A 56,279-nucleotide genomic window follows, 5' to 3' on the forward strand; every position below is an offset into this window, starting at 1 on the left:
ATCCTGCGCGGCGTCGCGCTGCTGGGCGTGGACAGCGTGTACGTGCCGCGCGAGCGGCGCATCGCGGCGTGGCGTGCGATCGCCGACGAAGTGCCGGTCGCGACCATCGAAAGCGTCGCGACGACCATCCCGCTCGCCGATGCGCCCGAGACCGCCGCGCGCTTGCTGCGCGGCGAGGTAAAGGGGCGCGTGATCGTCGACGTGAACGCCTGAAGCGGCGTCAGAAGGCGCTCCAGCCTTCGGCGCCGGCGGGCTTCGCCACTGCGGCGTGAACGACGCGAGGCGCGGGCTTCGCGAGCGGCGCGCGCGCGTCGCGCTCCACTCGTGGTGCCGCCTGCGCGAACGCAGCCGACGCGCCTTCCACCGTGAAGAACGACACCGCTTCGTTGAGCTTGCGTCCCTGCTCTTCGAGCGATGTCGCTGCGGCCGCCGCTTCTTCCACGAGCGCGGCGTTCTGTTGTGTGACTTCGTCCATCTGCGTGATCGCGAGATTCACCTGCTCGATGCCGCGTCCCTGCTCCACCGAGGCCGCCGCGATGTCCTGCATGATGTCCGTCACGCGCGCGACGGCTTGCGTCACTTCGGCCATCGTCGTGCCCGCTTCCCCCGCCAGCAGCGAGCCGTCGCGCACCTTCGCCGTGGACGCCGCGATCAGTTCCTTGATCTCCTTGGCCGCCGTCGACGAACGCTGCGCGAGGCTGCGCACTTCGCTCGCGACGACCGCGAAGCCGCGGCCCTGCTCGCCCGCGCGCGCCGCTTCCACGGCCGCGTTGAGCGCGAGAATATTGGTCTGGAACGCGATGCCCTCGATGATCCCCGTGATCTCCGCGATCTTGCCCGAGCTATCGCTGATGCCGTTCATCGTGTCCACCACGCGGCCGACGACATCGCTGCCCTTCTTCGCGATATCCGAGGCATTCGATGCGAGCGAACTCGCCTGCTGCGCGTTCTCGGCGTTCTGACGCACGGTGGAGGTCAGCTCTTCCATGCTCGACGCGGTCTGCTGCAGCGAAGCGGCCTGTTCTTCGGTGCGCTGGCTCAAATCGGTGTTGCCGGTCGCGAGTTCCTTCGCCGCGCCGCCCACCGCGCCGCTGCTTTCGCGCACGCGGCAAACGATTTCCGTGAGGCGCGCGTTCATCGTCGCGAGCGCGCGCAACAGGTCGCCGGTTTCATCCTTCGTGCGCGCGACGATGTGGCTCGTCAGATCGCCGCGCGCCACCGTCTGCGCGATACCGACCGCCTCGCCGATCGGCGTGGTGATCGAACGCGTGACCATCACGCCGCCGATCGCTGCGAAGAGCGCCGCCGCCACGCACAGCGCGATCAACACGTCGCGCTGCGTCTGATAGCTCGCTTGATCGGCGTGCACGATTTCCTCGCGGCGCGCGGCGGTGTAGGTCGCGTAGTCGTCCGTAGCCTTGACGAGTTGCGCGAGCAGCGGACGGCACTGGTCGTCGAGCGCCAGCACCGCCTCCTCGTGCTTGCCCGCGAGCGCCAGTCCGACGATGTTCGTCGCGACGGGGCCGTATAGCGCTTCCACGCGCATCATCGCGGCGGCGAGGTTCTTCGCCTTCTCGCTCGTGTCGGTCGCGGAGGCGAGCATGTCGTTGAGTTGCCTGAGGCGCGCCTGCACGTCCTCGTGCGCGCGCGTGACTTCGGCTTTTTCGAGTTCGAGATCGGCCGGCTTCGTGACGAGCACGAGATTGCGCGCGGCGATCGCGCGGCGGTCGACAGCCGTGCGGATCTGACTGGCCACGTCGGCCCGCGCGTTAATTCCGTTCACGTAGTGCGCGAAGCCGTCCGACGCGACGGACAACGCGCGCAGGGACATGCCCGCCACCAGCACGACCAGCACAGCCAGAATGCCGAAGCCAGCGATCAATCTGTTCTTGATCGTGATGTTCTTGAGGTTCATTTTTTTGGGATCTCTCAGGGTCCGTTTGGGGGACATACGGCGCCATGCGATCGCTTCGCGCGGCATACTGCACCACACGAGCGAACGATCGATCGCACCAGGTGCGCGACGCTCTCCCTGCTAATTACGGCCTGCCGTCTTTGGTCTGAAGGGAAAAAGGCTCAAATGCCCTGCTTTTGTCCGCATCCACAAGTAATGCCGTTAGCATGCGGAAGATGAACGTCAGGTAAATGTTTCCATCTTTCAACAAACTGCGACATCCGATGCCCGAACTTCTCGATTACCGCACGCCCGAATTCGAAGCCGCGCTCGCGGCGATCCCGCCCACGCCGACGACCGCGCTCGCCACAGACGAAAACTACTGGGACGCGGTGCGCGGTCTGTGGCGCCACTCCGACGCGCTGATCAATCTGGAGAACGGCTTCTGGGGCGCGATGACCGAGCCGGTCAAGGCGATGTTCCACTACTGGACCGAGCGCGTGAATCGAGAGACGACGCTTCTGATCCGCCCGCATCTGATGGCGCTGTATCAGGGCTTGCGCGAGCGCGTCGCGAAGGAAATGGGCTGCGCGGTCGAGGAGATCGAGCTGACGCGCAACGCGACCGAAGCGCTGCTCGCGCTCATCGGCGGATACAACCGCCTCGCGCCGGGCGACACCGTGCTCTACAGCGATCTCGACTACCCGTGCGGCAAGGACGCGATGGAATGGCTGCGCGAGCGGCGCGGCGTCACGCCCGTGCGTATCGCGATGCCCGAGCCGGCGACGCGCGAAACGGTGCTCGAAACCTATGCCGAAGCGCTGCGCGCGCATCCGCGCACGCGTCTCGTGCTGCTCTCGCACGTGTGCTTTGCGACGGGCCTCGTGATCCCGGTCGCGGAAATTTCGGCGATGGCGAAGGAGATCGGCGCGGACGTGATCGTCGATGCCGCGCATTCGTGGGGTCAACTCGATTTCGACGTGCCCGAGCTGAACGCGCCGTTCGCCGCGCTGAATCTGCACAAGTGGATCGGCGCGCCGCTCGGCTGCGGCGCGATCTACATCCGCCGCGGGCACGTCGCATCGATCGATCCATATCTCGGCGACCGCACCTGGCCCGCCGACGATATCCGCGCGCGCGTGCACACCGGATCGCCGAATTTCGCCGCGTGGTTCACGCTGCCTGCGGCGCTGGACGCGCATCGGCACATCGGCGCAAAGGCGAAGGAGGTGCGCTTGCGTGCATTGCGCGACGCGTGGGCGAAACCCGCGAGCGAGCTTCGCGGCGTGCAGATCCTGACACCGCACGATCCTTCGATGACCGCCGGCATCACCGCTTTTCGCCTGAACGGGCGCGCGACGAAAGACGGCTGCGATGCGATCGTCGCCGCGCTGCGCGATCGCTTCGGCGTATTCACGGTGACGCGGCCCGGCCCCGACGCGGGCGAAGTGGTGCGCGTGACGCCCGCGCTCTTCTCGCGCATGTCGGACGCCGCGCGTCTGCTCGAAGGCATCGCGGCGCTTTCACGCGAAGCGAAGTAAGCGCTAGCCCGCCACCGGCCGCGCGTCGAGCCGCTCGATCAGGCGTTCGAGCGCGTCCGAGCACGGCGCTTCGACTTTCAGCGCGAGGAGCGCATCGGCGCGCGTCTTGCCGATGTTGATCGCCGCGATCAGCTTGCCGCTCTTCGCGGCCCATTCGCAGAAGCGATAGCCCGAATACACCATAAGCGACGAACCGACGACGAGCATCGCGTCGGCGGCTTGCAGCGAGCGCGCCGCGTCATCGACCAACGCGCGCGGCACGCTTTCGCCGAAGAACACCACATCGGGCTTGAGCACGCCGCCGCAGCGCGTGCAGCCGGGCACGTCGAACGACGCGAAATCGAGATCCTCGATATGCGCATCGCCGTCCGGCACCGCGGGCGCCGTATGGCCGACGAAATCCGGATTCGCCGCTTCCAGCATGCGCTGCACCGCCGCGCGCGTATGCGGTTCGCCGCATTCGATGCAGCGCACCCGCCCGATATTGCCGTGCAGCTCGATCACATCGGGATTGCCGGCGCGCGTGTGCAGCCCGTCGACATTCTGCGTGACCAGCCGATGCACCCGCGAACGCGCGGCGAGCGCCCGCAACGCGTGATGCGCGGCGTTCGGCTGGGCGTTCTGCACGACCGGCCAGCCAATCAGACTGCGCGCCCAATAGCGCCTGCGCGCGTACTCCGAGCCGAGAAAATCCTTGAGCAGAATCGGCGCGCGGCCCGTGCGCAGACCTTCGCGATCGCGATAACACGGAATGCCCGATTCGGTGCTGATGCCCGCGCCCGACAGCACGAAAAGCCGCGGATACCGATCGACGAATTCATGAAGCTCTTGCACTTGCCATCCTTTTGCGCGTATTCGAGCGGTTCGCTCCCGTGGAAATATACGGCGAAACAGCGCGCGCCGCTGACCGCGCATCCGGCCTTACCACTTCATCAATATTGAAATTGGCTTGACCAAATGGACGCACATCGTTAGATTGTCGGACGCCCCACTCCAACTAGACATCGAGACATCCAGCATGCTGACCGTCATTTGCGAAACGCCCGGAACCCTGAAAGCCGAACAGCGCGAGAAGCCGCGGCGTGGCGAAAACGAAGTGCTGCTGCGCGTGAAGCGCGTTGGCGTGTGCGGCACCGACCTGCATATTTTCACCGGCAATCAGCCTTATCTCTCGTATCCGCGCGTGATGGGCCACGAGTTGTCCGGCGTGATCGAGGAAGCAGACGCGGCGAGCGGCCTGAAGGCGGGCGACACCGTCTATGTGATGCCTTATCTGTCGTGCGGCAAGTGCATCGCGTGCCGTCAGGGCAAGACCAACTGCTGCGTGAATATCCAGGTGCTCGGCGTGCATCGCGATGGCGCGTTCACCGAATATCTGAATCTGCCCGCGCAATTCGTCCATAAGGCCGAGGGCGTCACGCTCGATCAGGCCGCGATGATCGAATTCCTCGCGATCGGCGCGCACGCCGTGCGTCGCGCGGACGTGAAGCCCGGGCAGCGCGTGCTGGTCGTGGGCACGGGTCCGATCGGCATGGCGGCCATCACGTTTTCGCGGCTGCGCGGCGCGAACGTCACCGCGCTCGATACGCGCGAAGACCGTCTCGCATTCTGCAAGCGCGAATTGAAAGTCGACGCGACCGTGCAGATCGGTGAGCACGACAAAGAGGAACTTTCGACGCTCACGAACGGCGAATTTTTCGATGTGGTGTTCGACGCAACCGGAAATTCCCGCGCGATGGAGCGCGGCTTCGAGTTCATCGCGCACGGCGGCAAGTACGTGCTGGTGTCGATCGTGCCGGATCGCATCTCGTTCGCCGATCCCGAGTTTCACAAGCGCGAAGCGACGCTGCTCGCGAGCCGCAACGCGACGCCCGAAGACTTCGAAACCGTGCTCGCGGCGATGCGCCGCGGCGAAGTGCCGACGGATGCGCTCAACACGCATCGACTTACATTGAGCGATGTACCCGAGAAGTTTTCGTCCTTGCTCGATCCGAAAGCGGGCGTCGTGAAAGCGATCGTCGAATGCTGATGGCCGGCTCAGGGCGCGCCGCGTAGAAAGCGCGGCCGTCCTTGCGCGTCGTGCCACGGCTCGGCGCTCTTGCACCAGATTTCATACTGCGGCGGATAAAGACCGGTTTCGTCGAAGACGCCGGTCGGCACTTCGATTTCGTCGACGCCGTCGAACGCCAGATAGACCGGCGAGCCGCACACCGGGCAATGGTGCCGCCTGCCCGTCGCCGAACTCTCCCACGCGAGCGTTTTGCCCGTCACCGTGAATGCGTGGCGCGGAAAGATCGCGTAGACGCCGAACGGCGCGCCGTGAATGCGCCGGCACGTCATGCAGTGGCACAGATTCACTTCCTTCGGCGCGCCCACGACACGCACGCGCACCGCGCCGCATGCGCATCCGCCTTCGTGATTCCGCTGAACGTTCATGGGGCCGGGCGCGCGTTAAGGCGTCATCGCGTGAAGTAGCCGCGGTTCTGCATGCACTCGCTGTAGGCGCGCCAGTAACGCGTCATCGGCGGCTCGGGCGGCGGCAGCGGCGGCATCTTCATGTCGCCGCCATAGATCGCGTCGGATGCACCGGATGCGCCCGCCGCCATCGATGCGGGCATCGCCGGCATGCCGGGGATCGCGCCGGATGCGGGATGCGGCAAAGCGCCAGCGGCCATCGCCCCGGAAGCGCCCGACGCGGCAATCGTCGCCGAAGCACCCGATGCCGCGGAAGCCGCGAGCGCGCCCGATGCGCCCGCCGGCAGTGGCGGCTCAAGCGGACGCGGCGGCGTGAGCACGCGCGTGTCACGCGTCTCGCGTTGAGCGTCGCGCGGCTGCGTCTGCGGCTCGCGTGCGATGTTCACTTTGGTTGTCTGATTGGCGTAGCCGTAGCAGGCGGCGTTATCGACCGATTGCTGCCACGCGCTCTGGCTGCGTCCGGGCACGGCGAGCGGCTGTTGCGCGAAGGCGGCGCCACACGCCGCGAGCAAGGCGATTCCCGCGTAAGTGGAAGGTCTCATTGGCTTGCAGTTCCCCGATGCGGTTTTATTTGTCGTTGCAGGCCTTGCGTCGCTCGCACACACACTTCGAGCGGCGCGAGTCTGCGCCGGGCCTGCTGTCAAGGATACCGCTACCGCCGAACCGTCCACGCCAGAAGCACTGGCATCTTCCGCCAATTTTCAGACGATGCGCGGCACGGCGCACACTCGTCTGGAAAGAACGCGCTTTAGAACTTCATGCCGACGCCGATGCCGAGAATCCACGGATTGATCTGGAGAGGGCCGAGATCCGCGCCGTCCGCCGAAGCGCTCGTGCGCATCCAGATCTTTTTCAAGTCCGCGTTGACGAAGAGATTCTTCGCAACCTGAACGTCGACGCCCACCTGCAACGCCGGGCCGAAGCTGCTGCGTTTGATCGACACCGGCGTGTCGCCCGCCTTGAGCTTGTCGTTATAGAAGTACGTGTAGTTCAGACCCGCGCCGACATACGGACGCACGCGCGCGGCGTGATTGAAGTGGTATTGCAGGAGCAGCGTGGGAGGCAGCACGCCCACTCCGCCGAGCCCGCCGACGTTCGACGTCAACTGATGCCGCGAGGTCGCGAGAATCAGTTCCACGCCGATCTGATCGAGAATCATGTACGTGAAGTCGAGCTCCGGCACGATCGCGTTGTTCACGTCGACGCCGAGCGTTCCGAGCGCGCCGCCCGCTTTCACGTCGGGCTCGATGCTGATCGCGCGCAGGCGAACCAGGATGTCGCCAGCGTGAATGCCGCCCATTACATCGCCAGTCGATGCATCGCCCGCCGCTTGGGCCGTTCCCGCGAATAACGCCGCGCATGCCATGACGACTGACCCGAGACCTTTTCTCATTTTTAGCGTTCCCACGTGAAAAAGAGAATTGTCCCGACGACGGTCCGCCGCACCTTTGACGACCATCAACGCGTGCCGGGCGCGCGCCGCCAATCACGGCAAGCTTTGCGCACGGTCAAACATGCTGTGCGCATCGGCGGAACTGCGACCGCGCGCCGCTTGCGGCCGGGTCCACGCCTTGCTGATCAAAAGGAAAGTGCAGAACAAAGGGAGGCAGCAGATGAGACCCACACTCGGCACGCTCGGACGCATGACGGGGTTTCTGCTCGGCGGCACGCTGGCCGTTGTGGCGAGCGCTCAGCAGGCGCCGCAAAAACCGAACAAGCTCGAATACGACAGCACGCCCGCGTATCAGGAGAAAAACGTCACGCCGCCCGCGGCGGCCACGGCGAATGCCAGCGATGCGTTGAAGACGCGGCCAGGCAAGACTTCATCGGGCAAGGGCGCCGCGCCCGATCGCCCGAACGGACTCGGCTTCGACGCGGGCGCAGGCAGCATGAGCAAGAAGCAATGAAGGCGGCTCGGGCGCGTTAGATCACGCGTCGCCCGCCTTGTCCGGCCACGGCCACGTCGAATAGCGCGAAGGCTTTTCGGCGCTCGCCTTGCGCTTCTGTTTCTGCGCGACCGGCGCCGGCGCGGCTTCGTGCGCAGGCGCGGCGCTCTGCGCGCGTTCCGGAAGATCATCGCCGAACCACGGCACGTTCTTGCGCCGCTCTTCGACGTATGCATCCCAACCTTTCGCGTTGTCCGCGAAGAGATCGTGCTTGACGGTGTTGGCAAGCATCGGGCGATTCAGCGTTTCGTCGAGAAGCGCTTTCGGCCACACGAAGAACGCGCCCGATGCGCGACGGATGAAATCGCGCGGCGCCATTTTCGTATCGACGAAGCCGAGCAGCGTGAACTCCGCGAGCGCTTCGTTGCCCTTCACCGCTTCGCCGATGCTCGCGTATTCGTCGGCGCATTGGCTCAGGCAAAACACCGACTCCAGCACGTCGCCGAGATGCAGCAGCAACGCGCGTCGTTCGTAGGGATCTGGCATGGCGGTCTCTTGTTTCGTCATTCGCTGTTCCGATATGTCGAGGGTGAATTTTGCGGCGCGCGCATTGCCGCACGCGCCGCGTTCATCTTGAATTTTAGCGAACCCGGCGTGAGACGTTAGCGCGAGCACAAGAATCACTTTGCAAAGCGCGTGCGAAAGCTCAGTCGATAGTCATTCGGCGATACGCCGAGCCTTCGCGTGAACACGAGCCGCATGCGGTCCGCCGTGCCGAAGCCGCAATCGTAGGCGACGGTTTTAAGCGGCGTGTCGCTGCTTTCCAGCATATTGCGCGCCGCGTCCACGCGTGCGCGTTCGACGAACTCATGCGGCGTCATCTGCGCGAGCTGCACGAAGGCGCGCGCGAAGTTGCGCTCGCTCATGCCCGCGACGCTCGCCATCTGCGCGACCGGCAACCGCTCGCCGATATGCTCCATCACATACGCCTGAACTTTCGCGACGGGCGAGGTTTCATCCGCGGGCGCGCTCAGATACGGGCTGAACTGCGACTGGCCGCCGCGCCGCTGCGCGAACACGACGAGGCGCTTCGCGACCGCGAGCGCAACCTGCGCGCCGTGATCCTCGGCGACGAGCGCGAGCGCGACATCGATGCCCGCCGTCACGCCCGCCGATGTGACAAGCGCGCCGTCGCGCATGTAGATGCGATCCAGCTCGACGCGCGCGCGCGGAAAACGCTCGGCGAGTCGCGGCGCGTTCTGCCAGTGCGTGGTGACGTTGCGGCCGTCGAGCAGGCCCGCGTGACCGAGCGCGAATGCACCCGTGCAGATCGAGCCGTAGCGCTCGCAGCGCGATGCCGTATCGGTGAGCCAGGCGGTGAGGCGAGGATCGGGTTCATCGACGGGAAGGCCCGGGCCGCCCGCGACGAGCGCGGTGCCGTAACGACGATCCGCTTCGTCGAACGGCAAATCCGCGACGAGCCGCGTGCCGTTCGATGTGCGCACGATGCGCTCCTCCGGACCGACGAGCGTGATCTCATACCCGCTCGATGACGGAACGAAGCCGTTCGCTTCGGCGAACACGTCGACGGGACCGGCCACATCGAGCGCCTGCACGCCCTGGAAGATTGCGATCGCAACTGTACGCATCGGCAAGAAGGTCTGTGATGAGCACGCGTGGCGGAAGACGGCGTGCGCTTGGCAGGGTTCGACGCGTCGTTCCGATTGAGACGCGAAGGCGTTTTACGGACACTGAAAGGCATCCGACGCGCTGCGCGATTTTAGCAACGCGCAGCGATTCGCGTCTTTCATCGACTCACGTTACGGAGCCACGACCATGAGCGAAATCATCGCAGGCATCAGGATTCCCGACAGCCAGATGGCGCGCCAAGCCACGCAACTCGTACGCGATACCGAGCCCGACCTGCTCTATCACCACTCGCGCCGCGTGTTCGTGTTCGGCGCGCTCGCGGGCGAACGCAAGCAGCTGAAGTACGATCCCGAACTGCTCTATATCGGCGCGATGTTCCACGACATGGGCCTCACCGATGCCTATAGCAGCCCGCATGACCGCTTCGAAGTAGACGGTGCGAACACGGCGCGCGATTTCCTGCGCGGGCATGGCATCGGCGAAAACGAGATCGAACAGGTGTGGGACGCGATCGCGCTGCACACGACGCCCGGCATTGCGCAGCACAAGAAGCCGGTGGTCGCGCTGGTCACGGCGGGCGTCGAAATGGATGTGCTCGGCCTCGCCTACGACGAATTCAGCGCGGATCAACGTCGGCTCGTGGTGACGGCGCATCCGCGTGAAGCGAATTTCAAGGAAGGCATCATCGACGCCTTCGCCAAAGGCACCATTGCGAAACCCGAATCGACCTTCGGCAACGTCAAGGCCGATGTGCTCGCGTTGAAAGACCCGAACTACCGGCGTCTCAACTTTTGCAGCATCATTCTCGGCTCGGCGTGGAACGATCAACCGCACGATCACGCGACGTGCCCCGATCCGGCGCATCGGCACGCGTAATTCAGCGGCACACGCGATACGGGCCCATGTCGAGATGAAAGTGCGTCTTGTGCAACGCGTTGTAATCCGGCCCCAGCGTGGTATCGAAGGCGTGACACGCGCCATCGTGAACGCGGCGCAGGAACTGCCCGTCGAGCGACGCTGCGTCGTCCCAATGCGTAAGCGTGATGCGGCGTCCGTCGTCGAGCACGAAGCCCGTGAGGTCGATGGCGTTCGCGCTCGCGTGCTGGCTCAGTGCCGCGTCCTGCTGATGATTCACGTTGCGGCACGCATAACTGCCGACATGCTCGATGCGCGCGACGCGCTCGCCGAACGTATCGAGCGCGGCCCGCTGAAGGTACTGATGCTCGAAATACGCGATGCCGAGCGCGAGCGGACACGTCGCGAGAAACGGCGCACTGAAGCGCAGGTCTTCCGTTTGCGTGACGCGCACGACGTCCTTAAGCACGCAGCCGCCCGGTCCCGTCGCATCGGCCATCTCGCGATAGACGAGACCGGAGCGCGCGAGCGCGGCGTCGCAGAGTTGCGCGTCGTGCATCGTGCGCCATAGCTTGAAGCGCGTGAGCGGCCCCTGCGGCGCGCGCACGTCGAGCGGTGCGAACGGATCGTATTGTTCGGGCAGCGCGATGCGCTTCGAATAGACCGCGTAGCCGAACATCGCCGCGCCGGCGAGCGTCGCCAGCAGCAGCCACGCGAGAATGCGCACGATCACGCGCTATCAGCCGTGTGCGCGGCGTTCACGCGTTCGGCGAGCTTCGCGTCGTAGCTCGAATGCACATGCACGCGCTTTTTCTCGGGATACGCGTACGAATACGCCTTGCGCAGCGCGAGCGACGCTTCGTGAAAGCCCGACAAAATGAGCTTCTGCTTGTTCGGATAGTTGGCGATGTCGCCGACCGCGAAAATGCCCGGCCGCGATGATTCGTAGTACGACGTATCCACTTCGATACGACCGCCGCGCACATCGAGATTCCATGTCGCGATCGGCCCGAGTTCCGACACGAGACCGTAGAGCGCGACGATCTTGTCCGCGGCGAGATCGGTCGAGCCCTCAATCTGCTTGATGCGCACGCCGCGCAGCGCGCCATCGGGTGCGTCGAGTGCTTCGATCATGCCGACGACGAACGCCATCTCGCCCGCTTCGACCGCGCGCTTCATCGTGGCGATGGAGTTCGCGGCTGCTGAAAAGCCGTTGCGCCGATGCACGAGCGTGAGCTTCTTCGCGATGTCTTTCAGCGCCAGCGCCCAGTCGAGCGCCGAGTCGCCGCCGCCCGCGACGATGATCTCCTTGTCCGCGAAATCCGCCGCGCGCGAAACGCTGTAGTGGATGTCCTTGCCTTCGAGCGCGGCGGCTTCGGGCAACAGCAGGCGCTGCGGAACGAACGCGCCATTGCCGGCGGCGATGAGGATCGCGGCGCAATCGAAGGTCATGCCATTTTCTGTGTCCACGGTCCAGCGATGATCGTCGTCGCGTTGCGTGACAGATCGCACGCGCTGATCGAGGTGGATCGGGACATCGAAGGGGCGGATCTGCTCAAGGAGCCGATCGACGAGTTCGCGCGCGGTGCATGAAGGAATCGCGGGAATGTCGTAGATCGGTTTATCGGGGTATAGCTCGATGCATTGGCCGCCGATGCGCCCGAGTGTGTCGACGATGTGGCACGTGAGGCCGATGACGCCCGCCTCGAAGGCTGCGAATAGCCCTACCGGGCCCGCGCCTACGATCAATACATCGGTTTTTATCGCTTCGCTTTGAGGTTCCATTTCGGTTCGCTTTCCCTGGCTTGCTGAATTTTTTTCAGCATTCTTCGGGCCACGATACAGAAATGGTTCTTTTGCGGCAATGAAACCCCTTTTGGCTAAGCGGCGATTGGTTTGAACCCCTACTCACCGCCCCGCATTCAACTCCCGCGCGTAATACATCGCAGCCGCATCGATCTCCTCGGGCGTCATATTGCGCGCAACGTTGCGCATAACCCCATCGATATCATTCGTGCGCATGCCATTGGCGAACGCGATCAACTGCGATTTCGTATAAGCCGCCGGCAAGCCATCGAGCCACGGACTGCCCGCCTTGGTATCAATGCCGCCATGACACACGGCACAAGGCGCGATATTACGCATCGGCGCACCGTGCGCGACGATCGGCGGCGCGAGCGCATCGCTTACCTTGCGTTGCGCGGGCGGGCGCGGAAGGTTCGAGTAGTACGCCGCGAGATCGCGCATGTCCTGATCGCTCAGGTTCGTGACCATCGGCGACATCACCGCGCTGGAGCGCGCGCCCTTCTGAAAATCGATCAACTGCTTGTAGATCACCGACGCATATTGCCCGGCGAGATTCGGCGAGTTGGCCTCGCTCATGCCACGCTCGCCATGACACATCGTGCAACGCAAGGCCAGCGTCGCGCCGCGTCCGATCGAATTCGCGCTCACCTTGTCGAGCAGTTGAGGCGTCATCTCCACGCTCGTCAGCTTCTCTTTCGGCTCGACGGCCGTGCCGCCCGCATACCACTCGCGCGGCACGCCCGCGGCGCTGCAGATCGCATTCCAGATGCCGGCGAACTGCGCATCGCGTTGCACCGAGGGCAACCACACGAAACCGATCAGCGCAGATACCACCGCAATGGCGATCGTCCCCAATACGCTGACCGTGAACCAGCGATTGCGAAATGTGAAGAGGCGTTCCTCGCTCATCGCTGCGCTCCGATCGGCACCGCCGGCACCGCCGTGTCCGGACGCGCGAGCAGTTGCGCGATCGGATAGCCGTAGTTGACGAGCGTGAGCCCGATCATCAGCACGAGCCACAGCGCGAAGCTGTTCAGCGCCACCGGAATGGTGCGCGGCTCATGCACCGCGCGGCTGAAGCGGAACGCTTCCGGCTGCACCTTCGGCGCTCGATGTCCCTTGATCAGCACGATGAAAAACAGCACCGCCGACACGACCAGAATGAACCCGCCCAGCACCGAGATCACCACGGACAACGCCTGCGCGGCAATCGCCGGATCTTTATAGTCGTAGAACGCCATGCGCCGTGGCATCCCGAGAATGCCAACGAAGTGCCACGGGAACGTCAGCACGATCATGCCGATGAACCACAGCCACAACTGCCAGCGCATCAGCTTCACGCTCTGCAGCGCGCGGCCGGTCAGATGCGGCCACAGATCGTAGGCGATCACGAAATACATGATGACGATCGCGCCGCCGAAGATCAGATGAAAATGCCCCGTCACCCATTGCGTGTTGTGCACCGTCGAGTCGAGTTGATAGCTCATGTTGATGAGCCCGCCCGCCCCGCCGAAGCCGAGCATCACGAAGGAGAACGCGATGGCCAGCATCATCGGGTTGTCCCACGGCAACGCCTTTATCCAGCCGAGCGGACCGCGTCCGCCACGCAGCCGCGCCGCGATCTCCACCGATGCGCAGATCGTGAACACGGTCAGCAGCGTGGGCACGGCGACGAGCGCGGTGAACACCGAATGCATGAACTTGAAGCCCGAGCCCACTTGCGGATCGGCGAACAAGTGGTGAATGCCGATGGGCATCGACACGACGAGAAACAGGATGAACGAGATGCGCGCCATCGCATCGCTGTAGAGACGGCCGCCGATCGCGCGCGGAATGATCGTGTAGTACGCGATATACGCGGGCATCAGCCAGAAGTAGACGATCGCATGCAGCGTCCACGAGAAGAACACGCGCGCGAGGCCCGCGTCGATGGTCGTCTTCCAGCCGATCGCGACGGGCAGGATCATGAACAGAACTTCGATCGCCGCGCCCACCGCCGTCCAGCCCCACAGATACGCGCCCGCGACGGTCGCGAACATCGCGAGCGGCACCGGCTTGCCGCGATTCTCGCGCTTCCACGACGCGAGGTTCACCGACATCAGCGCGACCCACACCCACGATCCGACCACGACGAGCACTACGCCGACGTAATAGAACACGTTGCCGATCATCGGCGGATAGAAGGTGTAGAGCACGGAGGCGAGGCCCATCGCGACCGGCACCGTCGCCGTGACCGCGCCGATCGCGACGAGCCAGAAGCCGAGCCACGCAAAGCGCAGGCCGACGAGCGGGCGCTTCAGCGCAAGCTCGCTGACCGCATAGCCGAAGCCCATCGCGATGAGCGTCGGGAACGCATAACCCATGACCGTGCCGTGCTCCGTCACCGAGCGATAGTAAAGCTCCGGATTTTGCAGCCACGGATGCAGCGGACTGCGCACGAACATCTGCCACGCGCCGAGCAGAAGCGCGACGCCGAAGGCAATGAAAGCCAGCCAGAAATGCGCGAGTACGAGGCGCTTGCTATTGAACACAGGACACTCTCCGCGAATTGGCCGGCATCTTGTCGGCCATCTCCATGAATTCGGCGCGATCCACCACCTTCACGTGCGCCCACATGTTCTGATGCCCGGTGCCGCAGTACTCGTGGCAAGGCATCAAATGCTCGCCCGGTTTGTCGAAGGTCGTCTTGAAGGTCGAGACATAGCCCGGCTCCAGCATCGAATTGATGTTGGTGTCGGTGATCAGAAAGCCATGTATGACATCCGAGCTCGTCGCGCGGAACGTGACCGGCACGCCCGCCGGCACAACGAGACATTGCGGCGTGAACGAATACTGTTGGGCGACCATACGCACCGTCACGGAGCCGTCCGCCTCGGGCGCGCTGCCGAGATTGCTTTCGATGAATTCGCCCGACACGTGCAGCGTTTCCGGGCGGATCGTCTCGACGCGCGAGGGCGGCATCATCGCCCAGTGCAGGCCGGTGTAGACGACCATGCCGACCAGCACGACGACGATCGCGATAACGAGGATCGCCCAGCGCCGTTCGACCCGTTCGGCGACGTCGTGCGAGCTTGGATTGATGGCCATATGCGATGCCTTAATGAATCACTGGATCACGCCGCGCGGCAGGAACACGGCGAAGTAGAAGATGAACCACATGCCGATCACGATCGCGGTCGAGATGCCCGCGAGCGCGAGCGCGCCCGATGGGCCGCGCCTCACGATCTCGTCGATCTTCGCGTCTTCCTTCGCGATTTCATTCAGGTCTTCGGTCATGGTGTGGTCGATGCTCAATAAAGTGGCGCCGAACGCAGCTCGTTCACTTCCTTCACCGAGACCGGCGTGCCGCGATTGCCCCACGCGGTGCGGATATACGTGACGACCGCCGCGACCTCGACATCCGAGAGCGACTGCGCGAACGGCGGCATGCCGTAAGGCTTCGGGTTCTTGAACGTGCCGGGCGGATAGCCGCCGTTCAGCACCATGCGAATCGGATTCACCGAGGAATTCATCACGATCGACTGGTTGTTCGCGAGCGGCGGAAAATCGGGCGGCTTGCCCTGGCCTTGCGTCGCGTGACACTCGGCGCAGTGCTGGTCGTAGACCTTCTTGCCGAGCGGCGCGAGATCCGAGCGCGCCTCGACGGCCGCCTGGCTCGGCGGCGCCGGCTTGTCGCCGGAACGCGCGGGCAGCGCCTTCAGATAGACGGCCATCGCGCGCACGTCCTCCTCGTTCAGATATTGCAGGCTGTCGTAGACAACTTCGGCCATCGGCCCGTAGACGGCGCCGCGATTGGACACGCCCGCATGCAGCAGGCCGACGATCTCCTCCATGCTCCAGTCGCCCAGCCCCGCTTCCTTGTTCGAGGTGAGCGAGGGCGCGTACCAGTTCTGAATCGGGATCAGTCCGCCTTCGAATGCTTTCGAATTCACATTGCCGCCGAGCGCGTTGATCGCGGTGTGGCACATCGAGCAATGTCCGAGTCCTTCGACGAGATACGCGCCACGGTTCCATTCGACCGATTGCGTCGCGTCGGGCTGATACGTGCCTTCGCGGAAGAACAGCGTGCGCCATCCGAGCAGCAACTCGCGATGATTGAACGGGAAGCGCAGTTCGTGCGGCCGGTTCGGCTGATGCACGGCCGGCGTGGACATGAGGAATGCGTAGATTGCGTCGGAGTCGGCGCGCGTGACCTTTGTATAGGACGTATACGGCATCGCCGGGTAAAGGAGCGAGCCGTCGCGCGACTTGCCCGTGTGCATCATTGTGTAGAACTCGTCGGCGGTCCATTTGCCGATGCCCGTCTCCTTGTCCGACGAGATGTTCGGCGTGAAGAGCGTGCCGAAGGGCGTGTCCATCGGGCGGCCGCCGCCGAAGGTCTTGCCCGCTGGCAGCGTGTGACACGCGATGCAATCGCCCGCGCGCGCAAGATACTCGCCGCGCTTGACGGTTGCGGCGTCGGCGCTCTGCGCCACGGCGTGTTCGACCGGCACGGCGCACGCCGCCATGAAGACCGCGACGGTCAGCGCTCGGAATTGTCGAAAACGGAGCACGTCGTGTCCTCGGTTAGTTATGGACGCTGCCGCACGCGAGCGGCATCTTGAGCGAGCCGGCGGCGACGGGCACCGGATCGGCCGGCGCGGGCAGCGACGCGAGGTAGGCCGCGATCGCGGTGATGTCGCGGTCGGTGAGCAGCTTCGCGACCTGCCCCATGCAATCGGGCGCGACGGTCGAGCGCGTGCCGTAACGCCACGCGCCGAGTTGCGCGCTGATGTAGTCGGCGTGCAGGCCGAGCAGACCGGGGATCGCCGGCTCCATGCCGGTCATCGCCGCGCCGTGGCAGCTCACGCAGGCGGGCACGCTGCGCGGTGCATTGCCCTTCATGACGAGCGTCTTGCCGAGATCGAGCGTCTTCGCATCGACGGTGACGGGCGCGGGCGGCGGAAACGGCGGATGCTCGCTCGCGAAGTACTCGGCGATCTGCTTCAGATACGCGTCGGGCAGATACGCAAGCAGGTAGTTCATCGGCGGATACTTGCGCCGGCCGTCGCGAAACGCGAGGAGCTGGTTGTACAGATAGCCGGCGGGCTTGCCGGACAAACGCGGGAAGTAGTCGTTGTCGGTGCCCTGGCCCTGCGAGCCATGGCACGTGGCGCATCCCATCACGCGGGCCTGCATCGTGTCGGGCGCGCGCTCCAGCGGCGCATTGTCGGCCGCGAACGCTCCGAGGCTGAAAAACGCGAAGAGCGCGGACCAAAAGAAAGCACCGAGCTTTGCCACGTTTCGCACGTAACCCCCGTTGTCGATTTGCCGTGTTCGATTGCCGGACGCGTGCTGCGCGTCCGACGCGGTGCTTCAAGACACTGCGATGTTCTTGCTGCCGCTGGGTTGCGCTTGGCTTTTCTGATCTTAGAAGAGATAGCCCATTTTTCCCAACTCGGAGATTGTCTCAATCTGTCGCATTGATGCGTGTGACATTTCCGTTCGTTTTTTGCGTTTGAACAATGAAACGCATCTTTTTGAGATGAGCAACGGGGTCGTCCCCATCCGCTATGGACTGTAGATAGTCGTTTTGCGCGGCCCTGTCCATCATTTCGAGATATTCGCCGCGCCGCTCACTTGAGCCCGAGCCGCCTCGCGAGACGATTGAGATTCGCGCGGTCCAGACCAAGCTCGCGCGCGGCCGACGCCCAGTTCTGGTTGTGACGCTTCAACGCGTCGAGAACGAGCGTGCGTTCGTAGGCCGTCACCGCGTCGCGAAAGTCCGTGCCCGGCGCGGGCAGCGGCGATGCCGCGACGGGTGTCGCGCGATCGGCGGCCGACGCGGTATCGCCGGTGAGCGAGAGATCGGCGGCGGTGAGCGTGAGGATGCGCGGACGTTCGCGATGCGCCGCGAGCGCCTTCAACGCGCTGCGTCCGATCAGATGCTCCAGTTCGCGCACGTTGCCGGGCCAGCGATACGCGAGCAGCGCGGCTTGCGCGTCGGCGGAAAGACGCAGGCTCAGCAGGCCGAGACGCGAACGGTTCTCTTCGAGAAAATAGCCCGCGAGCAGCAATACGTCGCGCCCGCGCTCGCGCAACGGCGGCACGACGAGCGGATACACCGACAGCCGATGATAGAAATCCGCGCGAAAGCGCCCTTCGCGCACTTCCTCGGCGAGATCGCGATTGGTGGCAGCAATGAGCCGCACGTCGACCTTGTGCTCGCTGTCCGAGCCGATCCGCTGCAACTGGCCGTTCTGGAGCACGCGCAGCAGCTTGGCCTGCACCGGCAGCGGCAGTTCGCCCACTTCGTCGAGAAAGAGCGTGCCGCCGTCGGCTAGCTCGAACTTGCCGCGCCGGTCCGACGACGCCCCCGAAAACGCACCGCGCACGTGCCCGAAGAGCTCGCTCTCGACGAGCGTATCGGGCAGCGCCGCGCAATTCAGGCTGACGAGCGGCTTGTCGGCGCGCGGCGACAGCGCGTGGATCTCGCTCGCGACGAGTTCCTTGCCGACGCCCGTCTCGCCGGTAATGAGCACGGTCAGATCGCTCGACGCGACAATCGCGATCTCCTCCTGCAAGCGGTTATGCCGCTCGCTGCTGCCGATCATTTCGCGTCTGCGCGGCCCGCTCGCCTGCCGATACACCTCCGCGCGCTGACGTTCGGCCTCGCTCGTTCGCGCGAGCGTATCGATGCGCTCGGCCACGCTCACGGTCGCCGCCGCGAGACTGAGAAACGCCTGCAGCGAGGCCATGTCGATGCCGTCGAAGCGCGCGGGATCGAGCGCGTCGAGCGTCAGCAAGCCCCACGCGCGCCCGTTGATGACGAGCGGGCAGCCGAGGCAATCGTGCACCTCCAGGTCGCCACTCACGCCCTTGACGAGACCATCGTAGGGATCGGGCAAATCGGAACTTGCGGCGAAACGCGTCGGTTCCTCGTGCGCGAGAATGCGCGCGAATCGCGGATGCTCGCTCACGCGAAAGCGCCGGCCGAGCGTATCGCCCGACAAACCGTCGATGGCGAGCGGCACGAGCGTGTCGCCGTCGAGACGCAGCAGCGCGGACGCGTCGCTCGGGAAAAGCGCGCGCGACGTGTGCAGCAAACGCCGGTAACGCTCGGTGTCGGGCATCGCGCTCGACAGGTCTTCGATCAAGGGAACGAGAGCGTCGAGCAACACGCGCGAAGTCATTGCGACTACATCGGTAGTCCGTTTGACTAGAGTCGAATCGACCATGTTTGATATTAAGCGATTGATTTATCGACGATTCTAACCTGGCACGGTTCGTGTATTAGTTTCTGCCGAAGATTTCGACGCGGAAGCGACCCGCTTCCGCCTTCATCACACGAGGAAACGAAGAATGCTGTCAGCAGAACACCGTGCCATCGTCAAGGCGACCGTCCCACTTCTGGAAAGCGGCGGCGAAGCGCTCACCTCGCACTTCTACAACATGATGCTCACCGAGTATCCCGAAGTGCGCACGATGTTCAATCAGGCGCATCAGGCAAGCGGCGCGCAACAACGCGCGCTCGCCAACGGCGTGCTGATGTACGCCCGGCACATCGACGAACTGGAAAAGCTCGGCGGCCTCGTCGGGCAGATCATCAACAAGCACGTCGCGCTGAACATTCAGCCAGAGCATTATCCGATCGTCGGAACCTGCCTGCTCAAGTCGATCCGCGAAGTGCTCGGCGAGGAAATCGCCACCGACGCGGTGATCGACGCGTGGGCCGCCGCCTACGGGCAACTCGCCGATTTGCTCATCGGACTCGAAGAAGGCATGTACAGCGAGCGCGAAAAGGCGCCGGGCGGCTGGCGCGGCACGCGGCGTTTCGTCGTCGCGCGCAAGGACAAGGAAAGCGACGAGATCACGTCGTTTTACCTCGTGCCGGAAGACGGCGGCGCGCTGCTCGACTTCCATCCGGGTCAGTACATCGGCTTGCGCATGGTCATCGACGGCGAGGAACTGCGCCGCAACTACTCGCTCTCCGCCGCGCCGAACGGCCGCGAATATCGCATCAGCGTGAAGCGTGAAGCGAACGGCAAGGTGTCGAATTTCCTGCATGAAAACGTCCGCGAAAACGACGTGCTCGATCTCTATCCGCCCGCAGGCGACTTCAAGCTCGAAGCGAGCGACAAGCCGCTCGTGCTGATCAGCGGCGGTGTCGGCATCACGCCGACGCTCGCGATGCTGCAGGCAGCGCTCGAAACGCGGCGTCCGGTGCACTTTATCCATTCGGCGCGGCACGGCGGCGCGCACGCGTTCCGTGCGGCGATCGAGGAACTGGCGGCGCGTCATCCGCAGCTGAAGCGCTTCTACTGCTACGAGCACAAGCGCGACGGCGATCATGAAGCGCACGGCATCGGCTTCGTCGACGAAAAGCTGCTCGCGAGCTGGCTGCCGAAGAACCGCGATGTCGACGCTTACTTCCTCGGACCAAAGGCGTTCATGAAGGCGGTGAAGAAACATCTGAAGACGCTCGGCGTGCCCGAAGCACAGAGCCGCTACGAGTTCTTCGGCCCGGCCGCGGCGCTCGACTGATTGCACGCGTGGCGTGGCCCTCTCGACCCGCGGTGCATCCGGCCGCGGTTTTTTCGCGCGCCGGATTCGCGGAAAACGGGTCGAGAGAAGTTTTAGTGGTCACCTGAATTTACAGAAAACCGGTCATTCCAAAACGCCACCCGGACGCCTAATCTACTCTTGCCGCGCCGCTCTTGGCGCACCTTCCGAACCCAGGCAAAGAGGAAACTGCAATGGAATCCCGTCTCGACTTCTATAAAGCCAATCCCGCAGCAATCAAGGCGCTCGTCGGCGTCGAGGAGCGCATCGCGAAGTCCGCGCTCGAAAAATCGCTGACCGAACTGGTGCGCCTGCGCGCTTCGCAAATCAACGGCTGCGCGTTTTGCGTCGACATGCACACGACCGATGCGCGCAAAGGCGGCGAAACGGAACGGCGGCTTGCGACGGTGGTCGTGTGGCGCGAGACGCCGTTCTTCACCGATCGCGAACGCGCCGCGCTCGAATGGACCGAGGCACTGACGCTGGTGTCGCAAGACCACGTGCCCGATGCGGTGTGGGAAGCCGTGAAGCCGCATTTCAGCGACGACGAAATCGTGGACCTGACGCTGCTCGTTTCCGCGATCAACAGTTGGAACCGTTTCGCGATCGCGTTCCGCAAGCTGCCCGCGTGAGGAAATCGACATGAAAAAGCGCGAAGTTTTCATGCTGGCGGCCGCGCTGATGATCGGCGCGGCGAACGCCAGCGCGCATGAGACGACGGGCGCGGAAGTCGTCACGCCGCTGATGAAGCAGGCCGTGCCGGAGGCGGCCGCCAAGAACGTGCTGATGGCGACTGTCTCGTACAAGCCGGGACAGGCGTCGGACGCGCACATGCACCCGGGGTCGATCTTCGCTTACGTGCTGGAGGGCCGCGTGACATCGCAGCTCGAAGGCGGGAGCGCGAAGACCTATGGCCCCGGCGAATCGTGGTACGAACCGCCGGGCGCGCATCACATCGTGTCGAGAAACGCGAGCGCGACGAAGCCGGCGAAGCTGCTCGTGTTCGCGATCGTCGGCGACAACGATCCGGTCAAGCAGCCGATACCGCACTGATCGCGCGCACGGTTTCATCGTGAGGACAACATGAAGATCGCAGAACCGAACACCGTTTTCATCGCTACGCCGCAGCGGCGCTCGCCGGAGCATCGGCCGCGTTTCGCGCTGTTCAATCTCGGCTTTCGGCCGTTTTATCTGTGCGGCGCGGCTTTCGGCGGGCTCGCGCTGACGGTGTGGCTGCTCGTGTTGTCGGGCGTGCCGCTCCTCGGCGGCTATCTGCTGCGCGCGGACCCGGTCGGCTGGCACGCGCACGAGATGGTGTTCGGTTTCGCGGCGGCGATCGTCGTCGGCTTTCTGCTGACGGCCGTGCGCGCGTGGACCGGACGCGAAACGGCCAGCGGCGCGACGCTCGCATCGCTCGCGTTTCTATGGCTCGCCGGGCGCGTGCTCGTGTGGAGCGGGCCCGCGCTGCCATCCGCGATTGTGGATAGCGCGTTCCTGCCCGTCGCGGCCGTGCTGCTGTTGCGCGTGCTCGTCAAGGCGGGCAACCGGCGCAACTACTTCGTCGCGGTCGTGCTGCTCGCGTTCGGCGCGCTGAACGCCGCGTTTCACGCCTTCTCGATCGACGCGCGCCCCGATCTCGCGATGCGCGCCATGTATGCGTCGGTGGGCATCGTCGTGATGCTCGTCGGCGTGATCGGCGGACGCGTGATCCCGATGTTCACCGCCAGCGCGATCCCCAGTTTCGTCGCGCGGCGCTGGCGCCTCGTCGAACTGACGGTTGCGCCGCTCACGCTCGCCGCGTTCCTCGCGGACGCCTTCGCGCCCGGCGTCGCGATCATCGTCGCGCCGCTCGCCTTGCTGGCGTGCGGCGTGCATCTCGCGCGGATGATCGGCTGGCGCTCCTACGCGGTGCGCGGACGGCCGATTCTCGCGATCCTGCATCTCGCCTACGCATGGCTGCCGATCGGCTTCGCGATGCTCGCGCTTTCCGCACTCGGATGGACGCGCGTGCCGCACAGCCTCGCGATGCATGCGTTCGCGACCGGCGCGATCGGCGGCGCGATCATCGCGATGATCACCCGCACCGCGCGCGGACATACGGGTCGGCCGCTCATCGCGGACAAACGCGATGTCGCGTGCTACGCGCTCGTGATGGCGGCGGGCGCGCTGCGCGTATTCGGGCCGCTCGTCGCGCCTTCGTGGCATTCGACGTGGGTTTTCGCGGCCGGCGCGTGCTGGGTGCTCGCGTTCGCGCTGTATGTCGCGGCCTATGCAGCGCCGCTCTTCAAGCCGCGCGAGGACGGCAAGCCGGGTTGAGACCGCGACGTTTTTTGACATCGGGATGCGCCGGTTCCGCGAAAATCGCATCCGTCCTTCCCGATTTTGATCCCACCCCACCATGAAACGCCTTCGTTCTCTCTGCGCCGCGGCGGCGCTAATCAGCGCTTCGCTCGCCCTTTCCGGCTGCGGCCTTTTCGGATGCGGCGGCTTTGCATCCAACGGCGGCGGCTTCGGCGGTTGCAGCGTCGGCACGCGCTTCTGATTCGCGGCCCCTCCCGATGCAGGGCTCGCTTTCTCTATCTCCTGAATAATCGCGCTCTCCCCGCGCCAGCCGGGTTTGCCCGCGCGCCCTTCGCGATGACACTACGTTCATGGGGCAACAGTCGGCACGCAAACCGACATCGACCGGAGACAGGCATGAACGCTCACGCAAGTCTGGTTCTTCTCGCGCTCGTTTCGCCGGCGTGCGCGCTCGCGTTCCAGACGTGTCTCGCCCGCATCGATACGCGTGCGCCGCGCCTCGCACATTGCGTCGCGCCTCGATGCGCATCGAATCCACGGCGCCACGTGCTTTCGTTTCGCGCGTCGCCGTAGCGCGCTTCCGTCGCCGCGAGATCGCCCGAATCACCGGAATGAATCACGGGGATAAGAGAGCGAGGAGACCATCTGCCGGCGGCACGACAAACCGCGCATCCGCAATGCGGCCGAAGCGCCGCGCCACCAGTCGCAACCCGCGGAAAGCGCGCGCTCGATAACTAGAAACGGGCGACACGCCGGGTCGCCCGCCCCGCCTACATCACTCCTTCACTGGCGAGTACGACATATCCAGCGATGCAGCGCGCGCATGCTTCTGCGAATGCGCATTGCGCATCGGCTTCAGCACGAAGAGCGCGAGCAGCGCGGATATCGCCGCCATTCCCGCCGCGAGCATGAACACGGCGTGCCAGTTTCCGGTCATCGTCGTGATGACGCTTGAGAACGGCACGAGCAGCGCCGCCGTGCCCTTCGCCGTGTAGAGCAGACCCGCGTTGGTCGCCGCGAATTTCGGACCGAAGGTATCGCCGCACGTCGCCGGGAAGAGACTGTAGATTTCGCCCCACGCGAAGAACACGATGCCGGTCAACACAACGAAGGCCACCGGACTGTGTCCATACTTCGACAGCGCGACGATGCCCACCGCCTCGATCGCGAACGCGATGAACATCGTGTTCTCCCGTCCGATGCGATCCGATACCCAGCCGAAGAACGGCCGCGTGAGGCCGTTGAGCACGCGATCGATCGTGAGCGCGAAGGTCAGCGCGGGCAATGTCAGGCCGAGTATCGACACGGGCGAGTCGTGCAGGCCGAAGTCCTTCGCGATCGGCCCGAGCTGCGCGGTCGCCATCAGGCCGCCGGCGGCCATCATGACGAACATCAGGTACATGACCCAGAAGATCGGCGACTGCAACACCTGCTTCGGACTCGCGTTGTAGACCGCGGCCCTGACCGTGCTTTTCACCGTCGCGAGCAGTTGCGCGGGCGGCGCATAGAGCGCCATGCCGAGCAGGAACACGACGAGGCCCTGGCCGAGTCCGAACCACAGGAAGGTCGTTTCATAGCCGCTCGCTTTGATCATGTGGGCGATCGGCACGACGGTCGCGGCGGAGCCCATGCCGAAACCGGCCGCCGTGATGCCCGCGGCCAGCCCGCGCCGCGTCGGGAACCACTTGAGCGCATTGCCGACGCAGGTGCCATAGACCGCGCCCGCGCCCACGCCACCGACGGCGGCAGCGAAGTACAAAATCGGCAGCGACGACGCCACCGAGTTGATCGCCCACGCGATCGCGCATAGCAGACCACCGGCGACCACGACGGGCCTTGGTCCGTACTTGTCGACGAGATAGCCTTCGACGGGCACGAGCCATGTCTCCGTCACGACGAAGATCGTGAACGCCACCTGAATTGCCGCGCGGCCCCAGTGGTACTTCTCGTCGATCGGATTGACAAAGAGCGTCCAGCCGTACTGCATGTTGGCGATCATCGCCATGCAAATCACGCCGAAAACCAACTGCACCCACGGCGACGCCAGGCGCGACGTCTTGTCTTCGCGGTCCATCTGGTGCATTCCCATGCCTGTCTCCTTGGCAAATCTGCCTTGTGTATTCGGACGCCGAACGACGCCTCTCGCGACGCTGGTTCATGCTGTGTCGCATATACACAGTATGTGATATATCAAGTAAGTCAAGCGAAAGAAATGGAGGGGTTTTCACTGAGCCGGACGGCCCTTGTAAGCGCATGAAAGCTGCAGTGCGCGCGCTTCGATCAGACAAAAAAAAAGCCCGGCAGAGGGAGCGCTGCCGGGCGACGTGCGTGGGCGAGACATGGCAATCCGCAGCACGCCCCCTCTTTATAAATGAAAGTTAAACGTAATGTAAACGGGTATTTTTGTAGGGTTTACGCTTCGTAGCTTTTAACCATCAAAAGACATTCACGGGGATGTTGACCAACAAGCGATACACGTCGCTCGTGCCGTCCGGATAGTACGCGCTGTTGGCGTGATGGTGCATGTAGAGGAACTTGATCGACGCGTTCTTGAGCTTGCCATCGGGTACCGTGTAGCTCGGAATCACGCCGATTTCGTAGTGCGTACCGCCGATCGGCTTGCCGTTCACCAGGTAATTGGCCGCCTGAGCAGTGCCGCCGTTCGCCATCGCGCTGCCGTCCGCGTCCCAGCCATACGCGCCCCACACCAGGAACTTCGCACCCGGCAGGCCGTACTCCTTCAAGTTGAGCGAATACGACAGGCTCACCGATTTTTCGTGCGGCTGGTTGTAGTCGACATCGAGCGAATTCGAGAGATAGTCGCCCGCCGACTGGCCCACGTAGTCGAACGTCTGATCGCTCGCGATCTGCTGGAACGCGAACTGCACCGTATGCGCGCCGTGCGTGCCGGCGAGCGCGAGCGAATAGGCGTTGCTGTTGATCGAGCCTTGCAGCTTGTCGCCGATCGCGCCCGTGTAATAGTAGTTCAAGGAACCCGTCCAGCGGATGCTCTTCGGATCGCCAATGCTCTGCGTCGCCGTCAGGTAGTACTGCTGCCAAACGTTGTCCGCGACGCTGCCGTAGAGCGAGACGGTCGTATCCTCGCCGTGCGTCCATTCGCCGCCGAAGTACGAGAAGCGCGAGATGTGCGTGCCGCCGTATTCGCTCGTCAGGCCGGTGACGGTCGTCATGCCGCGCGCGATCACGCCATCGACCGTGCCCGCCTTGAGCGTCAGATTCTTGATCTCGTCGCTGGCGAGCGAGAAGCCGCGGTAAGTCGGCGGCAAGGCGCGGTTGTCGTGCGGCACGAGAAACGGGTTGTCGAAGAGTTGCTGACCGTATTTCAGCACCGTGTTCGACACGCGCGCTTTCACGTCCCACACGCCCGGATACGCCCACGCGAGTTGATCCGAGCCGCCGCCGTCCGTGCCGACGTGCACGCGATTGCCCGCGCCCTGCCCGCCGTTCAGCTTCAACGCGCCGAAGAGCGACACGTCGCCGCCTAATCCGATCAGCCCCTTCGTATAGCCGGATTCGAACACGGCCTGCGCGCCGAGCACCCAGGCGTCCTTTTTCCCCGCGCCCTTGAGATCGTCGTGCTCGGTGTAGGAACGGAACAGCATATTCAGATGCGAATCTTCGATGAAACCCTGCGCTTTCGACTGGTTGCTCACCGGCGCGTCGGCCTCGGTATTGGGCGGCGAATCCGGCGGCATCTCGGTGTGGCGCGAGAGCGGCTGAGTATCGGATTCATCGGCGTGCGCGGCAGCCGTGGCCGCCATGAAACCGCTGAACAACAAAATCGATAGCGCGAGTGAACGTTTTTGTTTTTTCACGAGAAATGTCTCCACTTGTATTGATTCAACTGCAAACGGCTTTATCGAAACTGAGGATTGCGAATAGCCGCGCCCGGCGACGTGAAAAAGCGTCGAGGCGTGCGGGCGAATTTGGAAAACGGCGAAGGACGGGCGGCCTGGGCCGAACAGGTTATCGGACGGTATGGTTTGCGGGGATGTCTTCCTCGAATGTCGTTGATTTTCTAATCAGCGTGAATTGCCTTTCACGCAAACAGGCACGCCGCCGATGAATCGGACCCGAGCGTGCGCAGTGCGGGCACTTCGCGCGAGCAGGACGCCTGCGCCATCGGGCAGCGTGTATGAAATACGCAGCCCGATGGCGGATCGATCGGGCTCGGAATGTCGCCCGACAGAATCTGGACGGTCTTGGCGCGCTCGACGGCCGGATCGGGTACCCGCACCGCCGATAGCAACGCGCGCGTGTACGGATGGCGCGGCGTGTCATAGAGCGCGTGTTTCTCCGCGAGCTCCATGACACGGCCGAGATACATCACCATGACGCGATCGGAAATGTGACGCACCACGGCCAGATCGTGCGCGATGAAGACGAGCGCGAGCTTCATCTCCTTTTGCAGCGACTTGAGCAGATTGACGATCTGCGCCTGAATCGACACATCGAGCGCGGACACCGGCTCATCGCAAATGACGAGCTTCGGCTCGACGATCAGCGCCCGCGCAATGCCGATACGCTGACACTGCCCGCCCGAAAACTCGTGCGGATAGCGGTTGATCATCTGCTCGCGCAGGCCGACCTTCGCCATGATCGCGCGCACGCGTTCGTCGATTTCGCGCCGGGTGCAGCCGCGCCGATGCTCGACGAGCGGCTCCGCGATGATCTGCCCGATCGTCATGCGCGGATCGAGCGATGCGAGCGGGTCCTGAAAGATCATCTGCACGTCGGCGCGCACGCGATGCCATTCGCGCGCCGATGCGCCCGACAATCGCGATCCCATCCACACAATCTCGCCGCTCGTCGCGGGAATGAGGTTCAGAATCGCACGCGACAAAGTGGACTTGCCGCAACCGGATTCGCCGACGACACCGAGCGTCTCGCCCGCCTTCAGGTCGAAGCTCACGCCGTCGACCGCCTTCAGCGTGCGGCGCGGCGCCCACGGCAGGCGGCTCTTCGGCTTCACCTGGAAATGCACGCGCATGTCGCGCACGGAGAGCATCGTCGCGTCAGACATGGCTCGTTTCCTGATAGCGGGTTTTCATCGCCGCGACGGGACGATGGCACGCGCGCAGCCAATGCGTGCCATCGACGGACTGAAGCGCGGGCGCGTTCTCCGCGCATTCGTCGCTGGCATCGGCGCAGCGCTCGTGAAACGGGCAGCCCGCCGGCGGATGCGCCATGTTCGGCGGATTGCCGGGGATGCCGGTCAGCTCGCCGCCGTCCTGATCGAGACGCGGCAACGCGCGCAACAGACCGATGGTGTACGGATGCGAAGGCTTCGCGAACAGCGTATTCGCATCGCACTGCTCCATCACGCGGCCGCCGTACATCACCATCACTTTTTCGCACAAGCCGGCGACGACGCCGAGATCGTGCGTGATCAATACGATCGAGGTGCCGAAGTCGTGTTGCAGATTGCGCAGCAGTTGCAGAATCTGCGCCTGCACGGTGACGTCGAGCGCCGTGGTCGGTTCGTCGGCGAAGAGCACTTCGGGCTCGCACAGCAGCGCCATCGCGATCATCACGCGCTGGCGCATGCCGCCCGACAACTCGTGCGGATACTGCCCGATACGATGCGCCGCCTCCGGAATGCGCACGGCTTCGAGCATCGAGATCGCGCGCTTCTTCGCTTCGCGGCGCGTGACGTTCCTGTGCAGCTCCAGCACTTCGGTCATTTGCCGCTCGATCGTGAGATACGGATTGAGCGAGCTCATCGGGTCCTGAAAGATCATCGACAAACGATTGCCGCGGATGCGGTTCATCGCCCGGTTAGTCATGCCGATGAGATTCTCGCCGCGATACATCGCGCGTCCGCTCGCGCGCCCGTTCGATGCGAGCAGGCCCAACATGGCGAGCACGCTCTGGCTCTTGCCCGAGCCCGACTCGCCGACGATGCCGAGCGTCTCGCCCTTTTCCAGCGTGAAGCTCACGCCATTCACGGCGCGCACGGCGGCGTCGTGCGTCCTGAATTCGACTTGCAGATCGTTGACTTCGAGTAGCGGCATGGCTTACCTGTCCTTCGGATCGAGCGCGTCGCGCAGCCCGTCGCCGACAAAGTTGATGCAGTAAAGCGTGATCGAGAGCAGCGCCGCCGGGAACAGCAAAATCCACGGCGCGGACTCCATCACGCCGACGCCGTCCTGGATCAGCACGCCCCAGCTCGTCATCGGTTCCTGTACGCCGAGTCCGAGAAACGACAGCACCGATTCCGTGAGGATCACGGCGGGCACGGTCACGGTCGTATAGATTGCGACGATGCCGAGCAGGTTCGGCACCACATGCCGCGCGATGATGCGTCGCGTCGGCACGCCGATCGCGCGCGCCGCCTCGACGTATTCCTTCGAGCGGATCGACAGTGTCTGACCGCGCACGACGCGCGCCATGTCCATCCACGAAAAGATCGTGATGGTGATGACGACGAGATAGAACTCGCGGCCGAGCAGCGTCACCATCAGAATCGCGATGAGCAGGTACGGGATCGCGTACATCATGTCGACGAAGCGCATCATCGCGTTATCGACGCGTCCGCCGACGAAGCCCGCGATCGCGCCCCACGCGATGCCGAGCGTGACCGAGGCGAGCGTGGCGAGCGCGCCGATCATCAGCGACACGCGGCCGCCGATCAGGCAGCGCACGAGCAGATCGCGGCCGGTGTCGTCGGTGCCGAACAGGTGCCAGTTCGCGAGCATGGGCGCGACGCTCGTCGCATTCCAGTCGGTGGAATCGAACTCGTTCGGCAGCAGCCACGGTCCGACGATGCACGCGAGCGTGATGAGCACGAGCAGCGCGAGACTCACGACCGCCGCCTTGTTGCGCAGAAAACGCGCGCGCGCGTCCTGCCACGGGCTGCGGCCCACGACCGCCTTTTCGAGCATCGGCGCCAGAGAAGCAGATTTCATCGTGCGCCCTTTCAATAACGAATTTTCGGATCGAGCCACGCATACGCGAGGTCGACCAGCAGGTTGAGCAGCACGGCCACCACGGTGACGAGCACGACGAGTCCGAGCACGAGCGTGTAGTCGCGATTGGCCGCGCCGTTCACGATGAGCTTGCCGATGCCCGGCAGCGAGAACACCGATTCCGTCACGACCGCCGCGGTGATCGACGAGATCGCGAGCGGACCGATCACCGAGACGACTGGAATCAGCGTTGGCCTGAGCGCATGACGCAGCACGACGGTGCGCATCGGCAAACCTTTCGCGCGCGCGGTGCGGATGTAGTTCGTGTTCAGCACCTCGATCAAGCTCGAGCGCGTCACGCGGCCGACCGTCGCGACGTTGATCATCACGAGCAGCGCGATGGGCAGCGCCATGTAGCGCAACTGGAAGTCGTTCCAGCCGCCGGCGGGCAGCCACTTAAGCAGGATCGCGAAGACGAGGATCAGCACCGGCCCGAGCACGAACGACGGAAACGCGTTGCCCGCGTTGCTGGCGAGCATGAGCACGTAGTCGGCCATGCTGTTGCGGCGCAGCGCCGCCGCGATGCCGAGCCCGACGCCGATCACGATGGCGAGCAGCATCGACACGCCGCCGATCGTGAGCGACACCGGCAGCGCGCGCAGCACGAGATCGTTCACGCTCCAGTCGGCATAACGGAACGAGGCGCCGAGATCGCCGTGTAAGAGGCCGTCGAGATAGAGCAGATATTGCTTCCACAGCGGCTGGTCGAGGTGATATTTCGCCTGCAGGTTCGCGAGCACTTCGGCCGGAATCTTGCGCTCGCCGTCGAACGGACCGCCCGGCGTCGCGTGCAAGAGCAGATAGCAGATCGTCACGACGATCAGCAAAGTCGGCAGCGTGAGCAACACGCGCCGCAACGTGTAGGACCACATGAGGTTTCGCCTTCGCTTATGTCAGTGAGGTCAGTGCTTGACGATGTAGAGATCCTTGCTGTGGTAGCGGTCCATCGGGTTCTTCAGCGAGTATCCGCCCACATAGCTTTTGACGAGGCGCGGCAGGCCGTATTGCAGCAGCGGCAGCATCGGATAGTCGTCCATCACGATCTTCGCGGCCTGCGTCTGCAACTGCGTGCGCTTCGCTTGATCCGTGATTTGCGTTGCTTCCTTGATCAGCGCGTCGGCCTTTGGGTTGCAGTTGAAGTTGTCGTTCTGATCGGAACCGCATTGAACGAGTTGCAGGAAAGTCGTCGCGTCGTTGTAGTCCGCCACCCAGCCGTTGCGTGCGATCTGATAGTCGCCCTCGTGGCGCTTCTTCAGCAGCACCTTGAACTCCATCGCCTCGATGTCCGTCGCGAGGCCGAGCTTCGTTTTCCATTCCGACGCGACGAAGATCGCCATCTTCTTGTTGTAATCGCTGGTGTTCATCGCAAAACGCAGCTTCGTGCCGGGCTTCACGCCCGCCTGTTCGAGCAGCTTCTTCGCTTCCTCGACGCGCTTGGCCATCGGCCACGAAGCCCAGTCGTAGGACGTGACCTCCGCGCCGACCACGCCCTTTGGCAGCACCGAGTACAGCGGAATCTGACCATCGGCGGTGACGCGCTGCGCGAGCAGATCGCGGTCGACGACCATCGAGAGCGCCTTGCGCACGCGCACGTCTTTCAGCAGCGGATCGCGATTGTTGAAACTGTAGTAGCGCGTGCCCAGGATCAGCGAATTTCGCGCGTCGCTCGGGAACTGCTTGACGTACTTGGCGTAGGTTCCCGTCGGCATCTGATAGGTCATGTCGTTCTCGCCGGACTGGAACAGTTTGACGTCCGTGTTTTCGTCTTCCACAGGCAGATAAGTGACCTGCGTCAGTTGCACATTCGCCTTGTCCCAATAGTTCGGGTTCTTCACCATCACGATCTTGCTGTTGACCTGCCAGTCCTTAAGCTGAAACGGGCCGTTGCTCACGAGGTTGCCGGGCTTCGTCCAGTTCTTTCCGAACTTCTCGACGCTCGCGCGATGCGCCGGCGCAAAGTTCGGATTCGACATCAGTTCGGGCATGAACGGAACCGGTCCGGATGTCTTGACTTCGACCGTGTACGCATCGATCGCGCGTACGCCGAGCGCGCCGACAGGCTTTTTGCCAGCGGCGACTTCGTTGCCGTTCAGTAGGAACACACCGAAGACATTGGCGTAGGACGACGCCGTCTTCGGATCGACGAAGCGCTGAATGCCGTAGACGAAATCGTTTGCGGTGACGGCGTCGCCATTGGACCAGCGGGCGTTCTTGCGCAAGTGGAAAATCCAGGTCGTCGCGTCCTTCTGTTCCCACTTCTCGGCGACGCCCGGAACCACCGCGCCATCGTTGTTCGTGGCGGTCAGGCTCTCGAAAAGATCCATCGTGAGGTTGTATGCGCCCACGGATTCCACCATCGCCGGGTCGAGCGTCTCGGTTTCCGAGCCGTTGTTGCGCACGAGTTCCTGCTTGGCGGCGAGCGCAACGCCCGGCGGCACGATGGCGGCCGACGCGTTCAGCGCGGAGCAGGCAAGCAGCGCCGTTGCGGCGGCGAGCTTCGTGCATCGGATCGAAATCTGGGGAATGTCAAAAAACATCACAGGAATCCTTCTTTGTCTCGTTTATCGGTTATCGCCTTTCGCCGTGCTTGCGAACTTTCGCAGTCCTTCGCGCATCGCTTTGCTTATCTCGATCGAGATAAAAGAGCGGCATCGAAACTAGCGAATCCAACGAAAGGCTTTCTATTTACTGCCGGCGCGCCGCGCATGTTGCGGGCTTGCGCTTCGCGTCGGCGGGCGTTTGCTGCGCGGACGCGTTCAATCGCGCTTTGGGCTGGCGGCGAGTATTTCGCATCAATAAGACGGATGCCACTCACATGTGCTTATCGTGACTAAATTTTTCGAATAGTCGTTCGATTTGTTGGATAAACGCACTTTCGAGGTCTCGTCGGCCGAACAGGACCACGGCAGCAAGTGCTTGTTTCCTATAAGATTGCGTCGCCGTATAACCGCCGCTCCAGAGCCGTCCGAAAGATGATCCGTTTTCGCCAGATCGAGGCATTTCGCAGCCTCATCATGACCGGCACCAGTGTCGGCGCAGCAAAAAAGCTCCACGTTACGCAGCCCGCGATCAGCCGCCTGATCGCCGATCTCGAAGCCGATCTCGGCTTCAGTCTGTTCTCGCGCATCGGCGGCCGTCTCAATCCGACGACGGCCGGCTTGCGCTTTTACAAGTCCGTCGAGGAGAACTTTCTCGGGCTGGAGCGTTTGAGACAGGTCGCGGAAATGATTCGCGAGGAAGCCTCCGATCGCCTCACGGTCGCGTGCATGCCCGTGCTCGCAACGACGCTCCTGCCGCCCGTGCTCGCCGATTTCACCGAGCGTCATCCCGGCGTGCCGATCAAGGTCGACTCGGTGAAAGTGCCCGAAGTGCTGGTGAACCTGCAGAACCACAAGGCCGATGTCGCGCTGAGCCTCGCGTTTCCGGCGGTCGCGGGGATCGAGGTGGAGACGCTGCTCAAGGCGCGCGCGGCGTGCGCGATGCCCGCCACGCACAGGCTCGCGAAAAAGAAGATCGTGCGCCCGTCCGACTTGCGCGGCGAACAGCTCATCGGCTGGCTGCCGAACTCGCGCCAGCCTTACGAGGCGGAGCAATCGCTCATTTCATCCACCGAGGATCGGCCGCGCTACACCGTTTTCACCGACACGGCGCACACGCGCTACGCAATGGTCGCGGGCGGGCTCGGCATTTCGATCGTCGAGCCGTTCGCGGCGAAGGTCTGGCGCCCGCACGGCGTGGTCGTGCGGCCGTTCGAGACCGACATCGAGTATGAATACGTGCTGTCGTATCCGAGCAGCGGCATTCGCTCGGATCTGGTTACATCGTTCCGGAATTCCGCGAAACGCGTCGTCGAGCATTATTCGTTCGAGGCGGCGGAAGAAGCCTCTCTCGCGGCGGACTAACGAGTCGCGCGCGGCTCAGCCGCCGAACAGCTTTCTCGCGCGCTCGCGCATTTGCTCGGGCGGCACGTCCTCGATGTGGGTCGCGACCCACCACACATGTCCGAACGGATCGCGCAGCTTGCCGCCGCGATCGCCGTAGAACTGGTCTTCGACGGGGCGCAGGATCGTCGCGCCTTCGTCGGCGGCGCGTTGCGCGACCGCATCGACGTCCGTCACGTAGAGATGCAGCATCACCGGCGTGCCACCGACAGAAAGCGGTCCGACCGTGCCGTAATCGGGGAATTCGTCGCACAGGTAAATGACGTTGCCCCCAATCGACAATTCCGCGTGACCGATACGCCCGTCCGGCTGCTCGATCCTGAACGTTTCGGTCGCGCCGAAAACCTTCGTGTAGAACTCGATGGCGCTGCCGCAGCCCGCCACCGCCATGTACGGAATCACGCCGCGACGGTCGTTCGGAATCGGATCGACTTGGGAAGTCATGTCTGTCTCCTGGAGGGTCGCGGGCGCCCCGCCCGCGCCTTCTTCGACACACGCGCGACGCGAATGGTGCCCCGCCCCGGACTCGCCGCCGTACACGGTTGCGCGCTTCGTTTCATACTCTCGTCTGTTGCGCTCGCTTCACTCCCTCATCCACATGGAGCACTCATGCACGACCTGAAAGGCAAATCGATTCTCATCACCGGCGCGAGCACGGGCATCGGCGCCGCGGCGGCGCGGGCGTTCGCGCAATACGGCGCGAACGTCGCGGTGCACTACAACAGCTCCAAAGACAAAGCCGAGGAAGTCGCGAAGGACGTGCGCGCGCTCGGCGTCAGCGCGATCACCGTCGGCGCGGACGTGCGCGACTCGAAAGCCATCGACGCGGCCGTCGCGCAAGTCGTCGATAGCTTCGGCAAGATCGACGTGCTGATCAACAACGCGGGCAGCCTCGTGAAACGCGAGCCGATCGCGTCCGTGAGCGACGAGCTCTTCGACGAGGTCATGCACATCAACGCGCGCTCGGTGGTCGCGTTCACGCGCGCGGCGCTGCCGTCGTTGCGCTCGGGCGGCGGCGGCTCGATCATCAACGTGACATCGGTGGCGGCGCGCAACGGCGGCGGCCCGGGCGCGCTGCTTTATGCCGCATCGAAAGGTTTCGTCAGCACGATCACCAAGGGCATGGCGAAGGAACTGATGCCGGAGCGCATCCGCGTGAACGCGGTCGCGCCCGGCGTGATCCAGACGCCGTTTCAGGAGCGCTTCACGACGCCCGAGCAGCTCGAATCCTTCCGCAAGTCCATTCCGATGGGTTTCATCGGCGAGCCCGACGATTGCAGCGGCGCGTTCCTCTATCTGGCGTCGGAGGCGATGTCGCGCTATGTGACCGGGCAGATCATCGACGTGAACGGCGGCCAGCTAATGCCCTGATCGCCACCCCGCTCGTGGTATATAAGCGTTGATCTCTCGTGAGACGCAACAAAGGAGAACGCAGGAGATGTTTTTGAAAAAAGAACTACGCATCCGGACCGCCGCGCTCGGCGCCATCGTCGCGTCGGCGCTCATGACAGCGGGATTCGTCGAGACCGCGCCGGCTTACGCAAAAACCCCCGACAATCAGCCGGCGGTCCTGACCGCCTCAGCCGTCGCGGTCGCCGACAAATACGCCGCCGACACAGCAGAACAGATCTTCAAACAGGGCGGCAACGCGGTCGATGCGGCCGTCGCGATCGCCTTCACGCTCGCCGTCACGTATCCGGAGGCGGGCAATATCGGCGGCGGCGGCTTCATGACGCTCTACGTCGATCATCGCCCGTACTTTCTCGACTATCGCGAGCGCGCGCCGCTTTCGGCCACGCGCAACATGTATCTCGACGACAAGGGCGAGGTCATCAAGGGCATGAGCCTCTACGGACATCGCGCGGTGGGCGTGCCGGGCACCGTCGAGGGCATGTGGGAAGCGCAGAAACGTTTCGGCAAGCTGAAGTGGAAGCAGGTGCTCGCGCCGGCCATCAAGTATGCTCAGGACGGCTTCGAAGTCGACGATCAGCTGATCAAACGGCGCGACGACGCCGCGAAGGATTTCGCCGGCAAGACCAACTTCGATCTGTACTTCGGCGGCATGAAAGCGGGGCAAGTGTTCAAGCAGCCGGATCTCGCCAAAACCCTGCAGCGCATTTCGGATAAGGGCGCGAAAGGCTTCTACGAAGGCGAAACCGCCGATCTGATCGCCAAGTCGATGGAAGGTCACGGCCTCATCACCACGCGCGACCTGAAGGAATACAAGGCGGTGTGGCGTCAGCCGATCACGGCGAGCTGGAACGGCTATCGCGTGATCACCGCGCCGCCGCCGAGCTCGGGCGGCGTCGGCCTCGTGCAGTTGCTGAAGATGAAGGCCGACCTCAAGGACAAGTTCCAGGACGTGCCGCTCGATTCCGCGCAATACATCCATCTCGTGTCCGAAATCGAGAAACGCGTGTTCGCGGATCGCGCGCAGTATCTCGGCGATCCGGACTTCTACAAAGTGCCCGTCGCGCAGCTCATCAACGACGACTACATCCTGAAGCGCGCGCAAGAGGTCAATCCCGACACGCCTTCGGACACGAAGAGCGTGCAGCCCGGACTCGGCACGTCGATGCCCGAGAAGGCGGAAACGACGCACTTCTCGGTCGTCGATAAATGGGGCAACGCAGTGTCGAACACGTACACGATCAACGGCTATTTCGGCTCGGGCGTGGTCGCGGAAGGCACGGGCGTCGTGCTCAACGACGAAATGGACGACTTCGCGTCGAAGCCGGGCGTGCCGAACATGTTCGGCGTGGTTGGCAGCGATGCGAACTCCATCGCGCCGAAAAAGCGCCCGCTCTCGTCGATGACGCCGACCATCCTCACGAAGGACGACAAGGTCGCGATGGTGATCGGCACGCCGGGCGGCTCGCGCATCTTCACGTCGATCTTCCAGGTCATCACGAACGTGTACGACTTCAACATGGCGCTGCCCGAAGCCGTCGGCGCGACGCGCTTCCATCATCAATTGCTGCCGCCGAACACGATCTACCAGGAGCCGTTTCATCAGCTCGACCCGGACGTCGTGAAGCAACTCGAAGAAAAGGGCTACAAGTTCACGATGCAGGGCTTCAACGGCGACATTCAGGCGATTCGCATCGACGGCGACAAGCCCCAGCCGATGTCCGACCCGCGCGGACGCGGCGTGTCGCGCGTCATCCAGTAATGCGCCGCACAACGGCGAGCGAGTAAAATAGGGCCCCGGACCGGACTAGGCGTTTGCCCTAGTCCGGTCGTTTGCCGGTCCTGCTAAAGCCCCGTCCCACGCGGGATTCGCGGCATATAAGCACCTCGGCATGACCGGCATGTTTTCCGTGGGATTGGACCTCGCGTTCTGTTCCCCTAGTCTCTGTCCTGACCGAGTGCAGCCATCCGTGCGCGTCACCCGGCATCATCCAGAACTACATACGAGACGACCCTGACGATGGACCCGCAGTGCCGGCGAGCTGACAAGCGCGGTGCACGGAGTTCCGTTTCAGCGTGCTGATAAAGGAGCAGCTCATGATGGAATCCTCCGCCCAGCAGCTTGGCGACATCGACATCACCCCCACAGAACGAGAGGAAAGTGTTCAGACCGCCAGCGGCGGCTTTCTCGATCGCTATTTCAGCATTTCGAAAACCGGCAGCACGGAAAAGCGCGAGGTCGTCGCGGGCATCACGACGTTCCTCGCGATGGTCTATTCCGTGTTCGTCGTGCCGGGCATGCTCGGCAAGGCGGGCTTCGACACGAGCGCGGTGTTCGTCGCCGTGTGTCTCACCACCGCTTTCGGCTCGCTGCTGATGGGCGTGTGGGCGCGCCTGCCGATCGCGATCGGCTGCGCGATCTCGCTGACGGCGTTCACGGCCTTCGGTCTCGTGCTCGGTAAAGGACTCACGCCAGCCATCGCGCTCGGCGCCGTGTTCCTGATGGGCATCGTGTTCACCGCGATTTCCGTGACTGGCGTGCGCTCGTGGATCCTGCGCAATCTGCCGACGGGCGTCGCGCACGGCACGGGCATCGGCATCGGCTTGTTCCTGCTGCTGATCGCGTCGAACGATGTCGGCCTGATCATCAAGAATCCCGCGCCCGGCATGCCGGTGTCGCTCGGGCATATCACGGCATTCCCGGTGCTGATGTCCGTGGCGGGTCTCGCCGCGATCTTCGGTCTGGAGCGCCGGCGCGTGCCGGGCGGCATTCTCCTCGTCGTGGTCGGCCTCTCGGCGATCGGCCTGATCTTCGATCCGTCCGTGCGCTTTCATGGCGTGTTCGCGTGGCCGGCGCTGTCGGCGCCGGGTCATGCAACGCTTATCGGCGCGATGGACATCAAGGGCGCGCTCTCGATGGCCGTGCTGCCCAGCGTGCTCGCCCTCGTGATGACCGCCGTGTTCGACGCGACCGGCACGATCCGCGCGGTCGCCGGACAAGCGGGTCAGATCGACCAGAACGGGCGCATCGTCAACGGCGGCCGCGCGCTGACCGCGGATTCGCTCAGCTCGATCTTCTCCGCCTGCTTCGGCGGCGCGCCGGCAGCGGCGTATATCGAATCGTCGGTGGGCGTGGCGGCGGGCGCGAAGACGGGTCTCGCGGCAAGCGTCGTCGGCGTGCTGTTCCTCCTGGTGATGTTCATGTCGCCGCTCGCCGCGCTCGTGCCTTCCTACGCGACGGCGCCCGCGCTGATGTACGTCGGCCTGCTGATGCTCGGCAATGTGAGCAAGCTGCATTTCGAAGATACCGTCGACACGATGTCCGGCCTCGTCTGCGCGGTGTATATCGTGCTGTCCGCGAATATCGTGACGGGCATCATGCTCGGCTTCACCACGCTCGTGATCGGCCGCATCGTCGCGGGCGAATGGCGCAAGCTGAATGTCGGTACGGTGGCCATCGCGGTCGTGCTCGCCGTGTTCTATCTCGGCGGCTGGGCGATCTGATCGACGGCTCTATCGCGCAAGGCGAAAACGGCGCGCTGTCCGCAAGGACAGCGCGCCGTTTTCCATGGTCGCGTTATTTCGTGACGAGCGCAACGGAACCCGTCTCCAGCAGCGACTTGAGATTCGACAGAATCTTCGGCCAGCCGCCCGACACGGCCTCGATGAATGGCTTGCTCTCGCTCACATGCGTGACGGTGAGCTTGACCGCTTCGCCGAGCGCTTCGATGTCGTAAGTGCAGCGCGACCAGCCCGCGTCCTTCAGATCCTCGCGGAATTCATTACGCCATTTCAGCACGAGGCGTCTGCCCGGCTCGGCTTCGAGCACTTCTCCCGCATAATCGCAGAAGAATGCCGCATCCCTCAATCGTGGACCTGCACGACGTCACAGTCTGTGCAGCTGATTCACTTCATCCGCAATTGGCGGCTCGCGCACTCGAAATCAGCATGAGGCAATGCCGATTCGCCGATGCAATTCTCTTTTCAGACAAACAGGTTTCAACGCAAGCGCGACATATTCCGATTTCTCCGCTTAAATCGAAAGGCGATTATTCGGCATTCATCCTTAAAGAGTTGATTCAGCACGTTCGCACGCCGTGGGTGCTGATCGTTCAATGGGACGGCTACGTGGTGGACCCTTTGGCCTGGCGCGAAGAATTCCTGCTTTATGACTACGTCGGCGCGCCTTGGCCCTTTCACGAAGCAGGCTTCCAGGTCGGCAACGGCGGTTTCTCCCTTCGCTCGATGCGACTCATCCAGGCGCTCGCCGATCCGCGCTTCGAGCTTCTACCCGATGTCAACGAAGACGACCTGATTTGCCGGCTTTATCGGACAGAACTGGAAACGGCATTCTCCATTCGCTTTGCGCCTGTGGAAATCGCAAGCCGCTTCGCCTGCGAATACACCGACCCGCAAGCCCCGATATTCGGCTTTCATGGCGCGCGCAATCTGTGGCGCCACATCGATGACGACACGATGATGGACATCGCCCTTGCGCTCGACATCCGCACGTTCAACTCCAGCGAAATGAGACAGTTGCTCATGCATTACTGCCACCTCGGAAAATTCAGTTGCGTGAGGACAATGTGCGAACGCTATCTGCAGCACTGGAGCCCGCAGCAACTCGAAGAGCAGCTGTATGCGACCGGGGTGCGGGAGCATATCGCCAGGTACAGCGCCGAAATCTGTGCACGCACGATGGAAAGAGCATGAACCACGCCTTATCGAACTTGCTGCGTGACGCTCAGGCATGCCACGAGCGCGAACCGCAGAATGTCCCGCTGATCCGGGACATGTGCAGGGCACTCGTCGCGCACCAGTTCGAAGACGCCGCGTTGCCATGGACCGAACGAGGACTCGCGCTCACGCCGCACGACGCGGAATTCGTCCACCTGCGCGTGAACGCGCTCAACCTCGTGGGCCGGCACGCCGAAGCGGCCGCGCTCCTCATGGCGGAGCGCTCGCTGCTTTGGCCACCCGCCGCGTTTGAGTTGAAGCTCGGCTATAGCCTGATGATGGCCGGAGATCTGGAACAGGCGATCGCGCGACTCGACGAAGCCGGGCGGATCGCCCACGCGTCGAATCACGCTCTGATTCCCAAGGCCGCTCATCTTCTCGGGGAAGCGCTGCTCAAGCATGGCGACGGCCGCGGATTCGCGTTCTGGACGATGCGCAACCTCGATCCCGGCGCGGGCGGAAGCTATTGTGCCGCCGACATTTCCCCGTGGTCCCGCGAGGACGACCTGCGCGGCAAGCGTGTGCTGATCACGCATCAACTGGGCTTCGGCGACCAGTTCCTGCTGGCTGCCGCCTTGGCCGATTTTCAGGCGGCCGGCGCGAGTCTGTTGCTCATGTCGGACCCACAGATCCATCGGCTCATGCAGGCATCGCTTCCGGATATCGAAGTCATCAGCGCAGAGCGCCCTCTAGAGATGGGCGAACCTCTACCCGCCGAAGTTCACGCCAAAGTCGCGGCATTTTCGCCGGATTTCCAGATGCCGTCGCTCTTCGCTCCGGTTCTGGCGAGCGATCAGGCATCGCGGGCCCAACCTTTCCGTCCATATATGCGCGCTCCGGCAGACAAACGCGCGATCGCCGCCGCGTGGTCACAGCAGCTTCGCACGCAGAATCCCGGCAAAAGATTGGTCGGCCTGTTTTGGGATTGCAGTCAGCGTCATAGTCCCGAGGTCGGTAGTGTCATGCGCTGCTGGGCCGCGCGACGCAGCATCCCGCTAGAAGGGATCAATCGACTCGTTCTCGACCCAGCCGTGACACGGCCCGTGCAATTCGTGAATTTGCACCATCCTTTGGTGGAACCCATGGCCGGCGTGCCCGCAGGCGACGTCGTTCGCTATTCGCCGGGCGTTTTCCAGTTCGACGACACCGCTGCGTGCATCGGCGAGCTGGACGCCGTCATCTCCGTGGATTCGAGCGTCGCCAACCTTGCGGCAATGATGGGCAAGCCCACGTGCGTCGCGGTAAATACAACGGGCGACTGGCGCTGGGGCAGCGCGGGGGCCGCTACGCCATGGATCGGAGGCGTAACCGTGCTCCGACAGAAGATGGAGGGTGACTGGGCGCCGGTGTTACGGGACATGGCCGCATGGCTTGGTTGAGCGACCGCAGCCGTCGCTTCGCAGACACGACAACGCCCCGGAAGCCTTTCGCTTCCGGGGCGTTGTGGACGATGCTCTTGACCGGGCTGCCTTCGCGCGCTGCTTACTTGCGGCGATACGATTCGACGAGAATCTCGCAGTTCTGCAGATGCAGTTGCAGCGCACGGTTCCACTCACGGCGCAACGTAGCCTTTGCCGCGCGCAGCCAGGAACCGAACGAAACGACCAGGGATTGTTGAGCGGTGGTTTTCATGTGCGTCTCTCAGGGAAAGTAGCTAGGGAATAACCCTAACTATACGCCTTTCTCGCTGCACTGCAACACGTTTTCAAAAAAGCAACAGGGTATTCCCTAGGTCGATCGGTCAATTTTTCTGCGGTGCGTCGGGCGCCAACTGCACGCCTTTTTTGAAAATGAAGCAGCCGTAACCCCGCGTCTCGCCAGTCGCGATCACGCAATACGCGTTTTTCGCACGCTCGTAGAAGGCGAAACGTTCGACTGACGCGAGCGGCAACGCGCGCCCTTCGGCGGCATCGACTTCGCGCTGGGCTTCGCGTTGCACGGCCGGCAGCGCGGCCGCATCGCCGACGACTTCCATGCGCTCGGCAGGATGCTCGACGAACGTATCGAGCGGCAACACCGACAGCACCGCCCGCACCGCGCGCGGCGAATTCACGCCGTCGAGTCGCAGCACGCGGCCGAGCACGGTCTGACGCGCGACGGAATCGGCGGGAAAATTGGCGTCGCAGATCACGACTTCGTCGCCGTGGCCCATCGCGCAGAGGGCGTGCAGGATGTCGGCGTTGAGCAGCGGATCGATGTTCTTCAGCATGTTTCTTGTTCTCCATGACGTAAGGCCAGCCGAATCTATGGTACCCGCCGCGCGGCGCCTAAGGCACGAGCAGATCGCCCTGCCGCGCCGCGTCCTCGCCCGCGATGCGCGCCACCAGCATTCCCGCCGTCGCGAAGCGTGTCCAGTGCCGCGCGTACAGCACGCCTTCCGTTTGCGCGACGAGCGGCACGAGGCGGTCGTCGAGCGGATCGAGCACCTCGGCAATAACGTCGCCCGCGCGAATCTTCTCGCCAATTTCCCGTCGATGCAGAATCACGCCCGACACCGGCGCCTGCACGTATTCGCATCCGGCGAGCGGCGTCGCGGGATGGCGCAACGGCGGCGGTTGCGGCGCATCGCCCGCGATCGCGCCGATGTGCGTCAGGTAGTCGACGATCGCCTGCGCATCGCGCGCCGCCATCTCGTGCGACACGTCGCGCACGCCGCGCAGTTCGAGCGTGACGGATCGCGCGCCCATCGGCACTGGAAAGCGCTCGGCGAACGCGTCACGCAGATAGCGCCACGCCGCCGTGCACGCCTCGTCGAACGGCTCGCCGCCCGACACATCCGAGAGCAATTGCGCCTCGCTGCCGAGATAGCGCGCGAGCGGCTCGATCGCGGGCCACGCGTGTGGCGTCGTGTAGAGATGCGCGACGGCTTCCCAGTCGCAATGCAGGTCGATCACGAGATCCGCGTCGCACGCGAGCTTCAACAGTTCGATGCGTTGCGATTCGAGTTCGGTCGCCGCTTCGAGCGCCGTCAAATGATCGCGCAGCGCCGCGCGGATCAGCCGCGCGTTCTGCGTCGCGTCGCCCGTCAGCCGATGCTTGAGATCGACAGCCAGTTCCGCCCCGAACTCGGGAAAGCGCCGGTTGAAGTCCTGCCCCGAGCGCATCTCGAAGCGGCCCATGTGCGCGCCGAACCAGTGCTGATTCAATCCCGCCGGATTCGCGACCGGCACGAGGACGACACACGCGTTCAGCTTCCCCGACGCCTCCAGTTCGGCGAAGCGCCGCTTCAAATACCACGCGACGACCATGCCGGGCAGTTCATCCGCGTGCAGCGACGCCTGGATATAAACCTTGGACGATGCATCGCCGTCGTGCGGGCCGAACCGGTAACTCGTGATCGCGCGCCCGGTGCCGAGCGACGCGCCGACGAGCGGATGGTGATGAACCTGCATCTTCGATTGGTCTCTCGTCGAAAGCGAAAAGAAAAGGCACCGCGAACGATGCCTTTTAGGTCTGCTGCGTGAAACGGCGATTACTGGATCGAGATATCCGTCTCGAAGTACTTCGCCATGATGCGCTTGAACGTGCCGTTCTTTTTGATCTCGACGAACGCGTTATTCAGGCCGTTCTTCAGATCGGCGTCGCCCTTGCGCAGGCCGATAGCCGTGCCCGGACCGATGATCGCCTTATCTTCGACGATCGGCCCGACGAGCGCGAACGGCTTGCCCTGCGGCTTTTTCAGAAAGCCGATGGCGGCTTGCGCGGCGTCGGTGAACATCGCGTCGATGCGGCCCGCGACGAGATCGGTCTCGACCTGTTCCTGATCGCCGTAAGGCACGACCGTCACGCCTTGCGGCTCCCACTTCACTTTCGCGTAACGCTCCTGCACCGTGCCCTGCTCCACGCCGACGCGCTTGCCCTTCAATGCCTGCGGCGTCGGCAGGATGCCGGAGCCCGCGCGCGCGACGAGTTGCGCGTGCGTGTCGTAGAGCGGTTCGGTGAAATCGATCTGCTTCAGGCGCTCTTCGGTGATACCCATGTCGGACAGCACGGCGTCGAACTTGCGCGCCTTGAGGCCGGGAATCATGCCGTCGAAATTGTTTTCGACCCACACGCACTTGACCTTCATCTGCGCGCAGAGCGCATTGCCGAGATCGATATCGAAGCCGGCGAGCTTGCCGTCGGCCTGCTTGGATTCGAACGGCGGATAAGACGGATCGACGGCGAAACGGATCTGCGTGATTTCCTTGGCTTGCGCCGAGAACGAAACGGCGGCGAGTGCGGCAAGCATCGCGCACGATGCGGACTTCTTGAATGACATGCTTTTCCTTCAGGACTTTCGATGAGAGCGCGAAACGTCGCGCGCGGACGCGCAAAAAACCGTGAATGGTAACAAAACCACACGATTCGCCGGACGACGCGCGTCAAGGCACGACTGAAAGAAACAGGAAAGCCGCGAAGATCACGAGATGGACGACGCCTTGCAGAACCGTCGAGCGGCCCGTGCCGAGCGTGATGACGGAAACGAGCAAGGTGAGCGCGAGCATGACGATTTCCTTGGGCGCGAGCCCGAGCGAAATCGGCTGGCCCATGAAGATCGACACGACCGCCACCGCCGGAATGGTCAGGCCGATGCTCGCGAGCGCCGAGCCGAGCGCGAGATTCAGGCTCGTCTGCAGCCGGTTCAGGCGGGCCGCGCGCAAGGCGGCGAGCCCTTCGGGCAGCAGCACGAGCGCGGCGATCACGACGCCGACGACGGCCTCGGGCGCGCCGGCTGCCGCGACGCCCGCTTCCACCGCGGGCGACAGCAGCTTCGCCAACCCGACCACCGACACCAGCGAAAGCACCAGAAAGATGAGCGCGGTCCACGCCTCGCGGAGGCTCGGCGGCGGTGCGTGCGGCACTTCGTCTTCGCCCTCGGTGTTGGCCGCGACCGGCGGGATGGACTGCAGGAAGTAATCGCGATGGCGGATCGTCTGCACGAACACGAACGTCACGTACAGCACGAGCGAAATCACGCCGACGAAAATCAGTTGCGACGTCGAAAGCGCCGGACCGACGACCGTGCTTGTGAAATTCGGCAAAACCAGCGTGAGCACGGAAAGCGCGCAAAGAATCGCGAGCGCGGCGCTCGCGCCTTGCAACTGAAAGTCCTGCACGTGATGCCGCAAGCCGCCGACGAGCAGACACAGGCCGACGATCGCGCAACTGCAGATCATGATCGCGGCGAACACGGTGTCGCGCGCGAGGCCGGCTTTCTCCGGACCGCCCGAGAGCATCACGGAGACGATCAACGCGACCTCGATCACCGTGACGGCGACCGCCAGCACCAGCGTGCCGAACGGCTCGCCGACGCGATGTGCGACCACTTCGGCGTGATGCACGGCCGCGAACACGGCGAACGCGAGCGCGACGGCCGCGAGCACGATCAGCGCGTTGCTATGAATGACGGCGGTCGCGGCGAGTACGACAAGCGCGAGAATCGGGGAAACGAGGGTCCAGTCCAGCTTGAATTTCATCGGCGCTCCAGGCGGATTGGGTAAATGGGATCGTCGGCTCATGCGATGTGGCCGCAAGGTCGCTAAAAATTGCGCCGAATGCGTCGGACCTGCGCGAGCGCTGCGCGTGCGAAAGAATTGCCGTGACAAAGGGCCGCAGTCCATCGGCATGATAGCGAAAACGCGGCCGCGCGCGTTCACTCGCGCGCCCGGACGTCAAGCGAACGAAACAACTGCGCAATTGTCGGAAAATAAAGCTTTCAGCGGTCACGCCCAAGTACGGAGACACATGCTCGTCGCACCGACACCCGAGAACGAATCTGCCCGCCTCGCCACCTTGCGCACGCTCGGCATCCTCGACACGCCGGCCGAAGAACGCTTCGACCGGCTGACACGCCTCGCGCGCCGCCTTTTCGACGTGCCGATCGCGCTCGTCTCGCTCATCGACGAAAACAGGCAGTGGTTCAAGTCGTGCGCGGGTCTCGGCGTGCAGGAAACCTCGCGCGACATTTCGTTCTGCGGACACGCGATCCTGCATGACGACGTCTTCGTGATTCCCGACGCCCGCGCCGACATGCGCTTTCACGACAATCCGCTCGTCACGGGCGATCCGGGCATCCGATTCTACGCGGGCCAGCCGCTCATGGTGCCCAACGGCAGCAAGCTCGGCACGCTCTGCCTCATCGACACGCGCCCGCGCGAACTCGACGGCGAAGAGCGCGGCTTGTTGCGCGACCTCGCGCATATCGCGGAGAAGGAGATTGCGGCGATCGAACTCGCGACCGTCGACGAGTTGACGCTGATCGCGAACCGGCGCGGCTTCGAGGCGCTCGCGCAGCACGCGCTGAACGTCTGCACGCGCCTGGGCCGCGACGCGTCGCTGCTGTTTTTCGATCTCGACGATTTCAAGCGCATCAACGACACGTTCGGTCACGCCGAAGGCGATCGCGCGCTCGTGACCTTCGCCGCCGCGTTGCGCGAGTCGCTGCGGGACAGCGATGTGATCGGCCGTCTGGGCGGCGACGAGTTCGTCGCGCTTCTGACCGACGCCCGCGAAGACGAAACGCGCCACGCGCTCGAACGGCTACGCGCGGCGCTCGCGGCCAGCAACGCGGTATCGGCGCGGCGCTATCGGATTCGCTTCAGCGTCGGGCAGACGCAGTTCGATGTCGGCGAACATACGTCGGTGATCGACCTGCTCGCGGCGAGCGACGGCAAGATGTACGCGCACAAGGCCGCGCGAAAGAGCGACCCGGCGCGCTAGCACGCCTCACTCGCTGCCGCTCTCGCGGAAGTAGAGACGGCGCGGCAGACCCCACACGATGAGCATCGCGCCGAGCAGACACGCGAACGCGATCGCGTAGAGACCGGGCGTCGCGCTGCCGGTCATCGTCTTCACTTTGCCGACCATGTACGGGCTGATGATGCCGCCGAACTGCCCGACCGAGTTGATGAGCGCGATGCCGCTCGCCGCCGCGATGCCGCTGAGAAAGCGCGTCGGCAAAATCCAGAACAGCCCGAGCGACGTGATGATGCCCGCCGCCGCGATCGTGAGGCCGATCACGAGCATTACCGTGTTCGTCGGAAAGAAGCCGCACAGCACATAACCGACGGTGCCCGCGAGCGCGCACGCGCCGAGATGCCAGCGCCGTTCGCCGGTGCGGTCCGAATGCTTGCCGATCAGAATCATGCTGATGCCCGCCACCGCGTAAGGCAGCATCGAAATCAGGCCGATCGTGAACGGGTCGCTCGTGCCGGCCGTTTTGACGAGTTGCGGCATCCAGAAGACGAGCCCGTAAATGCCCATCGCGAGAAACAGATAGATGAGCGCCATGACGAGCGTTACCGGCTCGCTGAATGCGGCCTTCAGCGAATGGACTTCGCCTACTTTCGGATCGCGCGCGAGTTGCGCTTTGAGCGCGCGCTTTTCGTCGGCGTCGAGCCATTTCGCGTGATCGACGTCGTCATCGACGAACGCGAGCACCACGAAACCGAGCAGCACCGACGGAATGCCTTCGAGCAGAAAGAGCCATTGCCAGCCTGGCATGCCGTAGAGGCCATCGCAGAACTTCATGATCGCGCCCGACAGCGGACTGCCGATGATCCCGCACAGCGCGATCGACGCCATGAAGAACGAGTTGATGCGCCCGCGCCGCGACGACGGAAACCACTTCGTGAAGAAGTACAGCGCGCCCGGCACGAAGCCCGCTTCGAGCGCGCCGATCAGAAAGCGCAGCACGTAGAACCACGTCGCGGTGTGCACGAACATCATGCACGCCGACGCGATGCCCCACGTGATCATGATGCGCGCGATCCAGCGCTTCGCCCCGACGCGATGCAACACGATGTTGCTCGGCACCTCGAAGAGAAAATAGCCGACGAAAAACACGCTCGCGCCGAAGCCGTACATCGCGTCGGAGAAGCCGAGTTCGCTTTGCATCTGCAACTTCGCGAAGCTGATGTTGATGCGGTCGAGATATGAAAACACGAAGCACGCGACGAACAGCGGCACGAAACGCCAGAACACCTTGCGGTAAATCTGGGCGTCGTCGTGTGCGGCGGCGCGCGGGGCGGCGATGGAATCCACGGTACTTGTCTCCTTGCTTTGCTTTGTTATGTGCCGTCTGCGGGTTTCAGTAAGTCGCGCGTCCTCCGGAAAGATCGAACACCGCGCCCGTCGTGAACGAGTTCTCCGACGACACGAGGAACGCGACCATCGACGCGATCTCGTTCACTTCGACGAAGCGCCCGCGCGGAATCTTCGACAGCATGTAGTCGATGTGTTCCTGCTTCATCTGCTCGAAGATTTTCGTGCGCGCGGCGGCCGGCGTCACCGCGTTCACCGCGATGTCGAGCCCGGCCGTTTCCTTGCCGAGGCTCTTCGTCAGCGCGATTACGCCCGCCTTCGCCGCGCTGTACGCCGACGCGTTCGGATTGCCTTCCTTGCCCGCGATCGACGCAATATTGACGATGCGCCCATAGCCGCGCGCGATCATCGTCCTGACAATGGCCTGATTCACATGGAACGCGGCGTTGAGATCGACGTCGATCACGCGCGACCATTCTTCCGGCGCGTAATCGGCAACCGTCGCATTCGCGCCCGCGATGCCAGCGCTATGCACGAGCACGTCGATTTGCCCGAAGCGTTCCTGCGTGCGCGACGTGGCTTCGATAACCGCATCGCGATCGGTCAGATCGACGAGCACGGTTTGCACGTCGCCCAGACGAGCGCGCGCCTCGGACAACGCGCCTTCGTCGCGATCCCACAGCGCGACGCGCGCGCCGCCTTCGAAGAGACGCTGCGCCACCGCGTAACCGATGCCCTGCGCGCCGCCCGTCACGACAGCCGCGCGATTCGTGAAGTCGTATCGGTTCATGCGTCCACCGTGCGTTGGCGTTGTTCGCCGAGACCTTCGATGCCGAGCCGCATCGTTTGCCCCGCGTGCAGATAGACCGCTTGCGGCTTCTGCCCCATGCCGACGCCCGGCGGCGTGCCGGTCGAGATGACATCGCCCGGTTGCAGGCTCATGAAGCGCGAAAGATAAGCGACGATCTCGCCGACCTTGAAGATCATGGTGCCGGTGTTGCCGTTCTGATAGCGCTTGCCGTCCACTTCGAGCCAGAGCGGGAGTTTGTGCGGATCGGGCACTTCGTCGGCGGTGACGAGCCACGGACCGATCGGGCCGAACGTGTCGCAGCCCTTGCCCTTGTCCCAGGTGCCGCCACGCTCGATCTGATACTCGCGCTCGGACACGTCGTTGATCACGCAATAGCCGGCGACGTGGCTCATCGCGTCGGCTTCGTCGATGTACGCGCCGCCCTTGCCGATCACGACGCCCAGTTCCACTTCCCAGTCGGTCTTTTTCGAGCCGCGCGGAATGCGCACGTCGTCGTTCGGGCCGACGACCGCCGAGAGCCACTTGTTGAACACGACCGGCTCCGACGGCACGGGCAGATTCGATTCCGCCGCGTGATCGGCGTAGTTCAGACCGATGCAGATGAACTTGCCGATGCGCCCGACACACGGCCCGATGCGCTCGCCCGACGGCACGATCGGCAGCGTCGACGGATCGAGCTTCGCGAGACGCGCGAGCGATTCGGGCAAAAGAGCGTCGCCCGCAATGTCGCCGATGACACCGGACAGGTCGCGGATCGCGCCGTTGGAATCGAGAATGCCGGGTTTTTCCTGCCCGGGCGCGCCATATCGCAGCAGCTTCATGAGTCGTGTTTCCCTTGACGGTTGAACGGAAACCCACAATGTAGAGAAGCCGCTCGCGCCTGGATAATGAAAGCTGCTGCCGAGGCGATAACTTTCCGTTATCTTCTCGTCGTCCCTTAGTCCTTTTCACTCATGCTGCCGAATGCCGATTCCATCGCCGCGCGCCTGCGGCTCAAGCAACTGCGCCTCTTGATCGCGCTCGACGATCACGGCTCGCTGCATCGCGCCGCCGACGAAATGGCGCTCACGCAGCCCGGCGCGACCAAGGCGCTGCGCGAGATCGAAGCGACGCTCGGCGCGACGCTCTTCACGCGCTCGGCGCAGGGCATCGAGCCGAACGAACTCGGGCGCTGCGTGATCCGCTATGCGCGCCTGATCCACATGGACGTCGCGCACTTGCGCGAGGAAATGGCGGGGATTCTGCAAGGCACGGGCGGGCGGCTCGCGATCGGCGCGATCACGGGCGCGGTCTCGGGCGTGCTCGTCGATGCACTTGCGCGCCTGCGCGAGCGGCAGCCCCTGCTTACCGTCGAAGTGGTCGAAGACACGAGCGCGCGTCTGCTCGCGCTGCTGGATCAGGGCCGGCTCGACGTCGCCATCTGCCGGGCGAGCGTCGCGCGCCAGCCAGATCATTACCACTATGTCGAGTTGCGCGATGAGCCGCTCGCGATCGTCGCGGGCGTCGCGCATGCGCTCACCGATGCGCCGCGCGTCGAACTGAGCGAGCTGGCGTCGAGCCGCTGGATCGTCTATCCGGCCATCATGCCGATTCGCAGCCTCTACGAGCGTGAGTTCAAGGAAGCGGGGCTGCCGCTGCCCTTGCATCCGATCGAAACGGCCTCGACCATCACGACCGTTCTGCTGCTGCAACGCGACCCGACGCTCGTCGCGATGATGCCGCTCGACATGGCGACGTTTCTCGCCGCACACGGGCTCGCGAAGCGGCTCGCCATCGCGGTGCGCTCGCGCACGGAGCCGTATGGCGTCGTGACGAGGAAAGGCGTGGCGCTGACGGCGCCCGCGCGGCTCATCATCGAAGAACTCACGCGCGAAAAAAACGCGGACGGCTAATGTGCCCGTCCGCGCTTTCTCTTTTGATCGCCGTGCCGGTCACGACACCAGGTCGGCATTCAACGTGATCTTCGCGTTGCCCGCGAACAGCTTCGACACCGGGCAACCTTCTTTCGCGGCCTGCGCGGCCTTGTCGAAAGCGGCTTTGTCGGCGCCGGGAATCTTCGCCTTCAGATCGAGCTGGCACGCGGTGATCGTGAAGCCGTCGCCGTCCTTGTCGAGCGTCACCGTGGATTTCGTTTCGAGGCTCTCGGCCTTCAGGCCCGCCAATTCGAGTTGCAGCGAGAGCGCCATCGTGAAGCAGCCCGCGTGCGCCGCCCCGATCAGTTCTTCCGGATTCGTGCCCGGACCTTCCTCGAAGCGCGACTTGAAGCCATACGGCGCCTCGTTGAGCACGCCGGTTTGCGTCGAGATGAAACCCTTGCCGTCCTTGATGCCGCCGCTCCATTTTGCCGATGCTGTCTTTTGCACGAGAGTTCTCCCGAAGATGAAGTGGAACTGACACGATCCGCACGCGCCGTGCCCGGTCCGGCGCACTTCGATAGCCCGGGCGGTTGCATCGTAGCCGATCGCGCGAGCGGGTGCAGCGGGGCTGCGCATTGGATATCATCGCCCACTCGCGATTGCCGATGACAACCTTCCACCGGGCAACATACGACATGGGTCCACCCACCGAACGCATCACCGAAGACCGCGCGCTTCCCGATCACGTCGATGTCGTCGTCATAGGCGGTGGCGTCATCGGCATCAGCACGGCGCGCTCGCTTGCCGAGAAAGGCCTGTCGGTTGCCGTGTGCGAGAAGGGTTACATCGCTGGCGAGCAGTCGAGCCGCAACTGGGGCTGGTGCCGCGCGACGCATCGCGACTTGCGCGAACTCGAACTGAGCCTCGAAAGCCTCAAACTGTGGCGGCGCATCGATGCGGAACTCGGCATCGAAACGGGCTTTCGCGAATGCGGCATTCTCTACGCCGCCGACGATGCCAAAGCCCTCGCCGATCACGAAGCGTGGCTCGCGCGCGCCGTGGCGCTCGTGGGCCGCGACGCGCTCGACTCGCGCATCGTCTCGCCGGGCGAGACCGGCGCGCTGATGTCCGGCACCTCGCGCCGCTTCGTGGGCGGCATCTACACGCCCGGCGATGGCCGCGCCGAACCGCAACGCGCCGTGCCCGCCATGGCCGCCGCGCTGCGCGAACGCGGCGTGAAAGTGCTCACGCCCTGCGCCGTGCGCGGCATCGAAACGAATGGCGGTGCGATCGGCGGCGTGGTCACTGAATTCGGACGCATCCGCTGTTCGAGCGTGGTGGTCGCGGGCGGCGCGTGGACGCGCTATTTCGCGGGCAGTCTCGGTGTGGACGTGCCGCAGCTCATGGTGCGTTCGTCGGTCATGCGCACGGCCCCGCTCGAAGGCGGACCGGACGTGAGCGCGTGCAATCAAGAGATGGGCTATCGCAAACGTCTGGATGGCGGCTACACGATCGCGAACGCGTTTCATAGCTATCACGATCTCACGCCCGACAGCTTTCGCCTGTTCGCCAAGTTCCTGCCAGCGCTCAAAAGTCAGATCGGCTCGATCAAGCTGGGGCTCAACGCACGCTTCTTCGAGGAACTGCGCCGCCCGCGCCGCTGGCCGCTCGACCGGCCGACCGTCTTCGAAACCGCGCGCACGCTCGACCCCGCGCCGGTCGAATCTTTCAACGAAGCGGCGCTCACGGAGTTCCGCAAGCTCTTCCCGGCGCTGGCCCAAATGCGCATCGAACAGGCGTGGGCCGGCTACATCGACGTGACGCCGGATGCCGTGCCGGTCATCTCCGGCGTCGATGGCAAACCGGGACTCTTCATCGCCACCGGGTTCTCGGGTCACGGCTTCGGCATCGGGCCGGCTGCGGGCAAGCTGATGGCCGACCTCGTCGCGAACGACGCACCGCTCGTCGATCCGCGCGCGTTTCGCCTGTCGCGCTTCTTCGACGGCAGCAAGATCGAGATCGACGGCGGCTTCTGATGCGTCGCGCGGGCGCACATCGGCCGCCGGCACGCGCTAACATACCGGTTTTGCGAACATCGCCTGCACGCGACGTTCGCCCGGTTCAGTCAAAACGGCGCACAGGCGCCGTTCGTTTTTGAGGCTCACATGGCATCCACGTCTGTTCTTTATATCGACGTCTGGTCGGACTTCGTGTGTCCGTTCTGCTATCTCGAAACGCCCGTGCTCGACCAGTTCCGCAACGCATACGGCGATGCGGTCGAGGTTCGCTGGCACGCGTTCGAATTGCGCCCCGAGCCGACGCCGCTCGTCGATCCCAACAGCGAGAAGATCGTCGAATCCTGGGAAAACTCGGTGCGCCCGCTCGCTGAAGAGCGCGGCGTGACGATGCGCATGCCGCCGGTCGCTCCGCGCAGCCGCAAGGCCTTCGAGACGGCCATGTTCGCGCGCGAATCCGGCCGTTTCGATGCAGTGCATCGCGCGATCTTCAAGGCGTATTTCGAGGAAGGCATCGATATCGGCGATACCGACTCGCTGCTCGACATCGCGGCGACCTGCGGCGTCGATCCCGAACTGCTCGAAGAAGCGCTCGACGACGGCACGTACACCGATCTCGTGATCGAAGACGAAGAGTTCGCGACGAAGCTCGGCGTGACGGGCGTGCCGTTCGCGGTGCTGTCGCGCGATGCCGCGCCCGGCCAGGAACCGCCGCCGCCGATCGCGCTGCGAGGCGCCGCCCCGATCCAGCATTTCGAAGCGGCCGTCGAGCGGCTCTTTCCCGACGGCTTTCCGGGCGTCTGAACCGCATAACGCGGCCGGCCCGATGAGACAGGCCGCGCCGCGATCCTAGCTGTGCTCCGCCATGAACGATTTCAGCGCGATCCGCTGCGACGGTTCGAGCGTTTCGAATTCGAGCCCGTACGCCGCGCTGCCATCGGCCGGATCGGTCGCGCCAACATGGCGCACGATCGCGATGGTCTCGATCTTTACATCGACGCCGTCGGTCTTGAACTGAAACGCGAGTTGCAGACGGTCGCCCATGTGCGCAGCCGGATTCGCGACGGTCAGCGACATGCCATACGGACTGATGTCGCTCACGCGGCCTAACTGCAATGCGCTACGCGGCTCGCGTTCGGCGGCGAAATGCGCCGCGAGGCGAGTCGGCATCCGCGCGAATTTGCGCGTGCGCAATCTGCGGATCGCGCCCGGCGCCGACAGCACCGCGTAGTTGAACGGCTCACGGCAGGTTGCATCGACGGTGCAGGCGAAGCGGAACACGCCCCGCCCCGTGAGCGCGACGAGATCCACCTGCTCGCCGAGCGTCAGAACGAGCGGATCGAATCCCGCCATGAGCGGTTGCGTCACGAAGAGCGAACGCTCGCCGTTGCGGCGCGGCGTCGAAAAGCCGATCACCCGGCTCGCGTACATGGCCGAGCCCGTGCCGCCCGTACCGCGCAAGCCGACCCGCGCGCCGATGGTGAGTCCGATGTCTTCGAGCGTCAGCGGTCCGTCCTTCCCCGCGTCTTCCTCCGGCCCGCTCGGCGCAGGCTGCCGGATCGCACGATTCGGCTGGAAATGCCGGAACATGAATTCGCGCGCCGGGGCGTCCGGCACGATGCTGCCCGCGTCGAAAAGCAACGCGCCATCGGCGGCGACGATCGGCCATTCGAGCGGCGTGCCTAGCGGAATCTCGGAAGCTTCGAGGCGCACCAGTGTCTGGCGCGCGTCTACGACGGTTTCTTCGGTCATCTTATCGGACGATTCTTAAGTATTTTCCGCAATCGTCGTGCTTGCCGAGTTTGCCGTCAAGTGCTGCATGGCAAGTTTTACGTTAGCGCATGGATAATTCTTCCCGTGCCGGGGACTTCCTACCGGCGGCCGCGCCGGTCGAAGTTTATGCGCATAAAAGTTTTATGGAGATAACGCGTTCAGCGGATGCTCGCGCCGAATTCGGCCGAGTGAGAAACCGGCTTCGGCGACGCGCTCGTCACGCTTTCGATCGCGGCCAGCACTTGCGCCACGTCGGGCGGTGCGCCCTCTTCGCCGATCGATACGGAGCGTCCCGGGTCGTTCACGCCGAAATGCTCGCGCGAAGTCGCCGCGAATAGCATGACCGTGCGGCGCTGCAGGGCGTGCGCGAGATGCACGAGCCCGGTATCCGCGCCGATGACGAGCTCCGACGCCTGAATCCAGTGCGCACATTCCACGACGGAAAGTTTCGGCAGCACGATCGCGCCCGGCACGAGCGCCGCGATGGCTTGCGCCTCGTCCCGCTCGCGTTCCGTTCCCCACGGCAGCGCGATCGAATAACCACGCGCGCAAAGCCAGCGGCCGACTTCGCCCCAATGCGCCTTCGGCCACTTCTTCACGTCCGCCGACGTCGCATGAAACAGCATCGCGATACGTGCGTCGCGCGGAATATTCAGGTCGCGTGTGGGCGCGGGCAAGTGAATATTGAAGTCCGGCGTGTCCTCCAGCCGATAACCGAGCGCGTCGGCAACGCTCTCGCGCATGCCGCGCCACGCATCGGTGAGCGGACGCGGACCGAAGCGCGCGTTGTACGCGAAAGCCGCGCCGTGCTCGCCGAGATCCTTATTCAGATAGCCATAACGCCGCCGCCCGCGCGCGATGAACGCGATGATCGCGCTCTTGTAGACGCCATGAATATCGAGGATCACATCGTATTTTTCGGCCCGCAACTCGCCGATCGACGCGCCGATCTCCTTCAGGTCGTTCCAGTTGCGCGCCTTCTTGAACTTGCGCAACGGCGCGCTCAGCACGCGATCGACGCCCGGATTCCAGCGGATGATATCGGCGAAGGCGCCGTCCGCGGCCCAGTCGATTTTGGCGGATGGAAACGCGCGCCGCAGATCGGCAACGACTGGTAGCGTCTCGACGATGTCGCCGAGGGACGTGACTTTGACGATCAGAATTCGCTTCATGAATGGTACGAGAGTGCGCCGGCGCGAATGGCGGCCAGCGAAACGCTGGGCCAACCCCGAAAAACCAGCGATTCTAATGAATCTGTGACAAACGCGATGTCAGCGTTTGTAAGCACGAGTCTGTAAATACGATCCGGAAACCGCACGCGGCTGCGATTCAGAATAGCCCAATTCGCACCGCCGGGTTGCCGCGACGCGCGGCTGTCGATCAGAGCGAGCGCGCCGAGAACGTGTCGCATTGGCCGACGTCGCCCGTCGACATGCCGCGCCGCAGCCAGCGCTGGCGTTGCGCGCTCGTACCGTGTGTGAACGCCTCGGGCACGATGCGCCCTTGCGATTGCTGTTGCAGACGGTCGTCGCCGATTGCGGCCGCCGCGTTCAAACCCTGCTCGAAATCGCCCGGCTCGATCAGCTTCGCGTTGTCGCGTTGCGCGACGGCGGCCCAGACGCCCGCGAAGCAATCCGCCTGCAATTCGACGCGCACCGACAGCGCGTTTGCCTGCTCGCGCGTCAACCGCGAGCGCGCCTGATCCACCTTGTTCATGATGCCGAGCACGTTCTGCACGTGATGCCCGACTTCATGCGCGATCACATACGCCTG

55 protein-coding genes and 2 pseudogenes (1 of these 57 running past the window's edge) are annotated in these 56,279 nt (G+C 64.0%); 20 read left to right on the plus strand and 37 right to left on the minus strand.

Translation table 11 applies throughout. The features are described from left to right. Window positions 1–213 (plus strand): annotated as a pseudogene (locus AWB82_RS20300) (oxidoreductase); the annotation flags it as partial. A gap of 7 nt (window positions 214–220) precedes the next feature. Here the strand turns inward: AWB82_RS20300 and AWB82_RS20305 are convergent. Beyond that, the gene (locus AWB82_RS20305; RefSeq protein ID WP_086970388.1) at window positions 221–1,915 is read right to left on the minus strand and encodes a methyl-accepting chemotaxis protein; all 1,695 of its coding nucleotides are present in this window, start codon (window positions 1,913–1,915) and stop codon (window positions 221–223) included. Window positions 1,916–2,178: 263 nt separating this feature from the next. Between AWB82_RS20305 and AWB82_RS20310 the strand changes: the two genes are divergently transcribed. Beyond that, complete coding sequence (locus AWB82_RS20310; RefSeq protein WP_086970529.1) at window positions 2,179–3,435, plus strand: aminotransferase class V-fold PLP-dependent enzyme; 1,257 nt, start codon at window positions 2,179–2,181, stop codon at window positions 3,433–3,435. A 3-nt stretch (window positions 3,436–3,438) separates the two neighbouring features. Here the strand turns inward: AWB82_RS20310 and AWB82_RS20315 are convergent, their stop codons facing one another. Then, window positions 3,439–4,350, minus strand: coding sequence for an NAD-dependent protein deacetylase (locus AWB82_RS20315; RefSeq protein ID WP_268811034.1), 912 nt, complete (start codon window positions 4,348–4,350; stop codon window positions 3,439–3,441). A gap of 103 nt (window positions 4,351–4,453) precedes the next feature. Here AWB82_RS20315 and AWB82_RS20320 point away from each other — a divergent pair, with 103 nt between their 5' ends. After that, complete coding sequence (locus AWB82_RS20320) at window positions 4,454–5,464, plus strand: zinc-binding alcohol dehydrogenase family protein (protein ID WP_086970392.1); 1,011 nt, start codon at window positions 4,454–4,456, stop codon at window positions 5,462–5,464. A gap of 8 nt (window positions 5,465–5,472) precedes the next feature. Here AWB82_RS20320 and AWB82_RS20325 read toward each other — a convergent pair whose 3' ends face one another. The 3 genes from AWB82_RS20325 to AWB82_RS20335 form a co-directional block, all read right to left on the minus strand. Next, the gene (locus AWB82_RS20325; RefSeq protein WP_086970394.1) at window positions 5,473–5,871 is read right to left on the minus strand and encodes a GFA family protein; all 399 of its coding nucleotides are present in this window, start codon (window positions 5,869–5,871) and stop codon (window positions 5,473–5,475) included. Between the two features lie 23 nt (window positions 5,872–5,894). After that, window positions 5,895–6,452 (minus strand): hypothetical protein, encoded by a 558-nt coding sequence (locus AWB82_RS20330; protein WP_086970396.1) that lies wholly within the window; start codon window positions 6,450–6,452, stop codon window positions 5,895–5,897. Between the two features lie 206 nt (window positions 6,453–6,658). Continuing rightward, window positions 6,659–7,276 (minus strand): OmpW/AlkL family protein, encoded by a 618-nt coding sequence (locus AWB82_RS20335; RefSeq protein ID WP_086970398.1) that lies wholly within the window; start codon window positions 7,274–7,276, stop codon window positions 6,659–6,661. A 247-nt stretch (window positions 7,277–7,523) separates the two neighbouring features. On the opposite strand from AWB82_RS20335, the gene AWB82_RS20340 reads away from it, so the two are divergent. Next, a complete protein-coding gene (locus tag AWB82_RS20340; RefSeq protein ID WP_086970400.1) occupies window positions 7,524–7,817 on the plus strand; it encodes a hypothetical protein in 294 nt (97 codons plus the stop codon). A 21-nt stretch (window positions 7,818–7,838) separates the two neighbouring features. Here AWB82_RS20340 and AWB82_RS20345 read toward each other — a convergent pair whose 3' ends face one another. Beyond that, window positions 7,839–8,342 carry a hypothetical protein gene (locus tag AWB82_RS20345; RefSeq protein ID WP_235023370.1) on the minus strand — a complete coding sequence of 168 codons (504 nt, stop codon included), beginning with the start codon at window positions 8,340–8,342 and terminating at the stop codon, window positions 7,839–7,841. Window positions 8,343–8,476: 134 nt separating this feature from the next. Continuing rightward, window positions 8,477–9,445 carry a GlxA family transcriptional regulator gene (locus AWB82_RS20350; RefSeq protein ID WP_086970401.1) on the minus strand — a complete coding sequence of 323 codons (969 nt, stop codon included), beginning with the start codon at window positions 9,443–9,445 and terminating at the stop codon, window positions 8,477–8,479. A gap of 187 nt (window positions 9,446–9,632) precedes the next feature. On the opposite strand from AWB82_RS20350, the gene AWB82_RS20355 reads away from it, so the two are divergent. After that, window positions 9,633–10,322 carry an HD domain-containing protein gene (locus AWB82_RS20355; protein ID WP_086970403.1) on the plus strand — a complete coding sequence of 230 codons (690 nt, stop codon included), beginning with the start codon at window positions 9,633–9,635 and terminating at the stop codon, window positions 10,320–10,322. 1 nt (window position 10,323) lies between these two features. Here AWB82_RS20355 and AWB82_RS20360 read toward each other — a convergent pair whose 3' ends face one another. The 9 genes from AWB82_RS20360 to norR form a co-directional block, all read right to left on the minus strand. After that, window positions 10,324–11,034: an extensin-like domain-containing protein gene (locus AWB82_RS20360; RefSeq protein ID WP_086970404.1), complete on the minus strand. Its 711-nt coding sequence runs from the start codon at window positions 11,032–11,034 to the stop codon at window positions 10,324–10,326. Then, complete coding sequence (locus AWB82_RS20365) at window positions 11,031–12,086, minus strand: NAD(P)/FAD-dependent oxidoreductase (RefSeq protein ID WP_086970406.1); 1,056 nt, start codon at window positions 12,084–12,086, stop codon at window positions 11,031–11,033. Before AWB82_RS20365 ends, AWB82_RS20360 begins: the two co-directional genes overlap by 4 nt. 123 nt (window positions 12,087–12,209) lie before the next feature. Beyond that, on the minus strand, window positions 12,210–13,016 hold the full coding sequence (locus tag AWB82_RS20370) for a c-type cytochrome (RefSeq protein ID WP_086970408.1): 807 nt from the start codon (window positions 13,014–13,016) through the stop codon (window positions 12,210–12,212). After that, window positions 13,013–14,638, minus strand: coding sequence for a b(o/a)3-type cytochrome-c oxidase subunit 1 (locus AWB82_RS20375; protein WP_086970409.1), 1,626 nt, complete (start codon window positions 14,636–14,638; stop codon window positions 13,013–13,015). The genes AWB82_RS20370 and AWB82_RS20375 overlap by 4 nt, the downstream gene beginning before the upstream one ends. Further along, window positions 14,628–15,194, minus strand: coding sequence for a cupredoxin domain-containing protein (locus tag AWB82_RS20380; protein ID WP_086970411.1), 567 nt, complete (start codon window positions 15,192–15,194; stop codon window positions 14,628–14,630). The genes AWB82_RS20375 and AWB82_RS20380 overlap by 11 nt, the downstream gene beginning before the upstream one ends. Window positions 15,195–15,212: 18 nt before the next feature. After that, the gene (locus tag AWB82_RS37980; RefSeq protein WP_086970533.1) at window positions 15,213–15,383 is read right to left on the minus strand and encodes a hypothetical protein; all 171 of its coding nucleotides are present in this window, start codon (window positions 15,381–15,383) and stop codon (window positions 15,213–15,215) included. Window positions 15,384–15,397: 14 nt separating this feature from the next. Then, on the minus strand, window positions 15,398–16,615 hold the full coding sequence (locus tag AWB82_RS20390; protein WP_086970412.1) for a c-type cytochrome: 1,218 nt from the start codon (window positions 16,613–16,615) through the stop codon (window positions 15,398–15,400). Between the two features lie 58 nt (window positions 16,616–16,673). After that, a complete protein-coding gene (locus tag AWB82_RS20395; protein ID WP_200818158.1) occupies window positions 16,674–17,285 on the minus strand; it encodes a c-type cytochrome in 612 nt (203 codons plus the stop codon). Between the two features lie 437 nt (window positions 17,286–17,722). Continuing rightward, complete coding sequence (norR, locus tag AWB82_RS20400; protein ID WP_086970416.1) at window positions 17,723–19,324, minus strand: nitric oxide reductase transcriptional regulator NorR; 1,602 nt, start codon at window positions 19,322–19,324, stop codon at window positions 17,723–17,725. A 124-nt stretch (window positions 19,325–19,448) separates the two neighbouring features. Between norR and hmpA the strand changes: the two genes are divergently transcribed. The 5 genes from hmpA (at window position 19,449) to AWB82_RS37685 (ending at window position 23,522) form a co-directional block, all read left to right on the plus strand. Beyond that, the gene (gene hmpA / locus AWB82_RS20405; RefSeq protein WP_086970418.1) at window positions 19,449–20,630 is read left to right on the plus strand and encodes an NO-inducible flavohemoprotein; all 1,182 of its coding nucleotides are present in this window, start codon (window positions 19,449–19,451) and stop codon (window positions 20,628–20,630) included. Window positions 20,631–20,842: 212 nt separating this feature from the next. Further along, a complete protein-coding gene (locus AWB82_RS20410; RefSeq protein ID WP_086970420.1) occupies window positions 20,843–21,280 on the plus strand; it encodes a carboxymuconolactone decarboxylase family protein in 438 nt (145 codons plus the stop codon). A 10-nt stretch (window positions 21,281–21,290) separates the two neighbouring features. After that, window positions 21,291–21,701, plus strand: a complete 411-nt coding sequence (locus AWB82_RS20415; protein WP_086970422.1) for a cupin domain-containing protein — start codon at window positions 21,291–21,293, stop codon at window positions 21,699–21,701. Between the two features lie 30 nt (window positions 21,702–21,731). Further along, a complete protein-coding gene (locus tag AWB82_RS20420) occupies window positions 21,732–22,964 on the plus strand; it encodes an NnrS family protein (protein WP_086970424.1) in 1,233 nt (410 codons plus the stop codon). Window positions 22,965–23,345: 381 nt separating this feature from the next. Further along, entirely contained in the window at window positions 23,346–23,522 is a 177-nt protein-coding gene (locus AWB82_RS37685) for a hypothetical protein (protein WP_159462604.1), read from the plus strand. Between the two features lie 202 nt (window positions 23,523–23,724). Here the strand turns inward: AWB82_RS37685 and oxlT are convergent, their stop codons facing one another. From oxlT to AWB82_RS20455, 7 genes are all read right to left on the minus strand, one after another. Next, window positions 23,725–25,038, minus strand: a complete 1,314-nt coding sequence (gene oxlT, locus AWB82_RS20425) for an oxalate/formate MFS antiporter (protein WP_086970426.1) — start codon at window positions 25,036–25,038, stop codon at window positions 23,725–23,727. 346 nt (window positions 25,039–25,384) lie between these two features. Further along, entirely contained in the window at window positions 25,385–26,785 is a 1,401-nt protein-coding gene (locus tag AWB82_RS20430) for an OprD family outer membrane porin (RefSeq protein ID WP_086970534.1), read from the minus strand. Between the two features lie 224 nt (window positions 26,786–27,009). After that, entirely contained in the window at window positions 27,010–27,993 is a 984-nt protein-coding gene (locus tag AWB82_RS20435) for an oligopeptide/dipeptide ABC transporter ATP-binding protein (protein ID WP_086970428.1), read from the minus strand. Beyond that, window positions 27,986–28,984, minus strand: coding sequence for an ABC transporter ATP-binding protein (locus tag AWB82_RS20440; RefSeq protein WP_086970430.1), 999 nt, complete (start codon window positions 28,982–28,984; stop codon window positions 27,986–27,988). Before AWB82_RS20440 ends, AWB82_RS20435 begins: the two co-directional genes overlap by 8 nt. A 3-nt stretch (window positions 28,985–28,987) precedes the next feature. Then, the gene (locus tag AWB82_RS20445; protein WP_407643019.1) at window positions 28,988–29,878 is read right to left on the minus strand and encodes an ABC transporter permease; all 891 of its coding nucleotides are present in this window, start codon (window positions 29,876–29,878) and stop codon (window positions 28,988–28,990) included. 11 nt (window positions 29,879–29,889) lie between these two features. Continuing rightward, a complete protein-coding gene (oppB, locus tag AWB82_RS20450; protein WP_086970434.1) occupies window positions 29,890–30,810 on the minus strand; it encodes an oligopeptide ABC transporter permease OppB in 921 nt (306 codons plus the stop codon). 30 nt (window positions 30,811–30,840) lie between these two features. Further along, a complete protein-coding gene (locus AWB82_RS20455) occupies window positions 30,841–32,475 on the minus strand; it encodes a peptide ABC transporter substrate-binding protein (RefSeq protein WP_086970436.1) in 1,635 nt (544 codons plus the stop codon). 435 nt (window positions 32,476–32,910) lie between these two features. Between AWB82_RS20455 and AWB82_RS20460 the strand changes: the two genes are divergently transcribed. After that, window positions 32,911–33,840, plus strand: a complete 930-nt coding sequence (locus AWB82_RS20460; RefSeq protein ID WP_086970438.1) for a LysR substrate-binding domain-containing protein — start codon at window positions 32,911–32,913, stop codon at window positions 33,838–33,840. 15 nt (window positions 33,841–33,855) lie between these two features. On the opposite strand, the gene AWB82_RS20465 is transcribed toward AWB82_RS20460, so the two are convergent. Beyond that, entirely contained in the window at window positions 33,856–34,323 is a 468-nt protein-coding gene (locus AWB82_RS20465) for a VOC family protein (RefSeq protein ID WP_086970440.1), read from the minus strand. Between the two features lie 165 nt (window positions 34,324–34,488). Between AWB82_RS20465 and AWB82_RS20470 the strand changes: the two genes are divergently transcribed. The 3 genes from AWB82_RS20470 to AWB82_RS20480 all read left to right on the plus strand — a co-directional run bounded on the left by AWB82_RS20470 (window position 34,489) and on the right by AWB82_RS20480 (window position 38,793). Beyond that, on the plus strand, window positions 34,489–35,250 hold the full coding sequence (locus tag AWB82_RS20470) for an SDR family NAD(P)-dependent oxidoreductase (protein WP_086970442.1): 762 nt from the start codon (window positions 34,489–34,491) through the stop codon (window positions 35,248–35,250). Window positions 35,251–35,383: 133 nt separating this feature from the next. Beyond that, the gene (ggt, locus tag AWB82_RS20475) at window positions 35,384–37,051 is read left to right on the plus strand and encodes a gamma-glutamyltransferase (protein WP_407643020.1); all 1,668 of its coding nucleotides are present in this window, start codon (window positions 35,384–35,386) and stop codon (window positions 37,049–37,051) included. Window positions 37,052–37,386: 335 nt separating this feature from the next. Further along, entirely contained in the window at window positions 37,387–38,793 is a 1,407-nt protein-coding gene (locus AWB82_RS20480) for an NCS2 family permease (RefSeq protein WP_096031448.1), read from the plus strand. Between the two features lie 73 nt (window positions 38,794–38,866). On the opposite strand, the pseudogene AWB82_RS20485 reads toward AWB82_RS20480, so the two are convergent. Continuing rightward, window positions 38,867–39,127, minus strand: a pseudogene (locus AWB82_RS20485) (SRPBCC domain-containing protein); the annotation flags it as partial. Window positions 39,128–39,159: 32 nt separating this feature from the next. Here AWB82_RS20485 and AWB82_RS20490 point away from each other — a divergent pair. Together AWB82_RS20490 and AWB82_RS20495 are read left to right on the plus strand one after the other, a co-directional pair. Next, window positions 39,160–40,002 carry a DUF5672 family protein gene (locus AWB82_RS20490; RefSeq protein ID WP_143756785.1) on the plus strand — a complete coding sequence of 281 codons (843 nt, stop codon included), beginning with the start codon at window positions 39,160–39,162 and terminating at the stop codon, window positions 40,000–40,002. A gap of 17 nt (window positions 40,003–40,019) precedes the next feature. Continuing rightward, window positions 40,020–41,405: a glycosyltransferase family protein gene (locus AWB82_RS20495; protein WP_235023371.1), complete on the plus strand. Its 1,386-nt coding sequence runs from the start codon at window positions 40,020–40,022 to the stop codon at window positions 41,403–41,405. A gap of 103 nt (window positions 41,406–41,508) precedes the next feature. On the opposite strand, the gene AWB82_RS37690 is transcribed toward AWB82_RS20495, so the two are convergent. From AWB82_RS37690 to AWB82_RS20515, 5 genes are all read right to left on the minus strand, one after another. Continuing rightward, window positions 41,509–41,658: a hypothetical protein gene (locus AWB82_RS37690; RefSeq protein ID WP_159462605.1), complete on the minus strand. Its 150-nt coding sequence runs from the start codon at window positions 41,656–41,658 to the stop codon at window positions 41,509–41,511. Between the two features lie 109 nt (window positions 41,659–41,767). Next, window positions 41,768–42,235: an RbsD/FucU family protein gene (locus tag AWB82_RS20500; protein ID WP_086970450.1), complete on the minus strand. Its 468-nt coding sequence runs from the start codon at window positions 42,233–42,235 to the stop codon at window positions 41,768–41,770. 58 nt (window positions 42,236–42,293) lie between these two features. Continuing rightward, the gene (locus tag AWB82_RS20505) at window positions 42,294–43,418 is read right to left on the minus strand and encodes a succinylglutamate desuccinylase/aspartoacylase family protein (protein ID WP_086970453.1); all 1,125 of its coding nucleotides are present in this window, start codon (window positions 43,416–43,418) and stop codon (window positions 42,294–42,296) included. An 80-nt stretch (window positions 43,419–43,498) separates the two neighbouring features. Continuing rightward, window positions 43,499–44,287 carry an ABC transporter substrate-binding protein gene (locus AWB82_RS20510; RefSeq protein WP_086970455.1) on the minus strand — a complete coding sequence of 263 codons (789 nt, stop codon included), beginning with the start codon at window positions 44,285–44,287 and terminating at the stop codon, window positions 43,499–43,501. A 103-nt stretch (window positions 44,288–44,390) separates the two neighbouring features. Beyond that, window positions 44,391–45,485: a calcium:proton antiporter gene (locus AWB82_RS20515; RefSeq protein ID WP_086970457.1), complete on the minus strand. Its 1,095-nt coding sequence runs from the start codon at window positions 45,483–45,485 to the stop codon at window positions 44,391–44,393. Between the two features lie 268 nt (window positions 45,486–45,753). Here AWB82_RS20515 and AWB82_RS20520 point away from each other — a divergent pair, with 268 nt between their 5' ends. After that, window positions 45,754–46,728: a GGDEF domain-containing protein gene (locus AWB82_RS20520; RefSeq protein ID WP_086970459.1), complete on the plus strand. Its 975-nt coding sequence runs from the start codon at window positions 45,754–45,756 to the stop codon at window positions 46,726–46,728. A 6-nt stretch (window positions 46,729–46,734) separates the two neighbouring features. Here the strand turns inward: AWB82_RS20520 and AWB82_RS20525 are convergent, their stop codons facing one another. From AWB82_RS20525 to AWB82_RS20535, 3 genes are read right to left on the minus strand one after another with little or no spacing between them, the layout of a single operon-like run. Beyond that, on the minus strand, window positions 46,735–48,051 hold the full coding sequence (locus tag AWB82_RS20525) for an MFS transporter (RefSeq protein WP_086970461.1): 1,317 nt from the start codon (window positions 48,049–48,051) through the stop codon (window positions 46,735–46,737). Between the two features lie 46 nt (window positions 48,052–48,097). Further along, window positions 48,098–48,841: an SDR family oxidoreductase gene (locus AWB82_RS20530; RefSeq protein ID WP_086970463.1), complete on the minus strand. Its 744-nt coding sequence runs from the start codon at window positions 48,839–48,841 to the stop codon at window positions 48,098–48,100. Beyond that, window positions 48,838–49,683 (minus strand): fumarylacetoacetate hydrolase family protein, encoded by an 846-nt coding sequence (locus AWB82_RS20535; RefSeq protein WP_086970465.1) that lies wholly within the window; start codon window positions 49,681–49,683, stop codon window positions 48,838–48,840. The genes AWB82_RS20530 and AWB82_RS20535 overlap by 4 nt, the downstream gene beginning before the upstream one ends. Window positions 49,684–49,815: 132 nt before the next feature. Between AWB82_RS20535 and AWB82_RS20540 the strand changes: the two genes are divergently transcribed. Then, window positions 49,816–50,754 carry a LysR family transcriptional regulator gene (locus tag AWB82_RS20540; RefSeq protein ID WP_086970467.1) on the plus strand — a complete coding sequence of 313 codons (939 nt, stop codon included), beginning with the start codon at window positions 49,816–49,818 and terminating at the stop codon, window positions 50,752–50,754. A gap of 39 nt (window positions 50,755–50,793) precedes the next feature. Here the strand turns inward: AWB82_RS20540 and AWB82_RS20545 are convergent, their stop codons facing one another. Continuing rightward, complete coding sequence (locus AWB82_RS20545) at window positions 50,794–51,225, minus strand: OsmC family protein (protein WP_086970537.1); 432 nt, start codon at window positions 51,223–51,225, stop codon at window positions 50,794–50,796. A gap of 188 nt (window positions 51,226–51,413) precedes the next feature. On the opposite strand from AWB82_RS20545, the gene AWB82_RS20550 reads away from it, so the two are divergent. Together AWB82_RS20550 and AWB82_RS20555 are read left to right on the plus strand one after the other, a co-directional pair. Next, on the plus strand, window positions 51,414–52,754 hold the full coding sequence (locus tag AWB82_RS20550) for an NAD(P)/FAD-dependent oxidoreductase (protein ID WP_086970469.1): 1,341 nt from the start codon (window positions 51,414–51,416) through the stop codon (window positions 52,752–52,754). Between the two features lie 129 nt (window positions 52,755–52,883). After that, window positions 52,884–53,537 carry a DsbA family oxidoreductase gene (locus tag AWB82_RS20555; RefSeq protein WP_086970470.1) on the plus strand — a complete coding sequence of 218 codons (654 nt, stop codon included), beginning with the start codon at window positions 52,884–52,886 and terminating at the stop codon, window positions 53,535–53,537. Between the two features lie 45 nt (window positions 53,538–53,582). Here the strand turns inward: AWB82_RS20555 and AWB82_RS20560 are convergent, their stop codons facing one another. From AWB82_RS20560 to ypfJ, 3 genes are all read right to left on the minus strand, one after another. Next, complete coding sequence (locus AWB82_RS20560) at window positions 53,583–54,485, minus strand: flagellar brake protein (RefSeq protein ID WP_086970472.1); 903 nt, start codon at window positions 54,483–54,485, stop codon at window positions 53,583–53,585. Window positions 54,486–54,664: 179 nt separating this feature from the next. Further along, window positions 54,665–55,678, minus strand: coding sequence for a lipopolysaccharide heptosyltransferase I (gene waaC, locus AWB82_RS20565; protein WP_086970474.1), 1,014 nt, complete (start codon window positions 55,676–55,678; stop codon window positions 54,665–54,667). 208 nt (window positions 55,679–55,886) lie between these two features. Further along, a protein-coding gene (gene ypfJ, locus AWB82_RS20570) for a KPN_02809 family neutral zinc metallopeptidase (protein ID WP_086970476.1) crosses the window boundary here: on the minus strand, window positions 55,887–56,279 show its final stretch. 489 nt of this gene lie beyond the right edge of the window; 393 of the gene's 882 nt are visible here — the last part of the coding sequence; the start codon falls outside the window, past its right edge — the gene reads right to left on this strand; its stop codon occupies window positions 55,887–55,889.

The organism is Caballeronia glebae, assembly GCF_001545035.1.
Taxonomy (GTDB): Bacteria; Pseudomonadota; Gammaproteobacteria; order Burkholderiales; family Burkholderiaceae; genus Caballeronia; species Caballeronia glebae.

Bases quoted from the DNA above. Each gene is read 5' to 3' on its own strand.
- AWB82_RS20305 (WP_086970388.1), bottom strand. From the start codon at position 1,915: ATGAACCTCAAGAACATCACGATCAAGAACAGATTGATCGCTGGCTTC.
- AWB82_RS20310 (WP_086970529.1), top strand. From the start codon at position 2,179: ATGCCCGAACTTCTCGATTACCGCACGCCCGAATTCGAAGCCGCGCTC.
- AWB82_RS20315 (WP_268811034.1), bottom strand. From the start codon at position 4,350: ATGCGCGGTCAGCGGCGCGCGCTGTTTCGCCGTATATTTCCACGGGAG.
- AWB82_RS20320 (WP_086970392.1), top strand. From the start codon at position 4,454: ATGCTGACCGTCATTTGCGAAACGCCCGGAACCCTGAAAGCCGAACAG.
- AWB82_RS20325 (WP_086970394.1), bottom strand. From the start codon at position 5,871: ATGAACGTTCAGCGGAATCACGAAGGCGGATGCGCATGCGGCGCGGTG.
- AWB82_RS20330 (WP_086970396.1), bottom strand. From the start codon at position 6,452: ATGAGACCTTCCACTTACGCGGGAATCGCCTTGCTCGCGGCGTGTGGC.
- AWB82_RS20335 (WP_086970398.1), bottom strand. From the start codon at position 7,276: ATGGCATGCGCGGCGTTATTCGCGGGAACGGCCCAAGCGGCGGGCGAT.
- AWB82_RS20340 (WP_086970400.1), top strand. From the start codon at position 7,524: ATGAGACCCACACTCGGCACGCTCGGACGCATGACGGGGTTTCTGCTC.
- AWB82_RS20345 (WP_235023370.1), bottom strand. From the start codon at position 8,342: ATGCCAGATCCCTACGAACGACGCGCGTTGCTGCTGCATCTCGGCGAC.
- AWB82_RS20350 (WP_086970401.1), bottom strand. From the start codon at position 9,445: ATGCGTACAGTTGCGATCGCAATCTTCCAGGGCGTGCAGGCGCTCGAT.
- AWB82_RS20355 (WP_086970403.1), top strand. From the start codon at position 9,633: ATGAGCGAAATCATCGCAGGCATCAGGATTCCCGACAGCCAGATGGCG.
- AWB82_RS20365 (WP_086970406.1), bottom strand. From the start codon at position 12,086: ATGGAACCTCAAAGCGAAGCGATAAAAACCGATGTATTGATCGTAGGC.
- AWB82_RS20370 (WP_086970408.1), bottom strand. From the start codon at position 13,016: ATGAGCGAGGAACGCCTCTTCACATTTCGCAATCGCTGGTTCACGGTC.
- AWB82_RS20380 (WP_086970411.1), bottom strand. From the start codon at position 15,194: ATGGCCATCAATCCAAGCTCGCACGACGTCGCCGAACGGGTCGAACGG.
- AWB82_RS37980 (WP_086970533.1), bottom strand. From the start codon at position 15,383: ATGACCGAAGACCTGAATGAAATCGCGAAGGAAGACGCGAAGATCGAC.
- AWB82_RS20390 (WP_086970412.1), bottom strand. From the start codon at position 16,615: ATGGCGGCGTGCGCCGTGCCGGTCGAACACGCCGTGGCGCAGAGCGCC.
- AWB82_RS20395 (WP_200818158.1), bottom strand. From the start codon at position 17,285: ATGCAGGCCCGCGTGATGGGATGCGCCACGTGCCATGGCTCGCAGGGC.
- norR (WP_086970416.1), bottom strand. From the start codon at position 19,324: ATGGTCGATTCGACTCTAGTCAAACGGACTACCGATGTAGTCGCAATG.
- hmpA (WP_086970418.1), top strand. From the start codon at position 19,449: ATGCTGTCAGCAGAACACCGTGCCATCGTCAAGGCGACCGTCCCACTT.
- AWB82_RS20410 (WP_086970420.1), top strand. From the start codon at position 20,843: ATGGAATCCCGTCTCGACTTCTATAAAGCCAATCCCGCAGCAATCAAG.
- AWB82_RS20415 (WP_086970422.1), top strand. From the start codon at position 21,291: ATGAAAAAGCGCGAAGTTTTCATGCTGGCGGCCGCGCTGATGATCGGC.
- AWB82_RS20420 (WP_086970424.1), top strand. From the start codon at position 21,732: ATGAAGATCGCAGAACCGAACACCGTTTTCATCGCTACGCCGCAGCGG.
- AWB82_RS37685 (WP_159462604.1), top strand. From the start codon at position 23,346: ATGAACGCTCACGCAAGTCTGGTTCTTCTCGCGCTCGTTTCGCCGGCG.
- oxlT (WP_086970426.1), bottom strand. From the start codon at position 25,038: ATGGGAATGCACCAGATGGACCGCGAAGACAAGACGTCGCGCCTGGCG.
- AWB82_RS20435 (WP_086970428.1), bottom strand. From the start codon at position 27,993: ATGTCTGACGCGACGATGCTCTCCGTGCGCGACATGCGCGTGCATTTC.
- AWB82_RS20440 (WP_086970430.1), bottom strand. From the start codon at position 28,984: ATGCCGCTACTCGAAGTCAACGATCTGCAAGTCGAATTCAGGACGCAC.
- AWB82_RS20445 (WP_407643019.1), bottom strand. From the start codon at position 29,878: ATGAAATCTGCTTCTCTGGCGCCGATGCTCGAAAAGGCGGTCGTGGGC.
- oppB (WP_086970434.1), bottom strand. From the start codon at position 30,810: ATGTGGTCCTACACGTTGCGGCGCGTGTTGCTCACGCTGCCGACTTTG.
- AWB82_RS20455 (WP_086970436.1), bottom strand. From the start codon at position 32,475: ATGTTTTTTGACATTCCCCAGATTTCGATCCGATGCACGAAGCTCGCC.
- AWB82_RS20460 (WP_086970438.1), top strand. From the start codon at position 32,911: ATGATCCGTTTTCGCCAGATCGAGGCATTTCGCAGCCTCATCATGACC.
- AWB82_RS20465 (WP_086970440.1), bottom strand. From the start codon at position 34,323: ATGACTTCCCAAGTCGATCCGATTCCGAACGACCGTCGCGGCGTGATT.
- AWB82_RS20470 (WP_086970442.1), top strand. From the start codon at position 34,489: ATGCACGACCTGAAAGGCAAATCGATTCTCATCACCGGCGCGAGCACG.
- ggt (WP_407643020.1), top strand. From the start codon at position 35,384: ATGACAGCGGGATTCGTCGAGACCGCGCCGGCTTACGCAAAAACCCCC.
- AWB82_RS20480 (WP_096031448.1), top strand. From the start codon at position 37,387: ATGATGGAATCCTCCGCCCAGCAGCTTGGCGACATCGACATCACCCCC.
- AWB82_RS37690 (WP_159462605.1), bottom strand. From the start codon at position 41,658: ATGAAAACCACCGCTCAACAATCCCTGGTCGTTTCGTTCGGTTCCTGG.
- AWB82_RS20500 (WP_086970450.1), bottom strand. From the start codon at position 42,235: ATGCTGAAGAACATCGATCCGCTGCTCAACGCCGACATCCTGCACGCC.
- AWB82_RS20505 (WP_086970453.1), bottom strand. From the start codon at position 43,418: ATGCAGGTTCATCACCATCCGCTCGTCGGCGCGTCGCTCGGCACCGGG.
- AWB82_RS20510 (WP_086970455.1), bottom strand. From the start codon at position 44,287: ATGTCATTCAAGAAGTCCGCATCGTGCGCGATGCTTGCCGCACTCGCC.
- AWB82_RS20515 (WP_086970457.1), bottom strand. From the start codon at position 45,485: ATGAAATTCAAGCTGGACTGGACCCTCGTTTCCCCGATTCTCGCGCTT.
- AWB82_RS20520 (WP_086970459.1), top strand. From the start codon at position 45,754: ATGCTCGTCGCACCGACACCCGAGAACGAATCTGCCCGCCTCGCCACC.
- AWB82_RS20530 (WP_086970463.1), bottom strand. From the start codon at position 48,841: ATGAACCGATACGACTTCACGAATCGCGCGGCTGTCGTGACGGGCGGC.
- AWB82_RS20535 (WP_086970465.1), bottom strand. From the start codon at position 49,683: ATGAAGCTGCTGCGATATGGCGCGCCCGGGCAGGAAAAACCCGGCATT.
- AWB82_RS20540 (WP_086970467.1), top strand. From the start codon at position 49,816: ATGCTGCCGAATGCCGATTCCATCGCCGCGCGCCTGCGGCTCAAGCAA.
- AWB82_RS20550 (WP_086970469.1), top strand. From the start codon at position 51,414: ATGGGTCCACCCACCGAACGCATCACCGAAGACCGCGCGCTTCCCGAT.
- AWB82_RS20555 (WP_086970470.1), top strand. From the start codon at position 52,884: ATGGCATCCACGTCTGTTCTTTATATCGACGTCTGGTCGGACTTCGTG.
- AWB82_RS20560 (WP_086970472.1), bottom strand. From the start codon at position 54,485: ATGACCGAAGAAACCGTCGTAGACGCGCGCCAGACACTGGTGCGCCTC.
- waaC (WP_086970474.1), bottom strand. From the start codon at position 55,678: ATGAAGCGAATTCTGATCGTCAAAGTCACGTCCCTCGGCGACATCGTC.